At 61.3% G+C, this 57,227-nt stretch carries 54 protein-coding genes and 2 pseudogenes (2 of these 56 cut by a window edge); 9 read left to right on the plus strand and 47 right to left on the minus strand.

The annotated features are described in order from the left end of the window. The 9 genes from FO488_RS11475 to FO488_RS11515 all read right to left on the minus strand — a co-directional run. Positions 1-1,305 carry the 5' portion of an IS1182 family transposase gene (locus tag FO488_RS11475; RefSeq protein WP_240732271.1) on the minus strand. 195 nt of this gene lie to the left of the window's left edge, so only the first 1,305 of its 1,500 coding nucleotides appear in the window; its start codon is at positions 1,303-1,305; its stop codon lies off the left edge, out of view. 77 nt (positions 1,306-1,382) lie between these two features. Continuing rightward, positions 1,383-1,706, minus strand: a complete 324-nt coding sequence (locus FO488_RS11480; protein ID WP_149210682.1) for a YkgJ family cysteine cluster protein — start codon at positions 1,704-1,706, stop codon at positions 1,383-1,385. Between the two features lie 84 nt (positions 1,707-1,790). Then, positions 1,791-2,606 (minus strand): c(7)-type cytochrome triheme domain-containing protein, encoded by an 816-nt coding sequence (locus tag FO488_RS11485; RefSeq protein ID WP_240731882.1) that lies wholly within the window; start codon positions 2,604-2,606, stop codon positions 1,791-1,793. A gap of 40 nt (positions 2,607-2,646) precedes the next feature. Further along, positions 2,647-2,955 carry a hypothetical protein gene (locus tag FO488_RS11490; RefSeq protein ID WP_149210683.1) on the minus strand — a complete coding sequence of 103 codons (309 nt, stop codon included), beginning with the start codon at positions 2,953-2,955 and terminating at the stop codon, positions 2,647-2,649. Between the two features lie 32 nt (positions 2,956-2,987). Next, positions 2,988-3,782, minus strand: a complete 795-nt coding sequence (locus FO488_RS11495) for a c(7)-type cytochrome triheme domain-containing protein (protein WP_149210684.1) — start codon at positions 3,780-3,782, stop codon at positions 2,988-2,990. 182 nt (positions 3,783-3,964) lie between these two features. Beyond that, positions 3,965-6,427: a response regulator gene (locus FO488_RS11500; protein ID WP_205743263.1), complete on the minus strand. Its 2,463-nt coding sequence runs from the start codon at positions 6,425-6,427 to the stop codon at positions 3,965-3,967. A gap of 65 nt (positions 6,428-6,492) precedes the next feature. Continuing rightward, positions 6,493-8,046: an ATP-binding protein gene (locus FO488_RS11505; protein ID WP_149210685.1), complete on the minus strand. Its 1,554-nt coding sequence runs from the start codon at positions 8,044-8,046 to the stop codon at positions 6,493-6,495. After that, the gene (locus FO488_RS11510; protein WP_168205997.1) at positions 8,043-8,675 is read right to left on the minus strand and encodes a YfiR family protein; all 633 of its coding nucleotides are present in this window, start codon (positions 8,673-8,675) and stop codon (positions 8,043-8,045) included. The genes FO488_RS11505 and FO488_RS11510 overlap by 4 nt, the downstream gene beginning before the upstream one ends. Beyond that, positions 8,675-10,678 (minus strand): TonB-dependent siderophore receptor, encoded by a 2,004-nt coding sequence (locus tag FO488_RS11515; protein ID WP_168205998.1) that lies wholly within the window; start codon positions 10,676-10,678, stop codon positions 8,675-8,677. Before FO488_RS11515 ends, FO488_RS11510 begins: the two co-directional genes overlap by 1 nt. A gap of 138 nt (positions 10,679-10,816) precedes the next feature. Here FO488_RS11515 and FO488_RS11520 point away from each other — a divergent pair. Further along, positions 10,817-11,781 (plus strand): annotated as a pseudogene (locus FO488_RS11520) (NRDE family protein). Positions 11,782-11,878: 97 nt separating this feature from the next. Here FO488_RS11520 and FO488_RS11525 read toward each other — a convergent pair. Next, positions 11,879-13,447 carry an SUMF1/EgtB/PvdO family nonheme iron enzyme gene (locus FO488_RS11525; protein WP_240732272.1) on the minus strand — a complete coding sequence of 523 codons (1,569 nt, stop codon included), beginning with the start codon at positions 13,445-13,447 and terminating at the stop codon, positions 11,879-11,881. A gap of 186 nt (positions 13,448-13,633) precedes the next feature. Between FO488_RS11525 and FO488_RS19440 the strand changes: the two genes are divergently transcribed. The 5 genes from FO488_RS19440 to FO488_RS11545 all read left to right on the plus strand — a co-directional run bounded on the left by FO488_RS19440 (position 13,634) and on the right by FO488_RS11545 (position 16,821). Continuing rightward, positions 13,634-13,795, plus strand: coding sequence for a hypothetical protein (locus tag FO488_RS19440; RefSeq protein WP_168205999.1), 162 nt, complete (start codon positions 13,634-13,636; stop codon positions 13,793-13,795). A 57-nt stretch (positions 13,796-13,852) separates the two neighbouring features. Then, positions 13,853-14,269: an MGMT family protein gene (locus tag FO488_RS11530; RefSeq protein ID WP_149210689.1), complete on the plus strand. Its 417-nt coding sequence runs from the start codon at positions 13,853-13,855 to the stop codon at positions 14,267-14,269. A 5-nt stretch (positions 14,270-14,274) separates the two neighbouring features. Then, on the plus strand, positions 14,275-15,060 hold the full coding sequence (locus tag FO488_RS11535; RefSeq protein WP_149210690.1) for an ATP-binding cassette domain-containing protein: 786 nt from the start codon (positions 14,275-14,277) through the stop codon (positions 15,058-15,060). Further along, positions 15,053-15,835 carry an iron export ABC transporter permease subunit FetB gene (gene fetB / locus FO488_RS11540; protein ID WP_149210691.1) on the plus strand — a complete coding sequence of 261 codons (783 nt, stop codon included), beginning with the start codon at positions 15,053-15,055 and terminating at the stop codon, positions 15,833-15,835. The genes FO488_RS11535 and fetB overlap by 8 nt, the downstream gene beginning before the upstream one ends. A 110-nt stretch (positions 15,836-15,945) precedes the next feature. Next, positions 15,946-16,821, plus strand: coding sequence for a methylenetetrahydrofolate reductase (locus FO488_RS11545; RefSeq protein ID WP_149210692.1), 876 nt, complete (start codon positions 15,946-15,948; stop codon positions 16,819-16,821). Between the two features lie 24 nt (positions 16,822-16,845). Here FO488_RS11545 and FO488_RS11550 read toward each other — a convergent pair whose 3' ends face one another. Continuing rightward, the gene (locus FO488_RS11550; RefSeq protein ID WP_149210693.1) at positions 16,846-17,913 is read right to left on the minus strand and encodes a sensor histidine kinase; all 1,068 of its coding nucleotides are present in this window, start codon (positions 17,911-17,913) and stop codon (positions 16,846-16,848) included. Between the two features lie 185 nt (positions 17,914-18,098). On the opposite strand from FO488_RS11550, the gene FO488_RS11555 reads away from it, so the two are divergent. Next, the gene (locus FO488_RS11555) at positions 18,099-18,689 is read left to right on the plus strand and encodes a DUF4337 domain-containing protein (protein ID WP_205743264.1); all 591 of its coding nucleotides are present in this window, start codon (positions 18,099-18,101) and stop codon (positions 18,687-18,689) included. A 42-nt stretch (positions 18,690-18,731) separates the two neighbouring features. Here FO488_RS11555 and FO488_RS11560 read toward each other — a convergent pair whose 3' ends face one another. From FO488_RS11560 to FO488_RS11595, 8 genes are all read right to left on the minus strand, one after another. Next, positions 18,732-20,039, minus strand: coding sequence for a DUF4403 family protein (locus FO488_RS11560; protein WP_240731884.1), 1,308 nt, complete (start codon positions 20,037-20,039; stop codon positions 18,732-18,734). A 172-nt stretch (positions 20,040-20,211) separates the two neighbouring features. Beyond that, a complete protein-coding gene (locus FO488_RS11565; protein WP_149210695.1) occupies positions 20,212-21,831 on the minus strand; it encodes an NADP-dependent glyceraldehyde-3-phosphate dehydrogenase in 1,620 nt (539 codons plus the stop codon). Positions 21,832-22,012: 181 nt separating this feature from the next. Further along, a complete protein-coding gene (locus tag FO488_RS11570) occupies positions 22,013-22,933 on the minus strand; it encodes a 2-dehydropantoate 2-reductase (RefSeq protein ID WP_149210696.1) in 921 nt (306 codons plus the stop codon). A gap of 85 nt (positions 22,934-23,018) precedes the next feature. Further along, positions 23,019-24,200: an MFS transporter gene (locus FO488_RS11575; RefSeq protein WP_149210697.1), complete on the minus strand. Its 1,182-nt coding sequence runs from the start codon at positions 24,198-24,200 to the stop codon at positions 23,019-23,021. A 10-nt stretch (positions 24,201-24,210) separates the two neighbouring features. Then, on the minus strand, positions 24,211-24,639 hold the full coding sequence (locus FO488_RS11580) for a hypothetical protein (RefSeq protein WP_149210698.1): 429 nt from the start codon (positions 24,637-24,639) through the stop codon (positions 24,211-24,213). A 110-nt stretch (positions 24,640-24,749) separates the two neighbouring features. Next, positions 24,750-25,676 carry a transporter gene (locus FO488_RS11585; RefSeq protein ID WP_149210699.1) on the minus strand — a complete coding sequence of 309 codons (927 nt, stop codon included), beginning with the start codon at positions 25,674-25,676 and terminating at the stop codon, positions 24,750-24,752. A gap of 53 nt (positions 25,677-25,729) precedes the next feature. Beyond that, the gene (locus FO488_RS11590; RefSeq protein ID WP_149210700.1) at positions 25,730-27,277 is read right to left on the minus strand and encodes an FAD-dependent oxidoreductase; all 1,548 of its coding nucleotides are present in this window, start codon (positions 27,275-27,277) and stop codon (positions 25,730-25,732) included. Positions 27,278-27,341: 64 nt separating this feature from the next. Beyond that, positions 27,342-27,737 carry a cytochrome c3 family protein gene (locus tag FO488_RS11595; RefSeq protein ID WP_149210701.1) on the minus strand — a complete coding sequence of 132 codons (396 nt, stop codon included), beginning with the start codon at positions 27,735-27,737 and terminating at the stop codon, positions 27,342-27,344. A gap of 574 nt (positions 27,738-28,311) precedes the next feature. Here FO488_RS11595 and FO488_RS11600 point away from each other — a divergent pair. Both FO488_RS11600 and FO488_RS11605 read left to right on the plus strand, forming a co-directional pair. Next, entirely contained in the window at positions 28,312-29,727 is a 1,416-nt protein-coding gene (locus FO488_RS11600; RefSeq protein WP_149210702.1) for a PAS domain-containing sensor histidine kinase, read from the plus strand. After that, positions 29,724-30,419 (plus strand): response regulator transcription factor, encoded by a 696-nt coding sequence (locus tag FO488_RS11605; RefSeq protein ID WP_205743265.1) that lies wholly within the window; start codon positions 29,724-29,726, stop codon positions 30,417-30,419. Before FO488_RS11600 ends, FO488_RS11605 begins: the two co-directional genes overlap by 4 nt. Positions 30,420-30,543: 124 nt before the next feature. On the opposite strand, the gene FO488_RS11610 is transcribed toward FO488_RS11605, so the two are convergent. From FO488_RS11610 to FO488_RS11745, 28 genes and pseudogenes are all read right to left on the minus strand, one after another. After that, positions 30,544-30,972, minus strand: coding sequence for a hypothetical protein (locus FO488_RS11610; RefSeq protein WP_149210703.1), 429 nt, complete (start codon positions 30,970-30,972; stop codon positions 30,544-30,546). Between the two features lie 298 nt (positions 30,973-31,270). Then, on the minus strand, positions 31,271-32,332 hold the full coding sequence (locus FO488_RS11615; RefSeq protein ID WP_149210704.1) for a vitamin K epoxide reductase family protein: 1,062 nt from the start codon (positions 32,330-32,332) through the stop codon (positions 31,271-31,273). A 77-nt stretch (positions 32,333-32,409) separates the two neighbouring features. Then, positions 32,410-34,125, minus strand: a complete 1,716-nt coding sequence (locus FO488_RS11620; protein WP_168206000.1) for a tannase/feruloyl esterase family alpha/beta hydrolase — start codon at positions 34,123-34,125, stop codon at positions 32,410-32,412. Positions 34,126-34,359: 234 nt separating this feature from the next. Continuing rightward, positions 34,360-34,653, minus strand: coding sequence for a hypothetical protein (locus tag FO488_RS19685; RefSeq protein WP_149210706.1), 294 nt, complete (start codon positions 34,651-34,653; stop codon positions 34,360-34,362). 398 nt (positions 34,654-35,051) lie between these two features. After that, on the minus strand, positions 35,052-36,395 hold the full coding sequence (locus tag FO488_RS11630) for a nitrogenase component 1 (protein WP_149210707.1): 1,344 nt from the start codon (positions 36,393-36,395) through the stop codon (positions 35,052-35,054). Further along, complete coding sequence (locus tag FO488_RS11635) at positions 36,392-37,912, minus strand: nitrogenase component 1 (RefSeq protein ID WP_149210708.1); 1,521 nt, start codon at positions 37,910-37,912, stop codon at positions 36,392-36,394. The genes FO488_RS11630 and FO488_RS11635 overlap by 4 nt, the downstream gene beginning before the upstream one ends. Before the next feature lie 58 nt (positions 37,913-37,970). Further along, complete coding sequence (locus FO488_RS11640; RefSeq protein ID WP_149210709.1) at positions 37,971-39,329, minus strand: epoxyqueuosine reductase; 1,359 nt, start codon at positions 39,327-39,329, stop codon at positions 37,971-37,973. 10 nt (positions 39,330-39,339) lie between these two features. After that, on the minus strand, positions 39,340-40,104 hold the full coding sequence (locus FO488_RS11645) for an ABC transporter permease (protein ID WP_240731885.1): 765 nt from the start codon (positions 40,102-40,104) through the stop codon (positions 39,340-39,342). Between the two features lie 11 nt (positions 40,105-40,115). Continuing rightward, positions 40,116-41,165 (minus strand): ABC transporter substrate-binding protein, encoded by a 1,050-nt coding sequence (locus tag FO488_RS11650; RefSeq protein ID WP_168206001.1) that lies wholly within the window; start codon positions 41,163-41,165, stop codon positions 40,116-40,118. Between the two features lie 47 nt (positions 41,166-41,212). After that, positions 41,213-42,115 carry an ABC transporter permease gene (locus FO488_RS11655; RefSeq protein ID WP_149210711.1) on the minus strand — a complete coding sequence of 301 codons (903 nt, stop codon included), beginning with the start codon at positions 42,113-42,115 and terminating at the stop codon, positions 41,213-41,215. Between the two features lie 58 nt (positions 42,116-42,173). Continuing rightward, a complete protein-coding gene (locus FO488_RS11660; protein ID WP_149210712.1) occupies positions 42,174-43,202 on the minus strand; it encodes an ABC transporter substrate-binding protein in 1,029 nt (342 codons plus the stop codon). Then, on the minus strand, positions 43,199-44,020 hold the full coding sequence (locus tag FO488_RS11665) for an ABC transporter substrate-binding protein (RefSeq protein ID WP_149210713.1): 822 nt from the start codon (positions 44,018-44,020) through the stop codon (positions 43,199-43,201). The genes FO488_RS11660 and FO488_RS11665 overlap by 4 nt, the downstream gene beginning before the upstream one ends. Beyond that, a pseudogene (locus FO488_RS20445) lies at positions 44,017-44,831 on the minus strand (ABC transporter ATP-binding protein). Before FO488_RS20445 ends, FO488_RS11665 begins: the two are co-directional and overlap by 4 nt. A 10-nt stretch (positions 44,832-44,841) precedes the next feature. Continuing rightward, positions 44,842-45,498 carry a DUF1847 domain-containing protein gene (locus FO488_RS11675; protein WP_149210714.1) on the minus strand — a complete coding sequence of 219 codons (657 nt, stop codon included), beginning with the start codon at positions 45,496-45,498 and terminating at the stop codon, positions 44,842-44,844. Between the two features lie 21 nt (positions 45,499-45,519). Further along, positions 45,520-46,395 carry a nitrogenase iron protein gene (gene nifH, locus FO488_RS11680; RefSeq protein WP_149210715.1) on the minus strand — a complete coding sequence of 292 codons (876 nt, stop codon included), beginning with the start codon at positions 46,393-46,395 and terminating at the stop codon, positions 45,520-45,522. A 12-nt stretch (positions 46,396-46,407) separates the two neighbouring features. Next, positions 46,408-46,752, minus strand: a complete 345-nt coding sequence (locus FO488_RS11685; protein ID WP_168206003.1) for a NifB/NifX family molybdenum-iron cluster-binding protein — start codon at positions 46,750-46,752, stop codon at positions 46,408-46,410. Between the two features lie 372 nt (positions 46,753-47,124). After that, entirely contained in the window at positions 47,125-47,970 is an 846-nt protein-coding gene (locus tag FO488_RS11690; RefSeq protein WP_149210717.1) for an ABC transporter ATP-binding protein, read from the minus strand. A 4-nt stretch (positions 47,971-47,974) separates the two neighbouring features. Next, a complete protein-coding gene (locus FO488_RS11695) occupies positions 47,975-48,820 on the minus strand; it encodes an ABC transporter permease (RefSeq protein WP_149210718.1) in 846 nt (281 codons plus the stop codon). Next, positions 48,802-49,731, minus strand: coding sequence for an ABC transporter substrate-binding protein (locus FO488_RS11700; RefSeq protein WP_149210719.1), 930 nt, complete (start codon positions 49,729-49,731; stop codon positions 48,802-48,804). Before FO488_RS11700 ends, FO488_RS11695 begins: the two co-directional genes overlap by 19 nt. A 38-nt stretch (positions 49,732-49,769) precedes the next feature. Further along, complete coding sequence (locus FO488_RS11705; protein WP_149210720.1) at positions 49,770-50,732, minus strand: ABC transporter substrate-binding protein; 963 nt, start codon at positions 50,730-50,732, stop codon at positions 49,770-49,772. A gap of 21 nt (positions 50,733-50,753) precedes the next feature. Then, the gene (locus tag FO488_RS11710; RefSeq protein WP_149210721.1) at positions 50,754-52,043 is read right to left on the minus strand and encodes a homocysteine synthase; all 1,290 of its coding nucleotides are present in this window, start codon (positions 52,041-52,043) and stop codon (positions 50,754-50,756) included. A 90-nt stretch (positions 52,044-52,133) separates the two neighbouring features. Next, complete coding sequence (locus FO488_RS11715; protein ID WP_149210722.1) at positions 52,134-53,108, minus strand: sulfurtransferase; 975 nt, start codon at positions 53,106-53,108, stop codon at positions 52,134-52,136. A gap of 748 nt (positions 53,109-53,856) precedes the next feature. After that, the gene (locus FO488_RS11720) at positions 53,857-54,219 is read right to left on the minus strand and encodes a hypothetical protein (RefSeq protein WP_149210723.1); all 363 of its coding nucleotides are present in this window, start codon (positions 54,217-54,219) and stop codon (positions 53,857-53,859) included. 304 nt (positions 54,220-54,523) lie between these two features. Beyond that, entirely contained in the window at positions 54,524-54,694 is a 171-nt protein-coding gene (locus FO488_RS11725) for a twin-arginine translocase TatA/TatE family subunit (protein ID WP_149210724.1), read from the minus strand. Between the two features lie 71 nt (positions 54,695-54,765). Next, positions 54,766-55,140: a NifB/NifX family molybdenum-iron cluster-binding protein gene (locus FO488_RS11730; protein WP_149210725.1), complete on the minus strand. Its 375-nt coding sequence runs from the start codon at positions 55,138-55,140 to the stop codon at positions 54,766-54,768. A 53-nt stretch (positions 55,141-55,193) separates the two neighbouring features. Continuing rightward, complete coding sequence (locus FO488_RS11735; RefSeq protein WP_149210726.1) at positions 55,194-55,814, minus strand: hypothetical protein; 621 nt, start codon at positions 55,812-55,814, stop codon at positions 55,194-55,196. Next, positions 55,802-56,236: a cytochrome C gene (locus tag FO488_RS11740; RefSeq protein ID WP_149210727.1), complete on the minus strand. Its 435-nt coding sequence runs from the start codon at positions 56,234-56,236 to the stop codon at positions 55,802-55,804. The genes FO488_RS11735 and FO488_RS11740 overlap by 13 nt, the downstream gene beginning before the upstream one ends. Then, on the minus strand, positions 56,233-57,227 hold the 3' portion of the coding sequence (locus FO488_RS11745; protein ID WP_149210728.1) for a hypothetical protein. Its footprint extends 268 nt past the window's final position; the window shows 995 of its 1,263 coding nt (coding positions 269-1,263); its start codon lies beyond the right edge, outside the window; the stop codon is at positions 56,233-56,235. The genes FO488_RS11740 and FO488_RS11745 overlap by 4 nt, the downstream gene beginning before the upstream one ends.

Genomic DNA, 57,227 nt, shown 5'->3' on the forward strand with positions numbered 1-57,227 from the left:
CGCTGCGCATAACAGACACTGCTCAAAGACCTTGCCGATCCCACGTAGTCGCGCATAACGATGACCGTGCAGTTGTTTGGAATCGGCAAAGCTCCGCTCGACCGTTTCCTTTCGTCTGCGATAGATCTCTTTACCCTGTTCCGTGTAGCGATGCTCATTGATCCGGTCTTTATGGTCCTGCCAGATGTGCCGGGTAACTATCTTGGTGAAGTTGGCAGATTTGGTACATTGGGGCTGAAGAGGGCAGGACTTGCATTGGGATGAATCTGAAGCGTAATGACGATAGCCTATGCGATCGGTGGTTCGGTAACGAAGAAGGTGGCCTTGAGGGCAGCTATAGACGTCGGTTGCCGCATCGTAGCGGTAGTCGCTCTTACGCAGATAGCCTTTGATATGGGTGGGGCGGCGATAGGCAATGGCGCCGTAGATATCCCTCTCTTCAAGCCCTTTGCAGATGCCGGCGGTGAAGTAGCCGGCATCGAGACCTACCGCCTCCACATCGAAGCCGAAGCGTTCCCGCTGACGGTCGAGGCGAGCAAGATAGGGAATGCTGTCATGGACGTTGCCAGGGGTGACAAAGGTATCGGTGATGATGCTGTGACGACTGTCAACCGTGCGGTGGTCTAGATAGAAGAACCCTTCCGGTTTGCCTTCACGCACCATATAGCCGCTATCGGGATCGGTGGTGCTTACCTTGGTTGCCTTGACTTCCGGGGCAATCTCTTTGGCTTTTAGCGGTTTCTTACCGTGGGCTTCTCGGTCCTGGTCAATGTCCTCTTCCAGTCGTGCCATATAGTCGCGAGTCGATTTCTGAACATCGAGGACTTCGAACTTGTGCTTGTTGGCATTGGCCTTGAGGTGAGTTGAATCGCTGTAAAGAACACTGCCATCCACCATCTTGCGATTGGCAGCCTGGACCACGATCTCGTCAAAGATGTCCTGATAGATCGTGCTCTCGGAAAAACGCCGGCGGCGGTTCTGGCTGATAGTTGAAGCATCGGGCACCTTGTTGGTCAGGCCAAAGCCCAGAAACCAGCGATAGGCCACGTTGACCTGAATGTCCCGGACTAACTGCCGCTCACTGCGAATGCCGAACAGGTAGCCGATAAAGAGCATCTTGAACAGGACTACTGGATCAATTGCCGGACGACCGTTGTCGGCGCAGTAGAGGCTCTTTACTCGCTCACGGATAAACCCGAAGTCGATAGCCTTGTCAATTTTGCGCAGCAGATGATCAGAAGGAACCAGTTCCTCAATACTCACAAACTCCATGGAAATCTGACGGGTGTCGTTCTCGATAAGCATGCAAGCATTATAAAAAAAGTCCCCGCCAGAGGCGAGGACTTTGTCAGCAGTCTGAGCCCGCTCCACGCGGGCTTTTTTTATTTGCGCCGACCCATTTTCCACCGTCTCCTGATCCGCCGCGGCTCTATCGGCAGTTCGACGGTCGATCGGCGGTAGCCGCAATCGTTGGGAAGCCAGTGGAGGCTTGGGACCAGTTCCGGCGTCAGCTTCACACAGCTCGGATTGATTTCGAAGCGTCGTTCAAAAATCTTGCAGCGCCGGCTTGTCACATCCAGATAACGGCAAGGGGTCTGGGTATAGAGGATGGTGCCGCGCTCGTCCTCCAGCTTTTCGAAACAGCAGAGGCCGCACTGTTTGCAGAGCTTGTCCCACTGGTCATCATTGTTGATGGCATCAATCATGGCGCGAAGGGTAAATCAGGCACCGGGAAGGTGTCAACCCCTAATCATCCGGGCCGGGCCGACCCGCCGCGAAGGATGGTTCGCTCAGAAGCCTGTGAAGCTGCTCATGTGCGGATGGCAGCGCTTGCAGTCATTCATGGGAAAGGCAACCCGCATATGGCAGACACCGCAGTAGTTGCCGAAAATATTGCTGTCCATGGAGAAATCAACCGTGCCCCGTTTCTTGATATTGAAGATGTCGGGGTGGCAACTGGAGCAGTCGAGCTCGCTGAAATGGTCTTCATGGGAGAAGGTCACGTCGCTTCGGGGAGCCGTGGTGCCAAGCTTCATGGGCAGACGCAGTTTTTCCGGAAGCGGCATGGAGGGGGCGGTTGAAGCAAGGGAGTTCTTCGGACTGACCCTGCCGTTCTTGAGCGCCCCTGCCCAATCTATGCCGTTCCCGAAGCCTGCCATGGGCAGCGCGGCGGCAAAGGACTCGAAGGATGCCTCCAAGGCCTGGGTATCCTTCATGTGGCAGCGGGCGCATTGGGAAGACTCGCCGTCCTGCACCCCGAACGCCGTTATGCCGTCATGGCAGACGCCACAGTATTTCCCCGCGGTATACTGGGCGCGGGTGATGCCCGTATCCCCCGCGTGCATGCTGAACCCCAGATCCAGGTGGCACACGCGGCACGTGTAACGGGCCCGGTGGCTCCAGTGGGCGAACACGACCGGCGCCATCCCGGCCTTTTTGGTCCTGCGGTGCATGACGAGGGTGCCGTACTTCCAGAAGGGGCCGTTGGGCGGGATGGTTTTGATCACAGCGCCCAACTCGCTCCGGTCCATCGCCAGGCCGCTCTCCAGATGCGTCAGCAGCAGCACGGCGGCAAAAAACAGCGTTGCGCTCATCCAAGTCTTCACTCGCACCTCGTCTCGTCGGGGGCGCCGGTTCCCTGCCGGCTCATTTCTGCTGCTTCTCGTTGCTTTTGGCCTCAAGGATGTAGACATAGAGATTTTTGCACATCTGGAGCCGTTTCAAATATACCCTGCGGACGGTTTCCTCCTGTTGCCCGATGACCTTCTGCAACCGCTCGCATCGTTCGATCAGGGCCTGCAGTTCGTTTGCGGAGAGGGTCATAACGTCAGTGGTCCGTGCGCAGGCATCTTCGAACTCCGCTCGCCACACCTCGTCGCAATACGCCTTCGACAGACCGGCGGACAGGACAAGACATACCGCCAGAACCGTGCATGTCAGTGTTGTTGTTCGCATCGCCGTATCTCCGTTATCCCTTAAGCGCCCGCCTATACCGGTTTGGTATGGCAGCGCAGGCAGTCGGTCTGGGGGAATGCTACCTTGTCGTGGCAGACGCCGCAATATTTGCCGTCGAAAAGTTCAACCATGGAGTATTTCGAGGTCCCCTTTTTGATGCCGACGAAGATCTCGGGATGGCACAGTTCGCAGCCATTCCAGACCGTATGCTTTTTGTGGGAAAAGATGATGTCGGGCATCCCTTCGACCTTTGCCTTGAGCGAAAAGTCCTGCTGAACCTTGAGCTTCTGCTTCATGATGGAAACGCCTTCGAGTTGGTCGAGCGGCTTGATCAGCCCTTCTTCCTCGGCCTTTTCCCAGTTTATCCCGTTGCCGAAGCGCTCCTTCGGCATGGCATCCGCAAACCGGTAGAACTGCTCTTCCTTGGCCGTATCCCGCTCCAGGGCGTGGCACTTCACGCAACGCTTGAACTCCTCCCTGCCGTACTCCCTGGCGCAGGCTTCAAAGACCTTTTTCTTATTCACGCTCATCCTGCCATTGTGGCAGGTGCCGCAATAGTACCCCTTCATGTTGTCCATGGCGCGCACCTTGGTCGCGCCGGCGGTCATCCCGAAGCCGATATCCACATGGCAGAGCCTGCAGGTAAAATACTGGCGATGCACCCAATGGTCGAACACCACCGGAGGCAGGCCCGCCTGCTGGGAGTAGTTGTTGATGGTCACGCCGCCGAATTCGTAGGGGGGAAGCTTTCTTTTTTTCGTCCCGCTTGCCCAGGCTATGCCTGCGCCCACGAACAGAACCAGTACAACGAAGAGTGCCCTTCTCATGGTTACCTCCTCAGACGGTGAAATCAATCGGGGCGCCATACCCCGGCCCGGCGTACGGGAGCGCGTCCAGAAACGGGGAAAACCATTGCCGCGCAAAGACGTTCCGCAGGGGCAACGACATTACCCCAAAAAAGCGACACAACTACAGCCACTTATCTTCCAAGTTTTCGGTTCTGTCAATACTAATCCTGCTGTCGCTCCGGCGCGATGACCCCCATGAGCTTGCGGCCGAGTTCCGTGACCTTGTAAGGCTTCTGAATGAAGCCGGCCAACCCCTTGCCGAGAAACTTCTGGGTCACCTCCTGCTCGTTGTAGCCGCTGGACATCAACACCCGCACCTCCGGCTTGATACGGCGCAGTTCCCGGAACGTCTGCTCCCCGTCCAGGTGCGGCATGGTGAGGTCCAGGATCACGCACACGATATCGTCCCTGTTCCGGCGAAAGATCTCCAGCGATTCGCGCCCGTCCGCCGCGGTCAGGACGCGATAGCCGAGAAACTGGAGCATATCCTTGCCCAGGGCGCGGATCGTCTCCTCGTCGTCCACCAGAAGGACGGTTCCGCTTCCCTTCAGGGCTTCGCCCTCATGGAGCAGCACGGCGGCGCCGGATTCGGACGAGGATGAGGCGGGCAGCAGGATCTTGAACGTTGTCCCCTTCCCTTTCTCGCTATAGGTCTTGATGGCCCCGTGATGTCCCCTGATGATGCCGAGAACCGCCGCCATGCCGAGGCCGCGCCCCGTGAACTTGGTGGTGAAGAACGGGTCGAAGATCTTGGAGATGGTTTCCTTGTCCATGCCGCAGCCGGTATCGGCTATCTCCAGATAGATGTACAGCCCCTCCGGCAGGCGGTCGTCGATCCACATCTCGGAGAGATAGCCACGGTCGCAGTCCACGGCTCCCGTCGAGATGGCGATTACGCCGCTACGTTCGCCGATCGCCTCGGAGGCGTTGATGACCAGATTCATGATGACCTGGCGCAGTTGGGTGGCGTCAACGTCGATGTCCGGCAGGTTGTGGGCGAGGTTGTAGCGCAGCACCGCCTTTTTGGAGATGGAGACCTCCAGCATGTGGGTCATCTCTTCGATCACGGCGTTGACGTTCAGCGATTCGATGACGAAGTGCCCTTTTCCCGAGTATGCCAGCATCTGGCGGGCCAGATCGGCGGCCCGCCGGGCCGCTTTTTCTATCTGGTCGATGTTCTCGCAGGCGGGCGATGTGGGTGAGAGGCGCATCTTCGCCAGGTCGGCGTTGCCGAGCACGGCCATCAGGATGTTGTTGAAATCATGGGCGATCCCTCCGGCAAGAACCCCCAGGCTCTCCAGTTTCTGCACATGGAGCATCTGGGCTTCCATACGCCAGTGCTGCTCCTCCAGGCGTTTTTTCCCGGTGATATCGACGGACACGATCATGAGGTGGGGTTTCCCCTCCACATCGAAGCGTGACAGGGAGCTGTCGAGGGCCACCTGTTTTCCGAACATCGTGGTGATTTCAACCTCCAGGAGTCTGGCCGCACCGTCGCGCAGCACCGCTTCGGCGACAACGGTAAGCCCGGCCGCCTGCCATGACTCGATTTCCCTGAAATTCTGAGCCCGGGCATCCTCGACGCTGCCGCCGATCATATCGACGATGGTCTGGTTCGCCAAAACGCAGGTGCCGGTTTCGCCATCGTACACGGTGATGCCCACCGGCGCGTTCTCCAACATGGTCTCGATGAAAACAAGCGAACGCCGGCCCGACTCCTCGATCCTTTTCTGCACGGAGATATCGAAGAAGATGGTGGCAAAGCCGTCGTCTCCCCACGGGATGATCGAAATGGCGAAATGCTTGTCCATTGCCGCGAAGTAGGTTTCAAAACTGAGCGGCCGGCCGGATTGCCGCACCGACAGGTATTCATCCAGATAGGGAGGCTCACTGGTTCCGTAGACCTCCGAAGCGGGCTTGCCGACCACCCCGTCCCCGGAGATGCCGAGCACCCTCTGATAGGCGGGGTTGACCTGCACAATCCGGTAATCTGCCGTCTCTGACGCCCCATTCCTGATAAAGCGGTGGAGCGCCACCCCCTCGGTCATGTTGTCGAAAAGGCTCCTGAAGCGCTGCTCGCTTTCCTGGAGCGTGCTCTCCACGAGCTTCAGGTGGGTGATATTGGCATAGTACAGCCGGACGGTGTCGAATTCAGGGGCATAGCAGGCGGTCACGCCCCAGATGAGGTCGTTGTGCCGGACTTCCCGGTAGAGAGAAGCCTTTGCGTTCCCCTCCGAGACGGAGAACAGACTGCCGCTATCCAACGGAAGAGCGGTTTGCGGGTCGGATTGGCCGGAAAGGGCAAGCATCTCCTGCGCGGCAGGATTGGCATAGATGAGCTGCCCGGCACGGCTGATTTCCATAACCGGATTCGGATTCAACCCGGGGAAGGAGGAGAGGTGCAGGACTTCCGCTTCGGTCGTCTGGAGTTGCCGGTTCATCTCCACAATCTTCAGGACATAGCGGTAAAAGAGCTTATAGAGCAGCAATGCGGTGATGGTGACGAACAGGAACCCCTTGTACATGGAGATGCGCGTCATCAGGGCGGTGCTGGAAAACAGCGCCTCCACCACGCTGTCGGAAAAGAGAATCCACAGGCAGCCGAAGATGAAATAGATCCCCACGATCCGAATCGTGGCTCCTCGCGGGTTGGTATCTGGCACTGGTTTCCCTCTCTGTGCGGCGTCGGTCATGTCACGGCTGAAATCAGTTCTATCCTAAATTCCGCTCCACCGTCAACAGTGCATGCCGTAAGCTTTCCACCCATGTTCTGTTCGATAATGACCTTGGACATGCACAGGCCGATGCCGGTCCCTTTCCCCGGTTCCTTGGTGGTAAAGTAGGGATCGAAGATCTTCGGCAGGATGCTGTCCGGGATGCCGCCGCCATTGTCGCGGACCGTCACCACGGAATGGCCGTTGTCGCCGAACACCCGGATACGGATGCGCGGGTCGTCCCCCCCGTGGGCGAGCAGCGCATCCTTGGCGTTATTGATGATATTGAGCAGCACCTGGGAATATTCGTTGTCATACCCCTCCGCGCTGACCTCTCCCTCCTGCTCCAGGTCGATGGCGATGCCGCTGTTTCTCAGGCTCGCCCCCACCAGTTCAAGGGACGTGGCAACGACCTGGTTGAGGCTGAAGACCGCCTTGTCCTTGCCGGGGCGGAAAAAATTGCGAAAATCGTCGATGGTGCGCGACATATAGAGGATGGCGTCCATCGCCTCCCGGACCTCGAACTCCAGGCTTTCCCGGTCGAGATGCCCGCTCTCGTAGGAAAGCTGGATATTTTGAACGATGCCGCCGACGACATTGAGCGGTTGCCGCCACTGGTGGGCGATATTGCTGATCATTTCCCCCATGGCTGCCTGACGGTTTTGCTGGACGAGCATCTGGTCCTTGCGGCGCAGTTCGGCAACGGCCTCGGCAACACGCCGTTCCAGAGAACGGTTCACCTCTTCCAGTTGATCGTCCCGCAGTTCGATATGCTCCAGCATGGCATTGAAACCGGACATGAGTTCGCCCAACTCGTCGTCCGTTTGCCGGACCACCCGGATGCTGTAATCCTTTTCGCGCGATACCCGCTTCATCGTATCCGAGAGAAACAGCACCGGATCGGAGATCAACCGCTGCAGGCGCGACGAAAGCCAATAGATGAGCAGGAACGAGCCGGCCAGGATTACCAGGGTGGAGACAAGCGTCCAGCGGAGGTGGCTGATGAAAACGCTCATATCCGAGAGCAAGACCACGGTGCCGACCTGCTGCCCGTCCCAAACGACCGGTTTCGTGATGCCGAAATAGCCGGGCAGCCCGGGCAGGCTGTCGGCTTCCGAGCGGATTTTCTGCAAGACGGCAGGGGAGAGGTGCGGGGGCGCGGGGGCGGCCGGCATTTCAAGGGGAAACTTTCCGGCCCCCTTGGCCACCGACAGGTAGCGGGCGAACAGGCGATCGGCGCCATCCAGCACATAGGCGGCGCGGATGGTACTTTTGGCAGAAAGGGCGACGAGCGTCTCCCGGGCCGCCTTCGAGTCGCTGAACATCAGGGCCGCGGCGCAGTTCTTGCCGATGATCTCGGCAAGCGAAGCCAGATCCTCCTTCTCGGCGGCACGGATGCCGTGCGCCTCCCGGATGACGAATGCCAGGGACGAGGCCACCAGACCAATACCGCAGATCAGCATGATGAGGAGCGTCATCTTGTGCCTGATGGAGAGGTTTTGTATGGCGGAGAGCAGGCGCTGTTTCATTGTTCCTCTTCCCTGACGATGGTTGCCAGCTTCAGAACCTGCGAACTGATCATAAGCCCGGACCTCTGGACCGCTTCCGGATTGATCTCGAACCGTACCCTGCCTTCCTGGACGATAAACCCGACCATGCCGCCGGCCTTCGCAAACCGGCGCATATCGCCCATCGTGAGCACGCCGTGCTGTTGGGCCCGTTCGACAGCCGTCCGCATCTGGCGGCGCTGGGAGTCATTGATCACCAGGGCCTGGCACCCGCCGATCTCCCCGGCCCGGAAGATCTGCCTGACGGTTATGGGATGCCCCTTGATGCTTTTCCCCTTGAGGCTTTCAACGGCCTGACCGAACGGCCCTATGCCCAGGACACAGATGGCGAGCGGCGCCCCCTCGCCCCCGAGGGCCCCGGAGGGCCACTCCACGAACTTGGTCATGGTGAACACCATGGCCGCCTTGATCCGGTACTCGTCCGAAGGCTCCGGCAATGCGTGGGCGGTGGCGGCGAACAGGAGGTACGAACCGGCCAGGGCAAGCGCGCCGACGACAGCGCCCCAACCACCGCCCCGGCGATCACACCGAAACGGCGTACACCGGCCTCCCTTGCGGGGCGGAGATGCCTGCTGCGGACAAGAGGGCATCAAAACATCCATGTGACCTTGCCATACATGCTGCGGCCGACGACCGCAGGCTTGGTGTTCAAAATCTGCTGCTGGAACTCCACCTGTCGGTCGTGGAGCAGATTCTGGCCGACAAGCGACAACTCGACGCCTTTCACCGGCTTCCACGCCAAACGGACGTCCAGGGTCACATAGCTGCCAACCGCCAGATTCGGAAGCTGATCGGCATAACGCAGCCAGAGGTCAAGCTCCACGTCGCGGGGCAGGTCCAGGGAGGAACGGACCGAGAGCTGGTGGCGGGGGCTCTCCCCCTTGGGGTCCCAGGGGATGGCATCGGGGGCCGCGTGCTCTTCCACAAACTGAAGGAACGTGTAGGCGGTACGCAGGCGCCACCAGGGGAGCGGTTGGGCGTCCGCCGCCAATTCGAAACCGCAGGTTTGGGCACTCCCGGAGTTGTTGAGATAACCGGGGATAGCCACGTGGGGCGGGTCCGGGGAGGTCTCGAAAAACGGCTGCCCCTGGCTGAGGACATCGAGCCGGTGATAAACGTTGTAAAATGCTGCCGCATCAAAGGAGTACCCCTCTGCGAACTCGGCCCGGTATCCCAGCTCATAGGCCATGAGTTCGTCCGCCGCGAGGCGGTTGGAACCGTTGAACTTGAAAAATACCGGAGGCGCCTGCTGCGAGGCCGGCGTGGAGGCGTACAGGGTAAACCCGGCCTCCCCGCGGGACGGGGTTCTGACCGCCCGGGAAACGGCCACCCAGACGGAGTTCCGCCTGGTGGGGGTCCACAGCAGGCGGGCAGTGGGCTGGACCTCAAAACCGGTGTAGTCGTTATGCTCGAACTTGGAACCGAGGACGAGGTGGAGCCTGTCGGCTACCAGCGTGATGTCGTCCTGCACAAAGGCGCTGTAGAGGCGGTTGTCCTGGCTGTCGGGGGTGATGGACACATAGGAGGAGTTGGCTATGGTATCATGGGTGAAGCGATAGCCGAGCCCCCAGGTGATTTCATGATCGCTCCCCAGGGGAAAACGGTTCTGATAATCCAGGTCCAGGGTGTCGCGCTTTTCGCCGATGACGTTGAGATCCTGCTCCGACCTGTCGTAGTAGAGCTGCAGGGACATGTCGGAACGCTCCGAAAAGGAGCGCTTCCACCGTGCGAGGATACTGCCGCCGGAGACCGGGGTCACGGTATTGCGCGTGCCGGAGTCCGGCAGCATGTTGATGTAGGTTTCACCCAACCTGCCGTCATAGACGTCCCCCTGCACCGTCAGGGTGTCCTGGCCGGAAGGGCTCGAGTCGAGCCGGAAGCCCCCCCGGACCATGTGCCAGCTATCGGCGCCGTCGGTGCCGTTACTGTCCTTGAAATGGTCCCGTTCCAGGTATTTGGCGTACAGCCGCAGATCGCTGTGGCTGCCGAGCGCAACCCCGTAGCGGACGCTGCCGAAAGCGCGCTCCCCGGTCCCTCCACCTGCGGCTATCAGCCCTCCCGGGGTCTCATCCGCTGGTTTGGTGATGATGTTGATGACCCCGTTCACCGCGTTGGCGCCCCACAGGGCTGCTCCGGGCCCCCGTATGACCTCGATGCGGTCGATATCCTCCAGCACCGTATCCTGGCGATCCCAGAACACCCCGGAAAACAAGGGGGTATAGACGACCCGGCCATCGAACAGGACCAGCATCTCACCGGCAAACCGGCTGTTGAATCCCCGGGACGAGATGGCCCATTTGTTCGAATCGATCCGGGCGACGTCCAACCCCGGGACCATGCGGAGCGCATCCGCGATGCTGGTCACCCCCGAACGCCTGATGTCCTCCTGGGTGATGACGAAAACGGCCGCAGCCGAGTCGGCCACCCGCTGTTCCTTCCTGGCGGCCGAGGAGACCTTGAGTTCCATCAGCGCTTCCAGGCTCATGTCGGTCAGTTCGCCCGGAGCGTTCTGGCCTTGGCCGCCCGGTCCGCCCCCCCAGCACGTTGCAACGGCAATGAGGAGGACCACAGGGACAAGGACCACGCGTCCCATGGCCCTACCGGCATGCGAAACAGCGGCAGTCACAGGGGGCCACACCATAGTCTCATATCTCCCGGTAGAAATATTCAGTCGGTATTGCAGCACCATACAGCATTGTTAATCACTTTTAAATACCTCGTTGCAATTAAAATGCATAGTGTAAACGAATCGTCCCATACGGCAGCTTCCGGCGCCGACTCCGAACCGGCCAGGCCCCCGTTATACCCCTGTCCTCATGTGCGCTACTGGACCTGCGGGAACCGTTCTGATACACTTCAACAAAGAGCCGGAGTCCACGTTCCGGCCGATCTGACAATCCAATCGGGGAGAATCTCCGTGTGTCTGGCTGTCTTTGCCCTGGATCACCACCCACGCTACCGTCTCATCCTGGCGGCAAACCGGGACGAGTTTCATGACCGCCCCACCCTGGCCGCGGCATTCTGGGAAGACGCGCCCCACATCCTGGCTGGGCGCGACCTGCTCTGCGGGGGCACGTGGCTCGGCATCACCGCCGACGGCCGCCTGGCCGCGGTCACCAATTTCCGGGACCCGGCCCGCGACCCGGAGACGCCCCGGCTCTCACGGGGCACCTTGACCGCCGGCTTTCTGACGGAGCCGATCCCCCCCGGACCTACCTGGAAGGGGTGTTGGCAAAACGGGGCGACTACAACGGCTTCAACCTGATCGTAGCCGACCGGGAAGAACTCTGGTACGGTTCCAACCGGAGCGATACCGCCCCCCTGCGCGTTGCGCCCGGTATTCACGGTTTGAGCAATCACCTCCTCGATACCCCCTGGCCCAAGGTAACGACCGCGAAAGAAGGTCTGGGACGTCTCATCCGGGATGGCCGGATCACTCCGGAAGCGCTGCTGGAACTCCTCTCCGATGCGACCCCCTTCCCCGATCCCCTTCTCCCCGACACCGGGGTCGGCAGGGAACGGGAACGCATGCTGTCGCCGCGTTTCATCGCCGGCGACGGCTACGGCACCCGCAGCTCCACCGTCATCCTCGTGGAGCGGGAAGGCGGCATCCATTTTCTTGAGCGCAGCTATGCCGCCGACCGCAGGGTTCTGCAAACCGTGGAGGTCAGCCTTCCCGGCCGGACCGCGACGTAGCGTCTCCAACGCACTGCCCAGGGGGCCGGAAAACAAAAGAGGCGCATCGAACGAACGATGCGCCTCTTTTGTACGTCACATCCCGGCCCTTTGCCGGTCACGGCTCCCGGCAGACCCGGAAACCGATGTTGTCGTAGGCGTTGCCGGTGGCCGCGGAGCCTCTGCTCGTGACGGACAGGGCATCCTTCTGGCTGCGCCATGACCCGCCGCGCACCGTGTGGCCTGTTCCGGCGCCCGGCCCCTTGGGGTTCATTCTGGGGCTGGCGGCATAGTAGTCCTCGGCAAAGTAATCCTGCACCCATTCCGCCACGTTGCCGGACATGTCCTTGAGGCCGAAGCCGTTGGGAGCATATTTTCCCACCGGTGCGGTGCTCCAGTAACCGTCGTTCTGGGACGGGTCGTTCCATTCATAGATGCATTTCTTATCGCAGAAATTCGCGAAGCGGTAGAGGTCGGCATCCGTGCCGGTGCCGGCATATTTTTCCTGCTTGCCTCCGCTCCGCGCTGCGAGCTCCCATTCCGCCTCGGTGGGAAGCCGGTACTTTTTGCCGCTGCTCTGGGAAAGCCACGTTGTGAAGGCCTGGGCATCATTCCAGGAAACGCAGACCACCGGGTCCTTCTTGCTCTGATAGAAGTCGGGATTTTTCCAGGTGGCTGCCGGATTCAGGGTTTCCTTGCCGGCGGTGATGGTGTAGCACCCGCCGTTCTTCTCCGCATCGGTCACATAATTGCTGCTCTCCACAAACTGCTGGAACAGCTCACGGGTGATCTCAAGCTTGGAAATGCTGAAGGCGCTGAGGCATACCTCATGGGGGACAAGGGCTTTGCCGGAGGGATCACCCATCGTGTAGCAGGCGTCGGGGATGGAGACAAGTTGCATGTTGAAGGCAGTATCCGTAACCTCCGTAGGGACGACAACGGCGGGAGCAGGCATGGCCTTGACCGCCGGCTCGCCCGCCGCCTTGGCCGTTTGCTGGGAAGGCGCGGGAGTTTCTGCCGGGGCGACCGGAGGGACGGCCTTTTTCTGCGCGGCTTTCTCTTCGGCCGGCTTTTTCAGGGGGACCTCCTGGGCCACCTTGGCCTTGCCCTGGGACTTCCCGGCAGCGGATTTGGGCGCTGCCGGCGCCGACACCGGCTTGAGTTGTCCCTTGGCGCCGCCGAAGGGGATGGTGACGCCCAGGGTGTACTCGAAGGCACTGGCATTGGCCACGACGTGCCGCACATCCGCACGCAGCGCCAACCGATCGTACAGGAAGTATTTCACCCCGCCGCCATAGTCCATGAAGCCCATCAGCTTTCTGGAGACAAGGGTCGAGGGGCCGGACAGATTGTACCCCCCGAGTCCGGCGGCCACGAACGGCACGAGCTTCTTGTCCGGCATGAAATGGTACAAACCTTCGACGCCATATTTGAAAATGGCGACATTCTTGTCCGTCTTCAGCCTGGATGAGGTGATGGAGTAATCCAGCCCGGCTTCCACGCCGATGCGGTCCGTGAGATTGTAGCCGCCCCTGAGGGAATACATGGGGGCGGTGTCGAGATGCTGGCCCCCATCGTAGGTATAGCCGCCGATCATGGGTGAAACCGAGAACTGCCCCTCTGATACGGCCCCGAACGCCGCGCCGGAGAATGCCAGCACCAGGGATACGGCCGCACATGCACACACGCTTTTCAAAAGACACCTCCCCTTCCGTCACACTATCATTTCAATGCGAGTTCTCTATTCGTGATTTTGTCCGCAATGATGCAAATATAGCCACAAACGCACAAAAAAACAAAACAAAAAGAGACTCTATTCCGGCATGTTCGGATAGAGCCATGCGCCCAAAGACAGGAGACACAAGGGACGCAGATGAAATGTGGATTAAAATGTCACGGCTGCCGGGGCTCTTCTCGTATGGTTTTGCCTGCGGAAACGGCCTGGATGGCGGCAGGCGTTTGTGTTTTGCGTGAAGATATGAGAAAAGAAGTTTCGTTTTGTGTTGATTGCCATACCGGTTTTGTAGTTGAATGATCATTTCCGCCTGCCCGTCTGCGGCGGGAGGAAAGGAGAGGCGCCGAGGGCCCCGCCATGCAGCCAGACATAACCGCACACCAGAAGATCTACTCCGTTGTATCGCTCATCCCCGCGGGGTGCGTGGCAACCTATGGGCAGGTTGCCTGCCTGGCGGGCATGCCCGGCCATGCGCGGCTCGTGGGCTATGCCCTGAGCGCCCTCCACGACCGGGTTCCCGTCCCGTGGCACCGGGTCGTGAACGCCAGGGGGCTGATCAGCCCGCGTTCCGGCGGCAACCCGGCGGATATGGTGCAACGGCTTCGCCTTGAAAGCGAAGGGGTGAGCTTTGACGGGCGCGGCCGCATCCCGCTGGCCAAGTTTCAATGGCACCCTCGCCCCGGGGACCGAGAAGACGAGGGGCTGCCCGGAGACTCCCCCAGCCCGGTGCAGGGGCGCACATCCCCCGACAGAGGACGAGGAACGGCACGGTGACGGTGATGACGAAAACAATGCCCCCCGCCGGCCAGCCACTGGTGCAGGCGGAGGGGGTCGGCCTGGTACGGTCCGACGAGCGGGGACGGCAAGCCGTCATTCTGAGCGATGTGTCGTTCTCGGCCGTCACCGGGCGGATCACCGCCATCGTGGGGCCTTCCGGAGGGGGGAAAAGCTCCCTGATCCGGCTGATCAACCGTCTCGACGACCCGACAACGGGACGCATCCAGTTGGGTGGCGAGGATATAGCCGGCCTGGACCCGCTGCTGCTGCGACGAAAAGTCGCCATGGTACTGCAGCGGCCGTTCATGTTTCCCGGCACCCTGCTCCACAACCTGCAACGCCCCCTGGTCTATCGGAAAGAGCCCCTGCCGGGCGCCGACAGCCCGGAGGTCAGGCGCACCCTGGAACTGGCCCGCCTGGCTCCCGACCTGCTGGAGCGGGATGCCCGGAGCCTCTCCATCGGCCAGCAACAGCGGGCCAGTCTGGCCCGGGCCGTGATCACCTCTCCCCCGGTCCTGCTGCTGGACGAACCGACCAGCGCCCTGGACCGGCCCACCGGCGACCAGTTGGCCGCGGCCCTCCAGGATATCTGCCGGCGCCAGGGAATGGCGGTCATCCTGGTGACCCACGACCTGCGCTTGGCCGACAAAGTTGCCGACGATCTGATCTATCTGGAAGCGGGACGGATCAGGGAGGCCGGCCCGGCGGCGCGGCTTCTGGCGGCGCCTGCAAGCGCCGAATTCATACGGTTCCTGGCAGAGCCGGCGAAGGAGGGGGCACATGGATAACCGCGGACTCGTAAACCTGGAGCTTTCCAACCTCCTGCTGGCATTCGCCCTGATCCTGCTGGCCATGGCCCTGTCCCGCCTCCAACGGCTGGGGCAGGAGCGGAAGATCGGCTGGGCCGCCCTGCGGATGGTCGTACAGCTTCTGGCCGTCGGCTACCTCCTGCATCTGGTGTTCTCCGTCAAGACCCCGCTGCTGGTGGCGGCCATCCTGGTCGTCATGGCCGGTTTCTCACTGCAGGTTGCCGGCGCCCAGGCCAAGCGCAAGATGCCCGGGTTCCACCGGGTGATGGGGAGTTCGATCCTGGCCGGGTGCGGGGGGGTAACCTTTTTCTTCTGCGCCCTGGTGGTGGGGTACACGCCCTGGTACGAACCCCGTTACCTGATCCCCCTGTTCGGCATGATCCTCGGCAACTCCATGCAGGGGGCCAGCCTGGCGGCCGAACGTCTGGATGCCGAGATCGGGGAGCGACGCGAGGAGATCGAGACGGCGCTCTGCCTGGGGGCCACTCCCCGCCAGGCGGTTGAAACGGCCCTGAGGAACGCCTTCTCGGCCGCCCTGATCCCGACCCTCAACACCATGGCGGCCATGGGGATCGTCTCCCTGCCCGGCATGATGACCGGCCAAATCCTGTCCGGCACGGAACCGGCGGTTGCGGTCCGCTACCAGATCGCCATCATGTGCGCCGTATCCGGCGGGGTTGCGGCCACCGCCTTCCTGCTCCTGATGCAGGGGTACCGACGCTATTTCACCCCGGCGCAGCAGTTGCGCCGCTAGCCTCCGGTGCGATGAGGCCGGGGGGAGTATGAGCCGGACGAGCAAGACGCGAGGATTGGTCGCAGCAAAAGATTCGGTAACCACATTACGACAGGAGTACCTACGTCCCCATGAAGATCATCGACACCATGACACCGGGCAAGCCGTTCCTCTCCCTGGAATTTTTCCCCCCGAAAGAGCGTTCGGAATGGCCCGCCTTCTTCCGCACCGTTGACCGTCTGAATGAGGTAAACCCACTCTTCTGCTCGGTAACCTACGGCGCAGGGGGGAGCACCCACGGGGACAGTCTGGAGATCGTCAGCCGGATCAAGCAGGAACATGGCATGGAAACCATGGCCCATCTGACCTGCATTGGGGCCCATGAGGGCGATGTGCGCTCGTTTCTGGACCAGTTGGCCCGGGCGGGTGCGGACAATGTCCTGGCCCTGCGCGGCGACCTTCCCCAGGACAGCACGCCCGAATCATCGCCCCACCGCCCCCTGCTACACGCCTCGGACCTGGTGGCCCTCATCCGCGATTCCCACCCCCATGTGGGCCTGGGGGTGGCCGCCTATCCGGAAGTTCACCCCGAGGCTGCGAGCACCGCTGCGGACCTGGCCTACCTCAGGCTCAAGCTGGACCGTGGCGCCGACTTTGCCGTCACCCAGCTCTTTTTCGACAACCGCATCTACTTCGATTTTATCCGCAACGCCCGCGAGCACGGCATCACCAAGCCGATCATTCCCGGCATCCTGCCGGTAGTCAGCCTGAAAGTGATCAAGCGCATCGTGTCGTTGTGCGGCACCGTTATGCCGCCGGAATTCCTGGCGCAGTTGGAAGAGGCGGACCGCCGTGGAGGCGCGGCGGAGGTGCAGAAGCTGGGGGTCGCCCATGCCCGCAGACAGGCGGAGGATTTGCTGGCCAACGGCGCGCCGGGCGTACACCTGTACACCCTCAACAGGGCGGACGCCGTGCTGGAAGTAACCGACGGACTGCGGCTCCGTTGAAGCCGGGGGGGCGCACGGCGGGGACTAGGCAACTATCCTGAACTCGGCGCCGCCGGCCACGTTGCAGGCCGAGATGCTTCCCCCCATGCTGTTCTCGATGATCACCTTGGACAGGTACAAGCCGATGCCGGTGCCCTTATGGGGTTCCTTGGTGGTGAAATACGGGTCGAAGATCCTGGGGATGATCGCTTCGTCGATGCCGCCGCCGTTGTCGCGTACGGTAACCACGCACCGGTCGTTTTCCCGGAAGATCCGTATGGCAATGCACGGCGCCTCCACCTTCCGCTCCAGCAAGACGTCCCGGGCGTTACTGACGATGTTCAGCACGGCGCGGGCATACTCGTTCCTATACCCCACAAGCGTCACACCCGTCTCAGCCTGCATATCCACGCGGATACGGGCATGCTGGAGTGCGGCGTCCAAAAGCCCCAGGGTCTGGGCAACCGCCTTATCCACATGGAATCCCCGTTTAACCGTATCCTTGAGGAAAAAGGTGCGCAACTCGTCGATCTTGAGCGACATGCGCTCGATCGTGGTCATCGCGCTGGCCACATCTTCCTGAAACTGTGCCGGGGACAAGGTGCCGGACTGGTAGCCGAGATTGAGGTTCTGGACGATGAGCCCGATACTGTTGAGCGGCTGACGCCATTGATGGGCGATGTTGGTGATCATTTCGCCCATGGCGGCAAAGCGGTTCTGCCGGATGAGCACCTCGTCCTTCCTGCGCAGTTCGGCAACCGCGGCGGCAATGCGCTCCTCCTGGTTCCTGTTCGCCAGTTCCAGCTGCGCTCGCTGCTGCCGCAACTCCTCCTGCACCTGATTGTAGCGCAGGAAGAGCGGCTTGATGAGCAGGATCCCGCAGGTCATCATGATGGAGATGACGAGCCCCAGCATCTCCACGGTCACGTCCCACCGCGAATACCCGGCAAGGATATGGACAAACATGACCAGACGGCGAATCCCCATGACGATCAGCCCGCCCGCGACGAGCATCCAGGCGGCCTTTTCTCCGCTGACCCGTATCAGCCGGAGCGCCAGAAACGCCGCCAGAAACTGGAATCCCACCGAGAGAGTCATGATAATAACCATCATGGCACGGTCCCTCCGCGTAAAGACGAACGATGGTCTGCCATAATGAACTGTAGATTGTATATACCCAATGTCAATTGCCCTACGGAATATCGTGACCGCTGCCCTGCACTTCCCCCATTGACAGCCAACGGCAGGAATGGCTACTGTTACGGTATGATCCACAATTTCGTCAGGAGGAAGGTCCCGTGACCGAATTGAACGATATGCAGCAAAGCCTCGACGCAGCGGAGTCGAAAAACCGGCTCAACAATTGGGTGGCGGTGAGCGTGGCCCTGGTCTCAGTCTTCATGGGCATCACCAAGGTCAAAGACGACAACATCGTCCAGGCCATGCTCCAGGCCAAATCAAATGCCGTGGACACCTGGAACGAGTACCAGTCGAAGAAGATCAAGCATCATGTGGCCGAGTTGGGTCTGGGCCAGACCATCGCGCTTCAGGCCGTGGCTGCGGGGAAGGGAAACGTGGTCTTGCTGGCGCAGCAGCGGCACTACCAGGAGTCGATTGCACGCTACCAGGCCGAGGAAGATGCTCTGATGAAAAAGTCGAAGGCGTTCGAGAAGGAGTACGACGACCTGAACTTCAAGGACGACCAGTTCGACCTGTCCGACGCGGCCCTCTCCATCTCCCTGGCCATGCTGGCCATTACCGCCCTGACCGGGAAACGCAGGCTGCTCTTTCTGTCGCTGCTCTTTGCCGGCTTCGGATTCGCCATGGGATTGGCCGGGCTCCTGGGACTTTCCCTCCATCCTGACGCGCTGACGCGGCTGCTCTCCTGAGGGGGAACGGAAACCGGCACACCGTTGCTTCCGGATACGGGGCTACTGAAAAATAATGGCTGATTCCCCTTCGGTGTACACCTGGAGGGATATTTTATCCCGTTGTACGATCACATCACCGAACTTCAGCCCCTTTATGTCGCCCCTCAGAAACACGCGATCCATCAGCGGCACCCGGGCAAGCGCCTTTCCGGCCACCTGGCGGGACTGTTCAACCTGCCGGTTCAGATTCATGTTGAGCTTGTCCTGAATCACGCTTCTGATGGCGCCGTGCAGGAACCAATCGGCCGACTGGAGCAGCAGGCTTCTGGTCTGCATGTCAAAGTCCACATCCTCCACGGAAAAGATGCCGGTCTTTGGGTCGTAGACCGGTTTGGCGGTCAGATAGAAGACCCCCTCCAGCGCCCCCTGGGTCTCCAGCCTGATGACGAGCCTGTCGCCATTGCCGTACAGGTCGAACCCCCTGACGACGATGCGTTCGCCGTCGGAATCGAACGGCTTGTTCAACAGCAGGGGTGCGGCGATGACACGCAACTCCTTGTAGAAGATATCGGCATTGAGGGCGATGCGGAATGTCCTGTCGAACGTAGTGACCAGTTTGAGGCTGGGCAGGGGGGGCAGCGCTTGTGCCGCCGGTTCGGGGCCCACCACCAGTTCGGCACACGTGCTGATGCCGACGCTCAGCTTGACCCTGTTGTCCCGGGCGGACAGCGGGCACATGACAACCTCGTGGGGGGTCAGCTTCAGCCAGACGCTCCGGTTTTTATCAAGCGGCACCGGCTGTCTGGCGCTGTTCCAGACCTTGGCGACCTGCGCCTTCAAGGGGATCAGCTCGTTGATCTTCCGGGTGACCAGATCGGAAAGGACCCTCTGCAGGGGTTGGGTAATCCCCTCCACGATGCTGCGCGGTTTGAGCGACAGGGGGCCGATGCCGACCTCCTCGGCCAGGAGATCGCTCAATCCCTGGTAAGATATCTCCGCATGGAGGCGCCAGTCGGGGGTGATGCCGGCAGTGGCCTTGAACCTCAGGGTCAGGGGCACGGCCGGGGTTTCGAACATGCCGTAGCTGAGAGACATGGCGACCGGCAGGGTGACGTACAGGTAGTTGTCGGCGGCCGTGACGGCGATCGGGCCGTTGCGCACCACATCCGCGGTCAGCCCGCTGGTCCTGGTGGCCCCCCGGTACAACTCCTTGGGGACCGTCCGGTTCAGAACCGCGGCGAGTTCGGTCGTGGTTGCCTCTATCGGCAGGTTGAGCGTGGAAACCTCCTTGCTCAGTACGCTGCGAAAGGCCTCAGCCCGCGGTGGTCCGGCCGTCAGCGTCGTGACGCCGGCGCAGGAGCTCAGCATTAGCGCAAACAGTAACGATACGATCGATGATGCAGCCCATTTTCTTGAAGCCATTCTGTAAATCGTGCCTCTCCTAAGCTGTGACATGAAGCAGCGCCTGGCCGGGAATTCCCGCGGTCCGGCCAGAAGAAGCCCCGAACGTCCGCCCCCCCAGGCCATGCTTTTCCCCTCCCTACAGCATGAAATCCGTGGAAAGGAAGTGGGATTTCCGTCCCTTGACGATGTCGGAGATGATCTCCCGATTGGCCTCGGACTCCCGCGCCGCAACCACGATCCTGATGGAAAATATGCGCAGGGCGTCGGCCACGGACTGGGTCCCCTCGGCGGAGTTCTTTCGGCCGTTGAAGGGGAAACAGTCGGGGCTCCGCTGGCATTGGCTGTTGATGTTGATGCGGCAGACCTGATTGACCAGGGCGTCCACCAGGTGGGCCAGCAGGTCGCTGTCCCGCCCGAAGATACTGGCCTGCTGGCCGTAATTCGAGGCCACCACGTAGTCGATCGGCTCCCGGATATCGTCGTAGGGCACGACCGGGATGACCGGGCCGAACTGTTCCTCGTCGTAGACCCGCATGGCAGGGCCCACCGGGTAGAGCAGCGCGGGGTAGAAGAACGAAGCGCCGGTGGTGCCGCCATCCCGGTTCACCACCCGTGCGCCGCGGCTCTCGGCGTCCTGCACCAGATTCGCCAGGTAGCCCGGCTTTTCCGGCTCCGGAAGCGGTGTGATCGTCACCCCTTCATCCCATGGCATGCCGCATTTCAGGGCGCCAATCCCCGCGGACATACGTTCCACAAAGGCATCGGCAAGGGAGCGGTGCACAAACATGATCTTCAGCGCGGTACAGCGCTGACCGTTGTAGGTGAGGCTTCCCCGCAGACATTCGGCCACCGCCAGGTCCAGATCGGCATCCGGCAGGACGATGGCCGGGTTCTTGGCGTCCAGGCCGAGCACGCAGCGCAGCCGATGGGGCCGGGGGTGGATCGCGCGGAGCGCGTCGGCGACCCGGTGGGTGCCGATGAAGCCGAGCACATCCACCTTGCCCGATGCCAGCAGGGGGGGCACGACCACCTCGCCGTCGCCGTAGACCGTGTTGACGACCCCCGGCGGAAACGAATCGCGAAAGGCCTCCAGCAGCGGTTGGAAGAGCAGGATGCCGAAGCGGGGCGGCTTGAGCAGGATGGTGTTTCCCATGATCAAGGCGGGGATAAGGGTGGTAAAGGTCTCGTAGAGCGGGAAATTGTACGGCCCCATGCAGAGCACGACCCCCAGGGGAGCGCGGCGGATCTGGCCGATGATCCCCTGCTGGATGATGAAGCGGGACGATACCCGGTCCAATTCCTTCAGCGCCTCGATGGTGTCGCGGATATAGGCGGCGGCCCGCTCGAACTCCCGCTGCGCCTCCTGCAGGGACTTGCCGATCTCCCACATGAGGAGTCTGACGATCTCCTCCTGTTTTCCCAGCATGGCATTGCTGAAACGCTGCACGCACTGGATGCGCTCCCCCACCGACATGGTCGGCCAGGTTCCCCGCCCGGTGGCATAGGCCCCCACCGCCACCTGAAGCGTCTCCAGGGCCGCCGCCTCGCTGAGCAGGGGCGACTCCCCCACCCGTTTCGGAACGGGAACCCCATTCACGGCGACGTGGACCGGCGAAAGGACCTCCTGCAGGGGGCCGTCCCAACGGCGCAGCTCGCCGTCGATCAGGTAGTAGTCCTGCCGGATCGGCGTCTCGATGCGGTATGGTTCGGGGATGTGCTCTTCCGTGGGAAATAACGATTCAATGGTCTGTTTCATCGTACTGGTTTCCTGATCATGTCGGCTGCCTCTGTATCGTGTCATCGGATAAAAAAAGCCGGGGGTCGCCACCCCCGGCCTCTGTCTTTCCACCGGCTTCCGTGCAGCCCCCGAATTTAACTACTATCTATATAGACTTTTATCCTCAACAACCATTGCTGTCAAGGAAAAGATCCAGGCGTCAAGGCTGAATCGGCTCCCCCAGGTCCAGCAAGGCATGGAGCATCCCGACCCGGACCATCGGCACCCCCTGCTGCGCCGCATAACGCAGGGGAATCCGGTAGATCGCCTCCAGTTCCAGGGGCCGCCCCTCAAGCCGGTCAACCATCATGCTGGGCCGGTAGTCGCTGGTATGTTGGACCGTACTTGCCAGCATCTCATCCCGGTACTCCGGGGAAATCGGTTCGGAGAGCCCCTGGGCGTTGCCCCCGGCGATGACCTCGTCCATGATTTCCGCGACCAGGGACCGGGTGGCGGGATTGGCCAGCAGTTTGCCCGGGGTCTGGCCGGTCAGGGCGCACAGGCCGTTGAAGGGGATATTCCACACCAGTTTCTCCCAGCGGATCTTCCGGAGGTCGGCTACCGCCTCGCAGGTAACGCCGGCGGCGCTGAAGGTGGCGGCCAACTGTTCGCTGCGCGGCGAACGGCCGCCGCGAAACTCCCCAAGCCGGATGGAGCCGAGTGCCATGTGGTTCACCACCCCCGGTTCGCCGCGGGTAACGCCGATCATGGCGACCCCGCCCAGTACCCGCTCACCGCCAAAGGCATCCGCCAGCAACTCCTCGTTGCCGAGGCCGTTCTGGACGGTGAACAGCGCGGTGGCGCTGCCCACGAGCGGGCGCACCATCTCCACCAGATGCCGGTTGGCAAAGGCCTTGAGCGCAATCAGGACCAGATCGACGGTCCCCATGTCGCGGGGATCGCGGAATCCCCGGATCTCTTCAAGATGAAAATCGCCGCGGGGGGACGTGACGGTCAGGCCGGATCTGGTGATGGCGTCGTAATCCCGCCGCAGTAAAAAGCGCACCTCGTGACCGGCGCGCTGCAAGAGGCTCCCGTAATAGAGGCCGACCGCACCGGCCCCGACAACCGCAATGTTCATGGTCCTTTTTTTCCCTTTGGCTGTTCTGGTTGTGTTGTGACGGTTCTTCTGCACTGTTAGTGCTTGGCACAAGGCGGAACAAATGTCAAGGCCGTTGTCCGCCTGGCGCACGGCCGGAGCGGGATGACAGCAGGAAGAGCAGGGCCGCCCCGAGCCCCAGAACCCCGGCGGCGTAGAACACCGCCGTCAGCCCCAGGGCGCTCTGCAATCCCGCACCCAACAGCGGGCCAGAGACGAAACCCAGGTTCAGCACCGCGTTGCAGGTGCCCACCGTCGCACCCATGCCGTGGCGGCTCCCCTCCTCCACCAGCAGCGCCGTGCTCGCAGGCTGGGACAACACGCTGAACAGGCCGATACCCACCCCCAGCGCCAGGATCTGGCTAAAACCCGCCGCCACCGGGATCAGGAAGTAGAGCAGCGAGACCGCCGTGCCCCCGGCAACCACCAGGGACTTGCGCGGCGCCCGGTCCGAGAGCATGCCCATGGGGCGGAGCAAGAGGGTCATCACCAGGGTGGAGGAGGCCATGACCAGCCCGGCCCGGGTGCCGCTCAGCCCCAGCCGGGCCGTGAGCATGATGGGGAGAAAGGCCCCCAACAGCGAGATGCCGCAGGCCCGGCCGAAGACGAAGGCCAAAAGCCCCCGCAGGGAGCTGTGGCGGGTGGCGCCCAGGAGGTCACCGAGGCGTTCGCTGTGGCTGGCTTGGCGTGGCGGGGGCTTATGGCCGGGGATGCAGATGAGGGCCACGGCCAGGGCGACGACGCACAGGAGGGCCAGGGTGGCAAAGATCCCCTGAAAGCCCCACAGGTCCTTGAGCATCCCCCCCACCACCGGCCCCAGACTCAGGGCGCCGTAGAAGGAGATGTCGAAGGTGCCCATGACCGTAGCCCGTTTGTGGTCCGGGGTGGCTTCGCCCACCAGGGAGAGCACCACGGGGCGGAACATGGCGCAGCCGATGCCCTGGAGCAGGCGCAGGAGGGTGATGAGGGGGAGACTGACGGTGAAGAGGTAGCAGAGGGAGACGAAGAGGTAGAGGCCGAGGCTGGCGGCGGCGACCTTCTTGCGGCCGATGCGGTCGGCCCAGGCGCCCATGAAGGGGCTGAGGACGATCTTGGAGAGGGAGTAGAGAACCAGCGGCAGTCCCAGGAGCGCTCCCCTTGCGCCCAGGCTGAAGACGTAGAGCGAGAAGAAGGCGTCGGCGATGCCGAAGCCCAAGGTGATGGCGAAGTTGATCAGGAACAGCCCCCGGAACAGGGTGCGGGTCTCCATGGTTTCTCCCCTACCCAGCCAGGAATTCCTCGAAGGCCCGGTCCTGGCAATGGATGTGTTCCAGCCAGAGGAGGCGGATGTCCGCCAACTCGTCGGGCAGCACCTCCAGCCCCCTGCCGAAGCGGGGGGCCAGTTCGGCGGTGTTCACCCAGAGGAGCTGGTGATGGAGGCGGTGCCGGGTGGCCTGGGGGAAGCCCACCAGTTCCATGTAGCGGTTCTCGGAACCGATGTGCTCCATCATGACCTCCAGGAGCCGCTCCAGTTCCCGGGTGAGGTCCGCGCCCGGTTTGCGGCGCAGCGCTTCGATCATGGCGTCCAGGTGGCCGATGATGCTCCGGTAGCGGCTGTCGCAGGCGAGCTTTCTCCCGGCGAGCCGGTGTGCGCCGGGCGGCATGCCCGCTCCCGGTTCGGTGCAGTGTCCGTAGGTGTGCAGGTCCATAATCCGTGTCCTTTGAGGAAAGAAAGCCCGTGGAGGAAGGAGGGAGAACTCCACGGGCTCCCGTGTGCCGGCCGGGGGCGGCGGCCCCGGCCGGCACACGGTTGACCGCCTTAAAACGAGTAATTGAACTTGAACCAGAATTTGTCGCCTTCGCTGCGATTCCTCGCCTCGAACTCCTTCTGGAATTTCAGGTCGAAGCTCATGTTTTTATAGAGGTATTCGATCTGCGGGCCAATGGCGAACACACGGCCTTTGCCGTAGACCTGCCCCTGGTACCCGGCATCGGCCTCGTCTTTGGTCGTCTGCTGGTAGACATAGCCGCCCATCCCAAGCTGGAAGTCCTGGGTAAAGAGATTCACCTTCTGGGAGAAGCCGTAATCCATGTGCAGTTCCTGGCCCGACTGGTAGCCGGCATCGCTGTTCTTGGTGTTGAAGTCGTACATGAACTTGCCGAAGGCCTGGAAACCGCCGTCGCCGGTGTAGGAGGCGATGAAGTTCGGTTGGATGTCCCAGTAGTTGCGGCCGGGATTGGCGACTCTGGTCTTGTCGTAGGTACCGGTGGGCATGGTGATGTCAACGCCGGTGATCAGGTGGTAATTCCTGGAGTGCCACCCCAGCATCACCGGTGCGATGGTGATATCGCCGAGCCCGCTCCTGCTGTCGCTTCCCGCCGGGGTCGCCGTATTGACGTACACGTCAACCACGGGCACCAGGATATGTGAGGAAAACGTTGCACCGAACGGATGCAGGTCGTTTGTGTACATGATCCTGGTAATATTTGCGGTGGCCCGCGCCTTGAACCCCGGCGCGGTTTCCTTGCCGCTGTTATCCAGCGATTTGCCGGCCTCGTAGAACTGGGTGTAGTTTACCAGGTGCAGGCCCGGTGGGAAGGCGTCGAGAAAGCCTTCAGAGCCGTGTCCATAGGAACTGCTGCCCCCCTCCGTTGCACATGCCGGCTGGGAGAGCACCGCACCGAACAGCATGACCAAAGCCGATGCAAGACAGCGCGCCGAATATTTTTCAGGGATGAACTTCATACGATCTCCTTTATCAACGGTTTATTGAAACGTCCGGTTCTCGCCACGCTTCGTCACTTCAAGGTTTCCAGGATGTGACGGGCCGCCATGCGGCCGCTGCCAACCGCGAAGCCGTAGGTGGTTCCCGGAGAAGCAAGCCCGTAGGAGTCGCCAAAGAGCCCTCCCACGTCGCTGCCGGTGACGTAGAGCCCCTTGATCGGCTGTTCATTCCGGTCCAGCGGCTGCATCCTGGTGTTAACGCTCACGCCGCCCACCGTCACCAGGTAGGAGAGGACTTCGCGCATGGCATACAGTTTGCCGCTCAGCTTTTTCATGAAGTAGGGGTCCTTGGCGTACTCCGCGTCATGGTTGTGTTCAGCGTAGCTGTTGTAATTTTCGATGGTCTTCTTCAGGGCGTCGGCAGGAACCTGGATCTTTGCCGCCAGCTCTTCCACGCTGTCTGCCGCATAGATGTTGCGCTTGCCTTCCGCAACATACTTGTCGAGCGCACCGTCGGCCTTGGCAAGCTTGGTACCGGCGGGGACCAGTACGCCCATGCCCCCGTCGATGCCGTCGTTCACGTAATGTTTGCGGAGGTTTTCATCGAAGATGACCCAGGCGAAACTGCCGGGCTGGCGTTCAATGGCGTTGGACTGGAGGACGAAGTTGTTGGCGATGACTTCATCGCAGAAACGTTCGCCATGGACATTGACCATGATATTCATGGGCTGCTGCCCAAGGGCGTCGAACTGCTGGTCAACCGGATTGGCGGGACCGGGCTTGCCGGAACGGACCTTGTCGTACACGGCGGTGTTCATGACGGTGCCGAGACCTTCCGTCTTGGCCCCGAGTTTCATGGCTTCGGTGAGGGCGAAGCCAACTTTGCGAAAGTTGGCGACCGAGCCGGCAAAGGTGTTTCCGACGTATTTTTTCACCAGTTCCGGGTTATCGGCAAAACCGCCGGTGGCCAGGATGACCGCTTTTGCCTTGATGCGGAGTTCGCCCTTCTTGCCCTTGGCCGTGACGCCGACAACACGCTTGTTGTCGTCGGTTATCAGGCCGATGGCCGGGGTTTCCATCAGAATTTTGACGTTGGGGCTCTGTTTCAGCTTGCCGAACAGCACCTTGACCAGGGAGGCGCCGTGGCCATCGATGACATGCCAGGTGCGAACGCCGTCGAAGGTTGTCATGGCGACTTCCTCGAAGGGCACGCCTTCATCCTGCAGCCAGTTGATCGTTTCGCCGGACTGGTTGATAAAGGCGCGCATCAGCTTCGCATTGCCTTTCCAGTGGGTGTAATCCATCTCATGCTTAAAGACCATGTCCTTGGTCAACATGGGGGGGCCATAGTAATGATCCCGCTGCATGCGGGATTCGACCCCCAGGACGCCTTCCGCCACATTGGAGGTTCCGCCGGGGAAGGGGTTCTGTTCCAGCAGGATGACCTTGGCGCCCCCCTGGGCCAGGGTCAACGACGCGCTCAACCCGGCCCCGCCGGCACCGACCACCACGACTTCGGTTTCATCGGTAAACTGCGGCGTTGCCGCGTACAGCGGAGTAGCCACCAGGCACGCCGTCATAACGACCATATTCATGAACCATGTCTTGCCGATAATTCGCATTCGGATATCTCCTCATAAGTGGTGAGTTGAAATCATGCCGCTTTCCGACCGGAGCGAAACGCCGCTATTTTTTCTCCGGGCGTTTCTCGAAGACCAGATCGGAGTGGCAACTGTTACAGTAGTTTTCCTGGGCCTTGTGCCCTTGGTGGCATTTGGTGCACTCCAGGTCTACCAGGTGATTGTCGTGGGGGTTCGGTTTCAGCCGGGCGGTCCGCTGGGCAACCTTTTGATAGGACTCGTGGCAACTGAGGCACTTTTCCCCGCCGACCGCCTGCCTGGGGCCGGCACCATGGCAATCTTCGCACGTCAGGCCTGCCGTCGTATGACGGTCTGCCAGATACGGCGTACCTTCTGCGCCGACGCAGATTCCGCAAAATACCGTGCCGAGCAGTACCAGCAGGGCTCCTGCGGGGAACAGCGCCGCTTTACTTGTTTTGCTTCCTGACTTTTTACATTTCACAAGGGCCTCCCGACCATGAAAGACCGTCAGGCGTATCCATCGGTCTTTGCATGCTTCCTCTTTTGCCGTTGATTTTTGCCGCTGCCCGTTACCTGCTGTTAAAGTGCATCATCGTTCTCCCCCTTTCCCGCGCCCCATGCAAAGCGATCAGGGCCGCCCCGCCCGCAGGCGAAACGCGACCGGCCCCTCGTCCGGCCGTCACGCCCAACCGGCTATTTTTACGATTAAAATCGTATAAGAATGTCCACAGGGAAACAATCAGGTGGGTTGCGTAATTTCGCGTACGAGAAATATGCATGAACGGTGTACGAGATTTTCGTATGCCGCCGGCCGAGGCCTGTCGTTACGAGCTCCATGAAAGCAAGCCATGGAAAAACCGGCAGTTGCCCCCGAGGCCGGGATCGGTTTAACGTATTGCAATTAAAAAATGCGAATGTTAGGTTGTAAATCATGGGCTTGCGGTCTCAACCGGCGCCTCGGGCATCTCAACGACGGCGGTGCCCTCCCCTGGAAAGCCCCATGTCTTCTCCCGATGACAGGTTGATGCATCACCCGGTACGAGGAAGTGATTGCCATGTCCGAGAACATAAAAGAGGATATTGCCCTGCTGCAGGAACTGCTGCGGGATAGTGACGAAAAATTCAGGCTGTTGTACGAAAGCGAGCCGTTCGTATACGACTCGTTGGACGAGAACGGCATCATTCTGGAGGTCAGCCAGGGGTGGCTGAATCTTTTGGGATATACGCGGGAGGAGGTTATCGGGCACTGGCTGGGGGAGTTCTATACCCCGGAATACCGGGAAGACTTCAGCAGGCATTGGCAACTTACGAAAGACAGCGGCATCGTGGACAACGTGTACGTGAAGCTGGCCCGCAAGGACGGGACCGTTATCGATGCCGTCATCTACGCCAGGCTGCGCTACGACAATAATGGCAACCTCGTGCGCACCCACTGCATCACCCACGACATCAGCGAGCAGAAAAAGGCCAATGAGGCGCTGAAGAGGTCGGAATACGAGAAAGCCCTGATCCTGGAAGTGATGTCCGACGCCATTATTTTCCGCGATACCCGCATGAAGGTCCTGTGGGCCAACAGGAATGCGGCGGCCCCCTTCAACATGACCCCGGAGCAAATGATCGGCACCTACTGTTTCCGGGAGGCGCACGGACGGGAAACCCCGTGCGACGGCTGCATCATCGCCAAGACCCTGCGAACCGGCCAACCGGAGACAGGTGAGCGCTCCAACGGCACGAATACCTATATCGTGCGCGGCTATCCGGTCAGGGATGCCGTGGGGGACCTGATCGGCGTTGTCCATGTGGCCCACGACATCACCGAACGCCGGCGCCTCGAACGTGAACTGCTGGAACGAAGCGCCCTGGAGCAGCAGAAGTTCGGGCGGGACCTGCATGACGGTTTGGGGCAGATGCTGACGGGGATCGCCTTTATCGCGCGGGCGCTCCAGGAGCAGCTCGAGACCCGGGCCCTGCCCGAGGCTGTCGATGCCGCAAAGTTGGAGGAGATTGCCGAAAGGGCGCTGCTGGTGACCCACCGGCTGGCCAAGGGGCTCGACCCGGTCGGGTTGGATACGGAAAGCTTCCTGACGGCCGTTTCCGAGTTGGCGCTGACGACCGAAACCCTGTTCGGGGCCGTCTGCACGTTTCGCCATGACGACGTTCCCGGCAGCCTTGAAAAGGATGTGCCGATCCACCTGTATTACATCATCCAGGAAGCGATCAACAACGCCATCAAGCATGGCCGAGCAAAAAGCATCGGCGTAACGATCCGCTGCCTCGACGGACAGCTCCTGCTGACGATCTGCGACGATGGGAGCGGCCTGCCGGCCACGGTGCAGAGCAAGGGGATGGGACTGCAAACCATGAAATACCGCGCCAGCACGCTCGGAGGGTGCCTCATGCTACACAACAACGACCGGGGCGGGGTGACGTTGACCTGCTCCTTGCCGCTGCAACGGGTGAGCGTACCATGAAGATGCTCCTGCCGCCGAGCGGAGAGGTCAGAATACTGATCGTGGATGATCACCCCATCGTCAGGGAGGGGCTCGCCCGCATGCTCGACCGGGAAAAGGACCTGGTCGTCTGCGGCGACGCGGAAGACATCAACACCGCCCTCACCGCCATGGGCAGGCTCCATCCCGATATGCTCATCGTGGATGTGACGCTGGCGGCCGGCAGCGGCATCGATCTGGTCAAGTGCGTCCGCAGAAGCCATCCCCGCATGCCGGTCCTCGTCCTGTCCATGCACGACGGCATGTACTATGCCGAACAGGCGTTGCGGGCCGGGGCAAACGGTTACATCACCAAGATGGAAGCGCCCAAAACCCTGGTCACGGCCATTCGCAAGGTGCTTTCCGGCGACATCTATCTCAGCGAGAAAACTGCGGCGGCGATCATAAAACGCTCGGTAAGCGGTACGACCAGCAAGGACGAACAGGATTTCCTCTGCCTCAGCGACCGCGAACGGGAGGTATTCCGCCTGCTCGGCAGCGGCATGGGAACGCGGCACATAGCCGAACGGCTCGGGGTGAGCATCAGAACCATCGACACCTACCGCGAGAAGATCAAACACAAACTGAACCTCAGGAATGCCTCAGAGCTTCTGCAGCACGCGATTCAATGGGCGAAGAACATTGACCAGGAGCGGGAAGCCGGCAAGCTCTAGCGTGCCGTGCGGTTCGTGGCGGAAAACGATTTCAGGGTGGTATCGGGGCCGACAACGGCGATGACAACGCCCGGGGTCACGGCGAAGCCGATCAGGAACAGGGTGCGGCTTTCCCTGGTTCCCCCTAGGCAGCCAGGAACTCCTCAAAGGCACGGTCCTGGACGTGGATGTGCTCCAGCCAGAGGAGGCGGATATCCGCCAGTTCATCGGGCAGGACGTCCTGTCCTTTGCTGAAACGGTGGCGCAGTTCGGCGGTGTTGATGCAGATAAACTGGTGATGCAGGCGGTGTTGGGTGGCCTGGGGAAAGCCAACCAGTTCCATGTAGCCGTTCTCCGAGCCCACATGCTCCATCATGGCCTCCAGGAGGCGATCCAGTTCGGCGGTCAGGTTGCGGCCCGGCTCCCTCCGGACCAGTTCGATCATGGCGTCCAGTTGGCCTATGATGCTCCGGTAGCGGCTGTCGCAGGTGAGCTTTCTTTCAGCGATCCGGCTTGAGTCAAGCGGCATATCCGGCGCAAGGGATAGGCGTGGTCCGTACGTGTGCTGGTTCATTAAATTCATAATCCTTATCCTTTGGGTCAGATGCCCGCCAGCAGGTGGCCCAGCCACTCCTGCCTGGCCTTATGGGTACCGCATGTCGGTGCCGGTGGCAGGCCCCTCCCGGGAGCCCGTTCCACGACCTTGCGCATGAAACGCCGGCCGTTAGTCCGGCAAGAGCCCGTGGAGGAAGGAGGAACAACTCCACGGGCTCCCGTTGTGCAGCCCGGGGATCGGCACCCCCGGTTCTGCGGCCAGCAACCGTTTCGGGACGAATCCCCCGAAACGGTTGTTACTGATGCTGCCCCGTTCCTCAGTTCCGCCCTCGGGCCACCGCATCCACAGCCTTGCCGACCGCATCCAGGGTTATGGCCTTGTCCCCCTGCAGGACCGTGTTTGCCCCGCTCTTGCGGTTCACGACGAGAACCGTCGGCGTGGAGTTGATCCCGGCGCTCGAGACGATGCCGGCTGCGAATTGCAGCCCCTTGATAACCACCGACAGGGGAAGCGGCTTGTAGGTCACACCGCACTGCCGTGCCAGATTCCGCAACTCTTCCTCGGACGGCGTGGGCGTCTTGGCCGCCAGGGTGTGCAGCGCCCGGCGCAGCTTCAGATAGTCCCGCTTCTCGTTGATCAGGAACGAGAGATTGGCCGGCACGTAATTGTAGCTGTTCTCATGGATGTTCAACTCGATGAAGGTGAACTTGGCCTTGCCGGACAGCTTGGTGACGATATCCGTCATGGCCGGTTCGGCCTTGAGGCAGGACGGGCAGTACCAGTCGGTGATGAAGATGACCTCCACCGGGCTCATCTGGTTGCCGATATAGGGGTTCACCACCTCGCCGGCGGTCGTGCCGGGGCGCAGCCCGGCAAACGAAATCAGTGCCCCTGCCCCGAGCGCCGTCAGTACGAGCGCCCCTCTTGCCATCAGCCTGCCCACCATGTTCATCCTGCTTCCTCCCCGTATGGTTTCCATCAGCGGCCGCCACTGCAGGGCGCCCCACAAAAGCGCGACAATGGCCACGATGCCCGCCACAACCGCGCAGAATATGCATATCCGTTTGATCTGGAACACCTGGATGCCGACAAACCATATTTCGGCGCCCATGCCCATGGTGACCATGGCGGTGAAGATGCGCCGCCACCAGGCCGGTTTCCGTGCTTTCCCCAAGATGATCGCCACCGCCAGCAGGCCGACGAAATAGGCGACGCCCAAAAGCTGCATGGGCAGGTTGAAAAAGCTGAAGGTATGCGCCGCCGTACAGGCGTCGCTGCACAACTCCTTGATGCCCGAAAGGGCGGAGACCACGCCGCCGGCAAGGCAGAGCAGGGCAAGGATCGTGCGATGAAAAAGAGACAGTTCCGCGTTGTTCATGACATCCCTTCCTGGTGGATTACTGCGGGAAGAGCCCGCCTGAGCGGGCTCTTCCGGTTACACGGGGTACATCTCTGCTATGGCAGCGAACAGGTGAAGTTGGCAGCACTGTTGATGTCGCCGGTGCCTTTGTATTTGGCAATTTTCGGCCAAACGCACAGCGGACGGGTCCGGCTGGACGTGCCGAAGGCGGTAGCCGCCACGGTGTTGGTGGAAGTCATGGACGCCGTGATGCTGTCGGGGGCGATGCCGTTCTCGACCCAGTTCACCAGGGCGCTCAGGGCGTCGAAGTTATCCAGGGCCGGGCCACCCGAGCAGTGGTTCATGCCGGGGATGGTGAACAGCCGGGCGAAACCGGTGGCGTCGCCGTTATTCTTCGCATTCAGGTTTTCAAACCAGCTGATGATGTCGTCCACCGCAAAAACCGGGTCGGACTGTCCCGAAAAGACGATGATTTTCTTTCCCTTGGCCTTGGCACTGTTGAGCAGCGGGTCCGGCATGGTCATGAAATCCATGCCCGACGTGGTAAAGGTGGAATTGGTCTTGTAGATCGCCGGGGCGTCGGTGTCGAAGCTGAAGCTCTGCAGCGCGGCCAGCAGGTCGGTGGGAGTTGCGGTATTGTTCGTAAACTGCTTCGGCGGGGTCATGAAGGTCAAGAAGAGTGAAGGCGACCCCAGGCTGACGATAATCGGATAATTGCTGGTGCTTCCCAGGAACAATTTCCAGTTTATCCAGCCGGCAGAACTCATGCCGGCGTCGTAGGACCATGTCGTGTAGAGCTGGTTGCCGTTTGAATCCGTCGGGCCGGCCATGGATTTGGCGAGGGCCGTCACCTGGCTGGACTTGAGGCAGCTACCCGCAGTGTAGGCGCTGTCGGAGGAGCATTGCAGGTCCGACAGCTTGAACGCGGCCTGGCACCCCTTCAGGTCGCCGATCATGCCGTCCGCCACACCATCCAGCGCATCGCATTTCGCAAGCATCGAGGTAGTAACCAGGTTCAAGTCAGCCGCCGTGAAGGCGGTGCGCATGTCGCCGGTGACGGCGCTGAAGGCCTGCACGTCCCACGCGTGCTGTACGGCGGACTTGGGCAGGTTGAAACCGGGGTCGCCGGCCAGGTAGCCGTCATACATGTCTGGATAGCGGGAAGCCGCCACCATGGTATGGCGGCCGCCGTTGGAGCACCCCAGCATATAGGAGTACTTGGGGCCGCTGCCGTAATAGCGCTGAATGATGTTCTTGGCAATGGGAGCCATCGTGTAGTCGGCGTTGTAGCCATAATCGAGGCGCGCCTGGGGATCAAGACTGAACATGCTGCCCTGCAGCGCGCCGGAACTGGCGGGGGCATCGGAGGTTTCGTGCCCCCCGTCGGTGGTCATCACGGCAAATCCGCGTGTCAGGCCGACGACGCCGCCCGTGCCGGCTCCCGGGGCGGTGAAGCCGCCAAGGGCCGACGTGGTCCCGCTGATGGAACCTTCGCTGCCACCGTTGGCCTGCGACAGGAAACGGCCGTTCCAGGTGACGGGCAAGCGCATCTCAAAGCGTATGGCGTACTTGTTGCCGTCGATGCCGGTCCGCTCGTTGACCTTGCCCCTTACCTTACAGTATGCGGGATAGCTGGCGTCGTCGGTAACGAGTTTGGCGCTCGACACATTGACGAAAGCCAAGCCGAGATTTGCCGTGGTGATGTTTTCACAACTGAGGCGGGGTTGGGAGGTGGCGCTGTCTGTTCCGCATCCCTGCACTAATGCGACAACGGCCAACACGACGAGACCATACAGACTTCGGTTCAACATTGAATACTCTCCTTTGCTGGGTGGTATGGGGCATGATTTCGAAAATCCATGCCTCAAAAAACATTGCATTCGTACTTGTGACGATTGGGCACATCCCGGATTTCCCGGTCGTGACGACCGGAGAATTCCGGAGCCTGCCGAACCGGCACGCCACACATGGCGCCTGCGGGCAATGCAAGGCCCATGGCCTTTATTTCAGTTCCTTCGTCACCCCCTTTCTTCCTGCACAAAAATTCATATTCCATTCACAATAATCACAACCCTGCACTCTACAGCAACCACCATGCCTACAAGCGTAACATATTGATACAAAAGCATTTTTAAACAAAATGCCCATAATTTTTTACCAAATATTGTAAATACGACAATATTGTGCAAGTATTTTTCAAAAAACAGCCGACGGCAGCGTACACGTGGCAAACCATCTCCATCGGCAGTGACACATGAAGAGAAGTGCGCAAGCACGGACAAAGCAGGGATCACATCACGGGAGGAAAGAAGAGAGGGCACACGGGTAAAAAACGTCATGAATCAGAAAATAGCCAACGGCCGTACCCATGGCGCCACGGCGCGTCTCCGGACGGCGCTGCCAGGGGATACCTAGGGGGGGCGAAAATTCTCGGCTGCCAAGTTGTGCATCAATTTCGGGATTATCGGAGGGGAAGGTCCTCTTTGGCGGAAGGCGACATGCCGGTGGGGCCGCACGAAGCTGTTGACCGGCGACGCGGCAAGCCCGGACGAAACAAAATGAGGCCCGCTAACGGCGCGGGCCTCATTTTGTGCTGGGTGCGTTATGACGACAACGACCGGCGTTCCCGGATTCCGGGAGGAACAGGTCGGCGAGCGCTGGCATGAGTTTCTGCACCCCCTCCGGGGCCATCCTGCTTTCCCCTGTCAGCTCAATCGCACATCCGGGCAGACGCCCCCTATCTCCCCGCCACAACGGCGCTGAGGATATCCTCGGTCAAGCGGAGCCCACCGCGGAAGCCGGTGTAGCCCCGGTCGAGCACGGCGCGGTTGGCTACCGGGAAACTGACCGACAGGTGGGGAGCGCCGATGGTCTGAGCCAGTTCCCGCTCCAGGGAGCTGCCGATGACAAAGGCCGGACCAAAAGCGTTATGGTATTTCTGGCCGTTGGCAGCGGGCCACTTCCGCTGGAGATGCTCCAGGGCGCGGCTGCCGTCGGTTTCGAAAACCAGCGTGGTTTTGTAGCGAGACTCCAGCACATTCAGTTGACTGGTCAGGCGGTCCTTTTCCTCGTCATCCAGGGGGTCGGTACAGACGGCCAATTCGGGCAGCCACCCCAGGTCGTCGGCCAGGAACTTGGTCAGGGCCGTGGCGTAGTTGGCGTCGCCGACGACGACGGCATAGCGTTGCAGGTCCAGGTCGTTGAGACAGTCGGTCAACGGTTCGATGAAGCGGAAGTAGGCCTGTTTCTCCCGGTTGATGACCGTATTGACCTTCTGGCGGGATACCTTCAGGGCCTTGCCCACGCTCCGCAGAAAGGCCTCCGAGGCGCTGGCCCCCACCGGCAACGACAGGCTCAGGAAGGGGGTGCCGTGGATCTCTTCGAACAGCCTTGCCGCCTCGACGCCATAGACGTGCGACACGACGATGTTCAAGGAGGCCGACCCGGCCGTGCGGATGTTCTCTATGGTATCTTCCGGGGTGAAGAAGGAGTTGACGGTCAGCCCCAGCGCCTCCAGCAGGCGGCGCGCCCCCTCCAGGTTGCCGCGCCAGAAGGGATCGGCCGACGGCGCGACGCCCCACAGGTTGACGCTGTTTTTGACCTTTGCCGCCCCCCGCTCCACGAAGTCCCGAAACAGCGCCTGCAGGGCCAGATCGTACCCCCGGTAGGAGTTCCCCTTGAATCCGCCGGTCTCGGCGCCGATGATCGGGACGTCCTGGCTGCGAAAATCGGCAACCACCGTTTTGATGTCGTCGCCGATCACCTCGGTGACGCAGCCGGACAAAACGGCGAATATCTGGCCGTCCATGACCTTGATGGTGCTTTCCACCTGCTCCCGCAGGCGCGCATCGCCGCCGAAGACCACCTCCCGCTCCTGGACGTTGGAACTGGGAATGGAGAGGGTTCCGCAATAAGCGCCCACCTGGAGCCCCGAGCCGCCGTTCTGGGCCCAGGCGAAGTTGCCGGCGCAGCCCGAGGCGGAATGGAGGATGGGGATGCCGCCGGGAAGGGCCGAGATGGTTGCCGCGGCACCGCCGAGTGCGCAGACGTAACGGGGCCGTTCGATAAAATTGTCACTCATGCCGCTCTACCTCCACGTTGATCGATATGGGAAAAGGGGTCCGCCGTGTACCAGGCGTCGCTGTAGGGGAGCCGGAGATTTTCGCCCAGCTTGCGGTTGTAGATCGGATTTTTGAGCTGGCGGTACAGGCGGCGGGCAACCTCGTAGACCCCGCGATAGCCGATATAGGCCAGGCCGGTGTTGTAGATGACATGGGTGGGAATGCCGAGCTTGGCGGCGGTGCCGTTGCCGTTGGCATGCCCCAGGAACAGGTCCGGTTTGAGCCTTTTCAGCAGGTTGGCCTCCTCGAAAGGCTGCACGTTGGCGATATCCACCACGTAATCCTCCTTGCTGGAATTGGCCAGTTTCCGGTACTCCACCTCGGCGAATTCGTCGTGGTGGAAGGAGCGGATGCCCGTGACCGTGAACCCCAGCTCTTCCAGCAACCGGGCCGTCGCCAGGGCGCGGAACTCGCCGGCGCTGATGAAGACCCGCTTCCCCTCGAACAGGGGGCGGAACACCGCCAGCGCCTCCCGCAGTTCCCGTTCCTCATGCTCGATGATCCGCTCCGCCTTTTCCTCGTCGCCGAAACGGGCCGCCACGTCCCGCAGCCAGAGGCCGGTGTTCTCGATGCCGATCGGCATGTGGCGGATGAGGGAGGGAACGCCAAAACGCTCCTCCAGATACCCGAGGAAGTAGTCGTCATGGGTCGGGCAGGTGCTGACGGAGAGTGCCGCCTGGGTGGCCTTGACCATGTTCTCGGGATGGGCGAAGACCGGGAAGACGTTGACGTCCAGGCCGAGGGTGGTCAGGAGGCGCTCCAACTCCACCTCATCGACCCGCCCCATGGACGACACGTTCATGAGGTTGACGGTACGTGGCAGCCGCTCCAGCCCCTTGAAGGGTGCCAGACCGTCCTCGGTCGGGGCCTGCTCCCCCTCCCGCAGCAGGGTGCGGCCGATGCCGTGATAGACCGCATCGTAGGCCGTGGCCCAGATCTTGGTCTTGAAGCCTTCGCAATGCACCGGCAGCAGCTTGGCGGTGACCTGGGGCTGGACCCGCTGCACCACGCCGTCGATGTCGTCGCCGATGATGCCGGGCACGCAGCCCGCCACCACGGTAATGCTGAAGGGGCGGTAGCGCCGGTCGGCCTCGATAATGGCCTTTTCCAGTTTCTCTTCGCCGCCGGTGATGACATCGGTTTCGTCCATGGCAGTGGAAAGCCAGATGCCGTCCTTGGGGCGCCCCCAGCGCACAGTGCCGCCGAAGCGCACATTGGAGTTCTGGGAGTGGGTGCAGCCGCCGCAGCCGATGGCGCTGTGCAGCAGCACCACGTTGTCCGGCAGGGTGTTGAGCATGGCCAGGGCCGGCAGGATCAGACAGATGGACCCCTGGGTGAAGGAGCGCTCGCCGTCGTCGTGCAGGCAGGACTTCTTGCCCTTGGCGCCGGCCATCTCGCAGATCGTGCCGCCGTGGGCGATACAGGCCTTGAGCCGGTCTTCACGCTTGGGGGGGGATTTCAGATCGATATAGCTCATGGTTGTTCCTTTCTCCGTTTTTCCGGATGTTCCCGTTCTTTCCCGCTCCGACAGCCCATTACAGCGTCTTTCTGATCTTTGCCGGGATCTGCCGTGAACAGGGAATATTGGTGGAGCAATGGCCGCAGGAGCCGTAATTCCACTCCTTGAAATGTTCCTTGTTGCCGTGGGTCTCGCACCTGCCGGGCAGCTTGCCGGCAGCGGTAACGGCCCCGGTGGGGCAGCGCCGGATGCAGGCATCGCAGCTTCCGTCGTAGGCGTACAGGCAGTAGCCGTAGACCTCCGTGTATCGTCTCTCCGTCGGGATCAGCTGCAACGTGGTGACGACACTGCAGAGGCGCCCCAAGGCCCCCTTTTCGGAGATGAAATTCTGATGCAGGCCGAAGGTGCCGAGTCCGGCGGCAAAGGCGGCATGCCGCTCCGACCAGAACGGCCGCCAGCCGTCGGAATCATAGCGGGGGTCGATATTGGGCGCGACAGCCTCCCCGCCGTGCTGCCGGGCAAAGCGGATCAAGGCCCGGCGGACCACGTTGAGGAACTTGGAGCCATTCCATTTGCCGGACGAGAATTCAATGGCGGAATAGCGCTGTTCCCGTGTGTAGTTTGCCGATATGTGCTCCGTGAACGGCAGAAAGACGCTGATGACCGATCGGGCGCCCGGCAGCCATTCATAGGGGAGACGGTGCCCCGGACCGACCACCTCCGGGTCCTGGAAACGCTCGAACAGCGGATCATGGGCGGAGGCGATGCCCATCAGCGGTTCCGCCCAGATCGGCAGGTTCGCCCCTTCCGGGAGGGCGTTGCGGAAATCGGTCTTCACCAGGTTCGTCACGAAACCGAGCAGCTCGTCATACGGCACATCGGGCTGAATCTCTCCGTCAACCGCATTCTTCGGTACCGGATCGGGCAGAAAAAACTGGGGGTTGATCCCCTTCGCGATCTCCCGCCTCCTGGTCTTCTGCTCCGGGTTGGGATGGGGCGACCCCTTGACGATGAGGGGGGTGTCAAAGGGCTTGCGGAAACCGGGGGGCGACCCCTTGGTAAAGTCATAGGCGTTCCAGATGGAGAGCTGTTCGTAGATAGCCTCCAGCAACGCCTCGGCCAGTTCCGCCGCGCTCTGCCCGTCGTTCAGGCGGGTGGTCCCCTCTTCCGGGAACAGCTCCCCCTCGATGAAGTAGTAGACCTCCTGGCGGATGGGGGTGCTCGCGTTGCGCAGGCTGGCTGTCCGGTCCGAGGTGCGCACGGCAAGCACCTTGCGCCGGTCGGGCCGGTAGCCATAGTAGTTTGCCTCAAGGAGGTAGTCCTTCAGACATTCCAATACCGACCGGCGGTTGAGGATATTCGGGTAGGGTTCGCCCCACTTGGGGATCTCGTTGACAAACAGCGACGTGCTTTCGGCTGAACTCTGGCCGGACATGGCGGTCTCCTTACCGTTTCCCGGTCCAGTGCAGTGCCCTGCGCTGGACCGCATCGAAGAGTTCCATCATCAGGATGATGAAGAGGGACATGAAGATCATGCCGGCGAGGACCCGGGGATAGTCGGAGAAGTCCGCATAGTACTGGATGAAGTACCCCATGCCGGATTTGGCCCCGAACATCTCCGCAACCGTCAGCAGGATGAAACTGAAGACCAGCGCCATCCCGGCGCCGGCAAAGATATGGGGGAGCGCGCCCGGAAAGACCACCAGGCGGAGCAGGCGGCGGCCATGCAGCCCCAGCGCCCTGGCGTTATCAAGGTAGCGCTCCTCCAGCAGCACCACCCCATGGATGGTTCCCATCAGTATGGGCCAGAAAGCGCCCATGAAGATGATGAACGCCGATGAGAGCCAGAAGGTGGGCAGCACGGAGATGGCATACGGTATCAGCATCGTGGGGGGGATCGGGCTGATGCCCCGGAAAAGGGGCATCAGCGTGGTCCGCACGGCCTGGTGGTAGCCGACGAACAGCCCCAGGACGATTCCCAGGACCAGGGCCAGGACATAGCTGGGCAACAGCAGGCCGAAGGAGCTCAGCAGACCCTCCATGAGCTTGGGAAACGCCTCGGCAAATGCGGGGAGAATCCGGGACAGCCCGGGGAACAGGACCGGTTCCAGCCATCCCGTGATGTCGGTGGCCACCTCGAAAAGGGCCACGCAGATCAGGATGATGATGGCCGTCCCGGTGTATTTTTTAGCGATTCTGGTCAGTAGCACGGCGGTTCCCTCTAATTGTTCTGCTTTTCAAAATGTTTTTTAGCATTCAGGTAATAACGGTCCTTGGGGTTGCGGCGGATCAGTTCGCCGAGCGCATCGCGGTACAGTTGGGTGTTGATATAACGATTAATGTCCAACTCTGACGTGACATAGTTGATATCCTTCAGCTCATGCCACATCTGCTTGACCCGGTGCTTGTCGGGATCGACGCTGACGTGCTGGTGTGGTTCACTCACGAAGGTGGCTGCCAGGTTGTCGTCGATATTCATGTAGCGTTTGGTTATGCTCTGGGCCAATTTCGAGTTGGTGTCCTTGATCTTTTCGGCTTGCAGCAGGGACCGCAGGAAAGCCCGGTAGACGTCCGGGTCGCCGCTGACCGCCTTGCCCTTGGCCACGATGCGGCAGCAGGGGTGCTGGGGAAAGAAATCGTTGCTCCACCCGACGATCGCGAGGCCGGACTCCTTGGCCTGCAGGAAGATGGACGACGCGCCGATCCCCACATCGACCTTGCCCGATTTGACCGCTTCCAGAACAGCAGGCGGATTTTTCAGCTCGATGATCTTCAGATCCTTGTTCGGGTCGATCCCGGCGCGCCTGAGCGCCCCGCGCCAGACCACGTCCGCCGTATAGAGCCGGGGGACGGCAACCGTTTTCCCCTTGAAGTCCTTGATGGTTTTAAACTGCCCGGCCCGTGCGGGAAGGGCGATGACCGGGTGTCCCCCTGCCAGCGCCCCGCCGATGATGGTGAAGTCGGAGCCCTTGGAAATAAAGGTCAGGGGCGCCGCGGTGCCGAAGGAGATGCCGATGTCGATCTTGCCGCTGTTGAGGGCATTCAGGCCGTCGCCGGTGCTGCTGAATTGCACCAATTCGACCTCGACACCCTCCTTGGCGAAAAGCTTCTGATCCTGGGCGACAAAGGCCAGGATGCTGGCGCCGCCGGGGGTATAGCCGACCTTGAGTTTTCCCTGCTGCTTGGCCTCGGCCCCGGTCATGGTCACAAGCAGCGCGATCAGCGCCAGGGCAATGATGTTGCCTGTCAGTACAGCTCGTTTCAGTTTCATCCGATTCTCCTTTAATAGTGTGGAAGTGGAGCACATGTTTGTAATATTCAGTTCCGCCACCTCAGCAGATGGCGCTCAAGCCGTTCCGTGCCGAAGGTAATGGCCGTCACCACCAGGCTGATGAAGATGATGCCCACGACCACCCGCGGGTAGTCGGCAAAGTCGGCGAAGTTCTTCACATACCAGCCGATGCCTGAGTTGGCGCCGATCAGTTCGGCGGCGGTCAACAGCACGAAGGCAAAGACCAGTGCAAGCGTAGCCCCGGTGCAGATGGAGGGCATGGCGCCCGGCAGGATGACCCGCCGCAGCAGGGTGCGCTCCTTCAGCCCCAGTACCCGCGCCGAGTCCAAGAGCCCCTTGGGAATGTTGAAGACGCCGTTGACCGTGTTGATGAAAATGGGCCAGAAAGCGCCGATGAAGATCACGAAGATCGAGGCCGCACGGAAGCTCGGCAACAGGGCAATGGCATAGGGGATGTAGACAATGGGCGGAATGGGCCCCAGCACCTTGGTGAACGGATTGACGGCATGGAACAGGCGGACCCGCCAGCCGACCAGAAGCCCCAGCGGCAGGGCGGTCGCCAAGGCCAGCAGATACCCGCTCACCAGCAGGATCAGAGAGTTCACCAGCCCCTTCAGCATGTCCGGCAATTCGGCCACGAACAGCCGCAACACCGCTTCCGGCTGGGGGAAGAGCATTTTGTCCAGCACGATGAAGCGGGACGTGGCCACGTACCATGCCAGAAGGGCGACAAGGATGATGGCGCTCACATCGCCGGCTCCCCGGCGGGACACCTCATTTCTGACGGCAGCCCGAACGACCAGATCAATGGCCTTGACCGCCATGGCCACGGTAAAAAGATGCCAGGGGACCGGTCCCGCCGACGGCCAGAAAATGGCCGCCAGCAGGGTGATAAAGAGCAGGTTGGAAGTGGTTGTTATCTGGTTCATGGGTTTATCCTAATGGGCATGGATGTGCTGTTCCGGATGGACGCCCTGGAATGCCTTCTCAATCGTTCTTTTTGTAGAAACTCAGCATCTGCTGATAGACCTTGTCCTTCGGGTTTTTCTTGATCACTGAATCGAGCGCCTGCTTGTAGATGTCGGTGTTGATATGCTTGTCGATCGGGTAGTCCTGGGGGATATAGCCGGCTTCGCGGATATGCTTCCAGAAATCCAGGATCCCCTTGCGGAGCGGGTCGGGATTCGACTCGGCCACCTTTTTCACGTAGGTTTCGTTACGGACGATGTCTTCGTCGATCTTCAGGGACTTGGTATAGATCCGAACCGTCTCGTCGGGGTTGGTTTTATAGAACCGGTAGGCCCGGATCATAGCGGCCAGGAAACGGCGATAGGTCTCCTTGTCGGCATTCAGCTTGGCCGTTGGGGCAATGATGCGGCAGCAGGTGTACTTGGGGTAGAACTCTTCCAGGTAGTGGGCCACCTTCAAGCCGCTGTTCTTCTCGGCCAGCGAGAAGTGGGGCGGCCACAGGAGCCCCGCGTCCACAGCGCCTTTCTTGATCGCTTCCACCACCGCCGTGGCCGAGCCCAGCTCAACGAAGGTGATATCCTTTTTCCAGTCGATGCCGGCTTTTTTCAGGGCTCCCTTGAAGATCACGTCACCGGTGGAAAGTTTCACCAAGCCGATCTTCTTCCCTTTGAAGACCTTGAGATTCTTGCCCGAGAGTTCGGCCAGGCGATCGGGACGGGCAACAATGGCCTGCCCGCCGATCATCATGCCGCCGAAAAAGGTGAAGTCGGACCCCTTGGAGATGAACAACAGGGGCGCGGTGGTGCCGAAGGTGCCCACATCCAGCTTTTCGGCCTTGAGCGCCGCCATCCCCTCGGCGGCGCTGCCGAACTGGAACAGTTCCACATCCACCCCTTCTTCCTTGAAGTACCCCTTTTCCTTGGCCACGAAGTACAGCCCGTGGGCCGGCTCCGGGACATACCCCACCCGAAGCCGGGGCAGGTCCGCGGCAACGGCGGCGGACATCATGAGCGTTGACAGCAGAAATGCGGCGATGATCCTTTTCATTGGCTACTACCTCCTTGTAACGTAAATAGTCTGCCGGAATTTGCCGGGCAGCAATTGGGCGTGCAGACCGCCTTGGAAAACAGGTCCTGCAGGACCGGGTCCATGGGCCCCATCAGCAGGCGGTCCAGGGCATCGCAGTAAATCTCTTCATAGACATGATTTGCCAGAAAATCGCGCTGCATGGCGGCACTCTGGAGGCCGAGCCCCTGCCAGATGCGCAGCATGCGCCAATAGTCCGGGTTGGGGTCGAAATGGATATCCGGGGCGACCGTTCCCTGCGCCAGCTTTTGCAGCGTTGCCCGTCTGGTTGCGGCCGGTTGTTGCTGCAACGTGCGGTGGGCGCGGATCAGGGCGGCGGTCAGGCTGATGATGGTGCCTTTTTCGGCTGCCGGCCTGTTTGCCGGTACGAGCACGACGATCCCCCTGCGTTCCTGTTCGCTCCGGGCGTTTTCGTCCAGGCCTGCCAGCGGGCCCGTATCGATGGGGGTCCCGCCGCCGGCGATGATGCGCAGTTCCTTGCCCCGGGCGATCGCCCCCAGCGCCTCCCCGGCCATGAAAGCCCCGGCATCGATGGTCCCTGCTTCAAGGGCGGCCAGGCCGCCGGCGGTGTCCTGGAATGCGACCAGTCTGACCTGCAGTCCTTCTTCGCGAAAATGGCCGTTTGTTGCGGCAACGCGGCACAGGGCGCTGCCGGGGTGGTCCAGGTAGCCCAGGCGGAAGATTTTCCCCGCCGCACGGCAGGGCATGGCGTCGAAAACCAGCAGCAGTACCGCCATGGACAGCGATGCGGTCATCCGCTGGACGCGCCGGGAATTCATATCCCGTCCCCCTGGGATTCGACGATGTGACCGGCATCCAGCTCGGAGAGGATGTTTTCGTACAGCACCGTGACCAGGCGGTCCCGCAGCGCCTGGAAGGACTGGTTGTGGTACAGCTCCTGGCGGATGCGGGGACGGGGCAGATTCACCTCGAAGACCCCCTTGATGGTGCCGGGATTGACGCCCAGCACCACGATGCGGTTGGCCAACAGGATGGCCTCCTCCACGTCGTGGGTGACGAAGAAGACGGTTTTGCGTTCGTCCTGCCGCTGCTGCCAGAGCTGGAGCAGCAGGTCCTGGAGGCGGGCACGGGTGATGGCGTCCAGGGCGCCGAAGGGCTCGTCCATCAGGAGCACCGGCGCATTTATGGCAAAGGCCCGGGCGATGGCGGCCCGCTGGCGCATCCCCCCGGAAAGCAGGCCGGGCAGTTTGTCATAGGCGCCCGCCAAACCGACCATCTCCAGATAGTCGGCCGCCGTCTCCCGGTACTCCTCTTTCTTCTTTCCGGGGAAGGCCTGCTCCAGGGCCAGGACGATGTTCTGGCCCGCGGTCATCCAGGGAAACAGGGAGTAATCCTGAAAGACCACGCCCCGGTCCAGGCCGGGACCGCTGATCTGCTTCCCGTCCAGGGTTATGCCCCCGACGAGGGGAAGGAAAGCCCTGCCAGAAGCCGCAGGAGCGTACTCTTGCCGCAGCCGGACGGCCCCAGCAGGCAGACGAAATCTCCCGGCTCGGCGGTAAAGGTGATGTCCTGCAGGACCCGTTGGTCACCGTAGGAATAATTAACGTTGGACAATGTCACTTCGTACATGGAGCTATCCTCACAGATCCCGTTTGTCGGCCAGCCGCTTGTAATACGAGTGGCTGGTGTACAGTGCGCCCACCGGATTGTGGGCCAGCACGCGGTCCTTGACCACAAGGTAGGTGACCGGCGCCTTGGAGTATTTGATGAACATGGAATCGTGACCGACGCACAGGCCGACGATCACGTTCAGGTCGGTCTTTTCCCTGGCCAGGATGCGGGCCTGGAGCACCGGGTTGCAGGCCGATTCGTGCTGTCCCTTGTTGATTTTGTGCTCTTCCGGGATGCCCAGTTCGGTCTTGTCCACCGAACCGACCTTGCAGGCCACGGTATAGCTCTGGATCCCCTGGGCATCGAGAAACGTGATGAAGTTCTTGGTCTCGTTGATCAGGCCGACGCAGGTGGCGATGCCGACCTTTTTTGCCTTGATGCGGCGGGCAAAGGCGGCCACCTCCTCCACGCGGGTCAGCCTGCCGTAGTAGGTCCCCTCGATCTCGGCGGCGGCGTTGGAGATCTTCGACACCAGCGGGTCTTCACGGTAGATGCGGTTGACCTCCTCGATTTCCTGTTTATCCTCTGCCTCGGTCAGACAGAAGGCGGGAAAAACGGAGGTCCGCGCGTTACAGTTGATGGTGGCGCAGTCGCCACAGGTCAGTACGTTCTTTTTCTTGGCCATGGTTTTCTCCGAAGGATGGTATTAGATGCTCGCCCCGTTGCTGCGCACTTCCCCGGCTTCAACGGCCAGGATCTGATCGGACCAGTCGGCGGCCCACTTTCGCAGCGCCTCCGCGCTCAACGGCTCCGGCACCTTGGAGTCGGTGTGGTTGGCAATCCGGTCGGCAAGTTTCTTGTAGACCAGGGCCTGTTCGGAATCGGGGAAGGCCTCGATGGTGGTCTTGCCCTGCAACTCGGACTGGGTGACGGTGATGGAGCGGGGTACGTACTCCATAACCTGGGTATTGGTGCGGGCCACGAAATCGTCGATGATGTGCTTGGCGTAGGGCGCATTGACGGAGTTGGCGATCACGCCCCCCAGAAGCGCGCCGCCGTTGTTGGAGTACTTCTTGATGCCGGTGAACAGGTTGTTGGCGGCGTAAATGGCCATAAAGTCCGACGACGACACCGTGAAGACATGCTCGGCGATCCCTTCCCGGATCGGCACGGCAAAGCCGCCGCAGACCACATCGCCCAGAACATCGTAGATCACGTAATCCAGGTCCAGTTCCTCGAAGACCCGCTGCTGCTTGAGCAGTTCAATGGCGGTGATGATACCGCGGCCGGCGCAGCCGACCCCCGGCGCCGGTCCGCCGGCCTCCACGCAATGAACGCCGTTGAAACCGGAGAAGATCACTTCGCTGGCCTTGGCGCTCTTCTTTTCCCGCAGGGTGTCCAGGATCGTGGGGATATAGGTGCCGCCCCGCAGGGTGACGGTGGAGTCGTTCTTGGGATCGCAGCCGACCTGCATGACCTTGTAGCCCGCCACCGACAGGGCGGCGGTGATATTGGAGGTGGTGGTGGACTTACCGATCCCCCCCTTGCCGTAGATCGCTATCTGCTTCGGTTTTTTTGCCATCTGTTCCTCCGGTTAGGTGATGTAGGTGAAGCGTTTTGATGACCGCACTATTTCCAGGGCCTCGTCGATGGAGCCCCCCATGGTGAAGGCAAGAATCCTGTGGCCGATGAGGGCGTCGATGGCGCCGGGACCGACCTGGGCGGCAACCACCCCGCGACAGTCGGCAATGAGCTGCGCGGCCCGGTCCAGCACATCGTCGTCATGCTGTTGCCCCACGCAGGCCGGGGTATTCTCCCGCAGTTCCAGGAATTCATGCCCGCCGTCGTGCAGCCGGTAGATGCGGAAGGCCCGCGTCCTGCCGAAATGCTCGTTTACCGTCGCCCCGTCGCTGCTTGCCACGGCGATCTTCACGTCCATGTGTCCACTCCTCGTCGGGGTAAAAATAAAAAAAGAGGTCAAGGTATGGGCGAAATTATCGCCCTGCCTTGACCTCCAGTGTGTCTGGTCGGCCGTTGCCGGTGTGATTGCGTGTGAAACGGAAACAGCGAATGATATTTCTTGACTTAACAGATGTTGCTTAAGTGGCGTTAAAACTAACATTCCAAGGCGGTTTCGTCAACAAAAAAATAATATTATGTCTATCTATTTTGTATTTTATTGAAGTATTCGTAAAAACAGGGCAAAGACACGCCCGTTTTCAGCCTCGGTTTGTTGAGCTATCAGGGGGATAATTATGAAGTGTGGGAGAGGATGGGGATGACGTGGCATGGCCGCGGCCCGACGGCCGGATTACGGAACGGGAAAGTGTGACAGTATCCGCTCTTTCAGCGCCTGCATGGCAACAGCCTGGTGTCGGCGCGGTCGGGGCAAGGGAATAACGACCCGTTCGCTGATCGTTCCGGGGGCCTGGGAAAGGACAAAGACCTCGTCGGAGAGGCAGACCGCTTCGCCCACGTCGTGGGTCGCCAGAACAATGGTGGTGCCGCTCTTCTCCCAGAGGTGCAACAGGTCGTCCTGAAGTTTCTCCCTGGTCAGGGCGTCAACGGCGGCAAAGGGCTCGTCCATCAGAATGATCCGGGGTTCCGCGGAAAAGGCCCGCGCCAGGGCCAGGCGCTGGCGCATGCCGCCCGACATGCGGGACGGGTAGCTGTCGGCAGCCTCCTCCAGGCCGACCATGGCCAGATAGTGGCGGGCCAACTCTTCCCGCTCCCTGCGGGGGACGCCGCGCAGGCCGAGGACGAACTGCACGTTCTGGCGGGCGGTCATCCAGGGGAAGACGGCGTAATCCTGAAAGATCATGGCCATGTCGTGCCGCGGTTTGTTGCGGAAGAGGCTGTTGGCGATGGGGGAAAGGAAGCGGTGTTTTTTCCGGGAGCCCTTCATCCCGTCCCGGGTTACGGAAAGCGGTTCCAGTACCGGCGTGCCGCCAATACGCACCTCGCCGTGGGACGACGTCTGGAGACCGGCCAGGATCTCCAGGAAGGTGGACTTGCCGCAGCCGGTCGGCCCGACCAGAGACACAAAGGCGCCGTCCCCGATGGTGAGGGACACCGATTGCAGCACCGTTTTGTCCGTCGTGCCCCCCTGCCCGTCCGGCACGGGAAAGGTTTTGGTGATACCGACCGCCTCGATCATGGCGTCACCGCTCCATGCGCCATACGGCCAACTTCAGCTCGGCGTATTTCATGATCTCGGTCATGAGCCATCCCGCAGCCCCCAGGATCAGCATGCAGACCACCATATGGTCGATCTGGAAATACTCCTTGCCCCGCAGCAGCAGGTAGCCGACCCCGCTGCCGCCGCTCTGCATCTCGGCCACCACCAGCATGACCAGTCCCAGGGCAATGCCGATCCTGATTCCCATGATGACCGAACCGAGGGCGTGCCAGATGTGAACATGGATGATGATGGTGAATTCGCTGGCGCCGAAGACGCGGGCCGAGGCGATGTAGCGGGGATTGGTCTCGCTGATCCCCTGGTAGGTGCTGAAGAGCACCGGGTAGAACACCCCCAGGAAGATGAGGAAGACCTGCATCGGCAGGCCGATGCCCAGCACGACCATGGTGACCGGCACCCAGGCGGGCGGCGGGATCGGCGCCAGGATCTGGAACAGCGGCAGGCAGTGCTTGCGGATGAACCGGTTCCACCCTATCAACACACCGAGGGGAAAGGCGGTCGCCACCGCCAGGGTGAAGCCGAGGAAGAAGCGGAGCGCACTCGCCCCCAGGTGGGCCAGCAGATGGTGCTTTTGGAGCATCAGGCTGAAGGAGGAAAAGAGCGTTGACGGCGGCGGCACAAGGGAAGCGGGTACCAGAGCGAGCCGGGGCAGCAGTTCCCAGAGGATCAGCAACGGCATCAGCACGGTCAGGGACTCGCGGGACAGCAGGCTGCCGAAGGACGACCGCCAGAAGAGCCGCGCCTCGGCCGGCAGCGTTTGCCGCCAGGAGGCAGCCGTCACGCCCACGGTCAGCGGAGCACCAGGCATCGCCCCTCCCCCAGCTCCTTGCGCAGATCGTCGCCCACCGCCACAAAGCTCGCCGTCGGCAGCCGTTCCAGATCTTCCCGCGCATAGCCGAGCCGTTTGCCCACCGCCTGGCGCAACTCGGCGGGGGGGAGTGCGCTGGCCGCCAGCAGCGACTGAACCACCGGCTTGAACGCCTCCACGGCCCCTCCCCTGACCACCAGAAAATAGTCGCTCTGGGCCAGGGCCGCCGGGCAGCACTCGTCGCCGGCCTTGATGTCCCAATTCTGGTAGAGCACCTTGTGTCCCAGGTGCTCGGCCAGCACCGCGTAGGAGCCCTTCACCAGTACGGCATCCACCTTGCCCGCTTCCAGGGCCGGCACCATCTCGTCGAAGGACATGAAACGGGTGCGTATCCGGTCCACATCCACGCCCAGGCGCCGGGCATCCTTCCTGAACTGGTGGAGCAGCTTGCAATCCGGCTCCTGGGCGGCAATGGTCCTGCCGGCAAGGTCCCCCAGGCGGATAGAGAGATCCTTGCGGATCACCAGCGTGGCGCCGTAGGGAAACTGCACGGCCCCGGCCACCTTGAGGGTCTCGCCGCCGGGCGCCTTGAGCAGTTTGACCGCCTTGGCGGTCTCCACGAACCCGGCGTCGATCGTGCCCGAGATCAGGGAATAGCCGATGTCGCCGCCGCTGCCGATGGGGACCGCTTGCCAGGCGTGCGTCCGGCCAGCCTGGCGTTCATCGGCGGCGTACAGCGGCCCGAGCAGGGGGCTGTCGCCATAACCGATACGGAGCGCCGGTGACGACTGCGGTGAGCCCGCCTGGGCGGAGCCCTGGGAAGGATTCTTCTTTTGGCATGCGGCACACAGCAGGATTGCCGTGAAGAGCAGCGCAAACCATGGGGCGAGTGCTTGTAGTTTCCGGTCCATCCGTTGTGAATCCTCCGTGGCTCCGCTGCTGATACGATTTAGCGGGCGACACCCCAGGTAATCCCCTTGAGTGCAGCGGCATACAGGTTATCCTTCGGGTTCTCCCGGATCTCCCTCAGGGCTGCCAACTCCTCCCCCAGGGTGTTCAACCCCTTTTCATCGATCCTGTCGCTGAACGTGAAACGGCGGGCGGCATGCGTGACGGTCTGCTGCGGCACCCCGGTGTATTTCTGGGCGGTCTCCGCGATCTTCCGGGACGCCGGGGCCTTGTTGATGAGGGCATTGGCCTCCCGGACGGCCGCCACCAGCCGCTTCAGTGCCTCGGGGTTCTCCTGGAGATAGGCGGTGCGCGTCGTGATGGTCCGGCAGGGAAACCTCTGGGGAGCGTCGCGCAGGATCGCACGATAGCCCTTGATCTCGGCGATGGCCAGGTGCGGGTCTTCCAGAATGGCGCCATCCACCTTGCCCGAATCCAGGGCCACGATAGCCGGACCTCCGGCCAGTTTTTCCAGGACAAAGTGCGCGCCGGCCTCCCGGGCCTTTTTCTCGTAGGCAATGACCGCCTCGCAGGCCGGGGAACTGCCGGCAATGCGTTTTCCGTTCAAATCCTTGTAGGACCTGATGGAAGAGCCCTTGGGAACCACGAGCAGCGAGGAACAGGGGGTCTTGACCTGGGCGATGATCTTGAGCGGCGCACCGTTGGCGATGGCCGTAACCGCCACCGACGGGCAGGACCAGAAGACGTCGGCCTGGCCGGAGACCACCAGGTCGCGGGCCAGGGCCGGGTCCCTGGCCTCCACGATGGCGACGTCGAGCCCGTGTTTCCTGAACAGCCCCCGTTCCTGGGCCACATACAGGTTCAGGTGGTTGGTCGTCTTGGCGTCGGCAATAATGACCCTGGCGGGGGCTGCGTCCTTGCGGGCCGCGGCAGCCCCACCCATGCCGGCCGCCATGGCGGCAAGAACGCCGACGACAATTATCCCGGTTTTCCACATGCCCATGTCAGTTAATCCTCTTTCCCGTTACACTTGGGCCAAGGCCTGCTCCAGGTCGGCGATGATGTCGTTCACGTTCTCGATGCCCACCGACAGGCGGATGAAATCGGGGGTTACGCCGGTGGTGAGTTGTTCCTCGGGGCTAAGTTGCTGATGGGTGGTGGATGCCGGGTGGATCACCAGGGACTTCGCATCGCCGATGTTGGCCAGCAGCGAATGGAGCTTCAAGGCATTGATGAATTTCTTCCCCTCTTCTACGCCGCCCCCCTTGATGCCGAAACCGACCAGGGCGCCGAACAGGCCGCGGGTATGGTACTTTTTGGCAATCTCGTAGGACGGATTGTCGGGCAGGCCGGGGTAGTTGACCCAGCCGACTTTCGGATGAGCCTTGAGGAATTGGGCCACGGCCAGGGCGTTGGTGCTGTGGCGCTCCATGCGCAGGTGCAGGGTCTCCAGCCCTTGCAGGAAGAGGAACGAGTTAAAGGGGGACACGGCCGGCCCGATGTCCCGCAGCAACTGGACGCGTACCTTGATGATGTAGGCGATGCTGCCCAGGGCCTCCCAGAAATTGATGCCGTGATAGGATGGGTCCGGTTCGGCGATCTGCGGGAATTTGCCGTTGCCCCAGTTGAAGGTGCCGCCGTCCACGATCACGCCGCCGATGGAGGTGCCGTGGCCGCCGATGAACTTGGTGGCCGAGTGCACCACGATATCGGCGCCATACTTGAGCGGCTGGATCAGATAGGGCGACGGCGTCGTATTGTCGATGACCAGCGGGATATTGTTCTCATGGGCGATGGCGGCCACCGTCTCGATATCCAGGGTGTCCAGCTTGGGGTTGCCCACGGTCTCGCCGTAGAGCAGTTTGGTCTTGGAGGTGATGGCCGTGCGGAAGTTCTCCGGGTCGGACGGATCGACGAACTTGACCGTGATCCCCAGTTGGGGAAGCGTGTAGTGGAACAGATTGTAGGTGCCGCCGTACAGGCTGGTGGCGGAAACGATCTCGTCCCCGGCATGGGCCAGGGTCAGGATGGCCAGGGTGATGGCCGACGCGCCGGAGGCGGTGGCCAGCGCGGCCACGCCCCCTTCCAGGGCCGCCACCCGCTGCTCGAAAACATCCGAGGTGGGGTTCATCAACCGGGTGTAGATGTTGCCGAACTCCTGCAGTCCGAACAGCCGGGCGGCATGGTCGGCGTCGTTGAAGACGTAGGACGAGGTCTGGTAGATGGGGACTGCACGGCTATTGGTGGTGGGGTCCGGCTTCTGTCCTGCGTGCAGGGCCAGGGTTTCTGCGTGATACACGGGAGAATCGCTCATTGTGTGCCTCCATTGAGTAGGTTGAACGCCGAAGCATTGGGGTCGATAGGCAAACCGCACGGATCTTTGCGCCGCTCGATCGCTCGACAGTTAACGGACTTCCGTCACGTGCACGCCATGTGGCGCCCCCTGCGCCAACGGGAGTGCGGTGTCCTTCGACCAGCCGATCCACGAACTGTCGTAGTTGTGCAGTTTTTCCAGCGGCCAGCCGGCAAGGTACAGGGCAAAGAGCGCCTGGGTGGAGCGCACCCCGGACTGGCAGTAGAAGTACTGTTCCTTGTTCCTGTCGTAGCCGAGCGCGTGGAGTTGCTGCTCAAGATCGGCGGCATTCAGCCACTCGGCCTGGTTATCCTTCTTCTTGAACATGGCCCAGTTGCTGTGGCTGCTCCCCGGAATCCGTCCGGCACGGTAGGCGCCCTTCTTCAACTCCTCACCGGTAAATTCCTTCAGGTCCCGGTTGTCCCACAGTTGGGCGGTTGCACTGATCCGTACGGCGCTGATTTCCGGGGTATCGACCCGCAGACGAGGTTTGGCGATGCGGGCGACAAAGCCGCCTCTGCGGGCCGGGGCGGCCGGGGCCAGGACATCGACCGGATAGCCGGCGGCTCGCCACGCCTTGACGCCGCCGTCCAGCAGCCTGACATCACCCTTGCCATAGTAGGTGAAGGCCCACCAGAGACGGGTGGCGTCGTACTTCGTGTCGTAGACCACCACGATTGAGTTTTGGTCGATGCCGAGCCCCTGTGCCAGTCGGCTGAAACCGGCGGCATCGATGATGTTGCCGGTGACGCCGTTCTGGGTCTCCGGCGGCGCTTCGATGTCCGGGCGGTCCACCTGATACGAACCGGGAATGTGCCCCAGGCGATATTCCAGATTGCTTTCAGCCGCCACTATCACCAGTTTTGGGTTATGGGCATCCACCAGGCGTTTCAACTCCTGGACGCTGATCAATGCGTTTCCCCGCGGGTACCCCTTGTAGCCGGACTCTCCGGCAAAGGCGCTGGCCAATGTGAGATTCAGCAGGACCAGGATCGGGAACATCATACGGATAAGCTTTGTGTTCATGGCATGTCTCCTTTTGAATAAAAAAAGGCCGGGGTATGCCCCTAACTTGGGACATGCGCCCGGCCTCCGGTTTTTCCGGTCAGCACGGTTGTGCGATTCCTTTGTATATCTCCCCTTTAGTTTCAGGGAAAACCGATCATGTAATGCCGCAGCCCGTGGTCGTACCACTTCGGGAGAGACTAGCGCCCCAGGCGCTCTTTCCCAAAGCCGTCGTCAGCTTGCCGACGTACCCATCCCCGACATCGGGGCCGGCCGATCTGCTGTGCAGGCTGGCCGAGAGGCACGGAACCCTGTCGAAGCCCGGAACTGCCAAACCTTATCTCTATTTTTTCTATAGATATTATAATTACACACATCTGTCAAGAATAAAAAGATATGCGGGGTGACGTCATCCCCATGAATATTACCCCACACTCGTCAGAAAAGCGCCGGACCATCAAGCTGCATATCGGCCCTTGGCAGGAGGCCCCCTTGGCGACGCGCTCCCATCCCCTTCATTCTGCAGCCAAGGCTTCAGCCGGTTCGCCGGCGTCTCCACCATGCGCTTTGCCCCTGTGGCGATAGATGGGGCACCTCTCGTAATCGTCGCCACAGAAGGCTATTATGCCGGAGATGGTCCTGCTTGAGATGGCGTAGCAATAACACTCGGGAAACGGGGTTTCCAGGAACCGGCACATATCGGGCCGAGGCTGCTTGCCCTTTTCATCAGCCGTCCCGCAACGTGCATCTGCCGGCATCGCTGTGAATCCTAGCACGCCAGGAACGCCTCGAAGGCCCGGTCATACCACTGGATATGCACCAGCCAGAGCAGGCGCAGGTAGCCCAGATCTTCCGGCACTACCTCCAAATGCCTGCTGAAGCGCTGGCGCAGTTCCGCCGTTTTGCCATAGATGAACTGGTGGTGGAGGTGGTGCTGTACGGTCTGCGGAAAGCCCACCATTCCCATGTAGCTGTTCTCACAGCCGATGTGCTCCGCCATGCGCTTCAGCAGCAGGTCGAAATCTGCGACGAAATCATTGTCATGCTGTTGAATCAGCTTTTCGAACATGTCGTTCAATTGCCAGACAATGCTCCGGTAGCGGCTGTCGCAGGCGATTTTATCGCCTCTCAAGGCGGCTGGGTCATCGTACGCAGTCGTCGGCCCCCAAACAAGGTGCCGGTAATCGTGAGGGTCCATGCAACTTCCTCGTCTTAGGTGGCCCAGCTCTCCTACGCTGGTTTAGGGGTAGTATCAGGCGGTAACGGGCATGGTGTGCCAATCGGCTTACCGGTGGCTGAAAAAAGCGAGGGGGGGAACTTCCCCCCTCATAACAGCGAAGGAGACGTGAGAATAAGCTGGTTGAGCTCCGGGGCCACAGTTTATGCCCCTTGGCGTGGTGTTACAAATCCCACGGTACAGCGTTGCGGTGAATTATTCAGGTGTCTTTGGGATTAAGCTCCACCTGGTCCTTCCCTTCCGCGGCCTTTCTGAAGTTACTGATGGCCTTGCCAAAGGAACCGCCAACCTCCGGCAGTTTTCCTACGCCGAAGATCAACACCACCATAAATGCGATTATGAGCAGTTCCGGGACACCAAAACCGAACATGTGACTACCTCCTTCCGTGGTGCAAGTTTAAATGTTCACAGCGTAATGGGAGATGCGAAGCCGCAGCATGGTTAATGATCACAGCCATGGCGGTGCCCGGGTCGGTCCTGGTCCGGCAGATGTTCCGGCAAACCGTTCTCTTCCAGAAGCACAAGGTTCTCGCCAATGGTCCCTTCCCGGGCTTGAAATACCCGGATACCGACACGGCTTAGTTTCTGCTGCATGGCACCGCCGATTTCTCCGGCGGCTATCGCATCTACCCGGTGGCCGTCAAGCCCGTCCACCGGGTCGCAGGTGCCATACCGGAGAATCTGACCACCGTTGCTGATCGTCGCGACCTCGCAGGTAATCATATCAACCACCACATACTCCGGCGCACACGAGAAGTGGCCATACACCCGGCTCGCCAACCCCAGGTTCTGCAGTACCGGAAAACAGACGTTCACGCTGTCCCCCCTGCTTCCTTGCGTATTGAGGCGCTTCGCTTTTTCATTTACCGTTACTGCCAATTCAGGGTATGGCAGGACTGACAACTCATACCGCTTCCCGATACCCCTTCCAGGTTCGCTCCATGGCAGACCACATTGGCGCAGGTGGTGGTGCCGTTGGTGAGCGCATAGACCCCATGGGAGCTTTGGTTGCTGCTGGTGACATTCTTCCATACGGCGATGCTGGCGGGGTGGATCTGCATCGGCCCGCCCAGATGGCAACTGGAGCAGGAGGGGCCGCTGCCGGTGACGCCGGCCAGGGCCTTGCCGTGGCAGGAGCTGTTGGTGCAGGCGGCGATCCCGCTTGCCGTGACGTAGGCCGCATGATGGGAATAGGTGTAATCGCCCCAGGAGAGCGGATGCACGTGCTGCTGGTCTCCCATGTGGCACTGGGTGCAGGCAACCTTGGAGGTGCCCCCGGCGTAGTCGCTGCCGTGGCATTCGGCACAGGCACTGATGTTGGCCGTGGCCGCCGAGCTGTGGCCGCCAGGCAGCCAGGTGGCGGCTACGTGCGCCCCCCCGCTATCGGCGGAGAAGCTGCTCTGGGAGTTTTTGTCACCACAGCCGGCAAGCCCGAGGACGACGAGTGCCGCCAGCCATATCTTCGGGATAATCGTTCTTATCGATGGCATGTGGCGCACCTCTCGTTGTTTTGTCTGCCGTGGCACTTGGCGCAGGAGGCCGGGTTGATCCGGCCGTCGATCTTGTGCTGGCTCAGGTAGTCGCCACGGTGCGGCAGGTTCCGCTCGGGGGAGTCGGCGAACTTGTCGCTTGGCTTGATCTCCTCCTTGTGGGCATGGCAGTCGGCGCAGAACGATTCCTCATGGCAGGAGGCGCAGGCCAGGCGCTGCTCCTGGGCGTAAAAGCGGTGCTTGGGGAAGAAGTCCGCCGCCTTGTGGTTGAACGCCTGCCAGGTGTCGGTATGGCATTCACGGCAATCGGGCATTCCCGTGACCTTCTCCGGGTGTGTTTTGACAATGCTGGTGGTGTTGGCGCACGCGTAGAGGGTGCACACGACCAGCGAAACGAACAGTATGATCATGATTCTTTTCACTTCGCCCTCCCTTCGGTGCCGCGCCGCATATCGAATGTATAGGTCAGTTTGACCAGACCCGTCACCTCGTTGTCGTAATCCGGGTTCCTGGAGTAGTCCACATCGGCCCCGATCTTCAGGCTGGGAGTGATGTCGCAGGATGCGGCCCCGATAACGGTGTAGGAATTCTTGATCCCGTTGATGCGGCTGTCGTAGTTCACATCGAAGAAGTCGGCGCTTACGTCGAAACGGTGGAATTTCTTCGCGGCAAAGACGCGGTATTCGTTGTAGCGCAGTTTGTCCGTGGTGCCGTCCATGCGGTGGATGGCAAACCCGGTCACAACGGCACCGGGTAGCAAGAGGGTCGCCTTGCCGCCGTAGTAGTTGCCGTCACCGACGATTTTATAGTCGTAGTTCTTGTAGTCGGCCCCGATGGTCAACGCCTTGATGGGGATATAGGTGATGCCGCCCCCCAGGCTCTGCACCTTCTCCCGGGGGTCCATCACCCCGCCGGGGTTGGCGGGGCTGATAAGACTGAACACGTTGGTGGTCATGTGGAAGAAGTAGTCCCGGTAGTTGATGTCCGAGTAGCTTGCATTGATGCTCAGGTTGTCCAGGGGGTTGTAGGTGACGCGGTAGTCGTGCTCCATCCAGCCGTCGGTGATGGAGTTGTAGGAGGAGCGGCCCACCGCGTCGATCTGTTTCAGCGGGTGGAGCCAGACGTCGAATCCCTCCTCCTCCCGGTAGCGTTCGCCGCTTTGGCTCGCCTTGAGGGCGCTCACCCCCAGGGTGTAGTATTTGGCCAGGGTGTGGGTGATGCGGCCGCCGTAGATCAGGTCGCCACCTTTGTTGTTGGTCTCGGTGACCACGGGGGCGCCGATAAAGGCGGCGGCCGCGAACCCTGCCTTGAAGTCGGAGCGCAGGTACGCCCCGTCCAACCGCTCTGCGGCGACCCCTTCGGCCACGAACTGGCGCCCCAGGCTGACCACCAGGTTGTTCCTGGGGGCACGGT

The sequence above is a fragment of the Geobacter sp. FeAm09 genome (assembly GCF_008330225.1).
In the GTDB taxonomy this organism is placed as follows: domain Bacteria; phylum Desulfobacterota; class Desulfuromonadia; order Geobacterales; family Pseudopelobacteraceae; genus Oryzomonas.

What these genes read in the sequence shown, in the direction of transcription:
- FO488_RS11480 (WP_149210682.1), bottom strand. Translation starts at nt 1,706, where the DNA reads ATGATTGATGCCATCAACAATGATGACCAGTGGGACAAGCTCTGCAAA.
- FO488_RS11490 (WP_149210683.1), bottom strand. Translation starts at nt 2,955, where the DNA reads ATGCGAACAACAACACTGACATGCACGGTTCTGGCGGTATGTCTTGTC.
- FO488_RS11495 (WP_149210684.1), bottom strand. Translation starts at nt 3,782, where the DNA reads ATGAGAAGGGCACTCTTCGTTGTACTGGTTCTGTTCGTGGGCGCAGGC.
- FO488_RS11505 (WP_149210685.1), bottom strand. Translation starts at nt 8,046, where the DNA reads ATGAAACAGCGCCTGCTCTCCGCCATACAAAACCTCTCCATCAGGCAC.
- FO488_RS11510 (WP_168205997.1), bottom strand. Translation starts at nt 8,675, where the DNA reads ATGCCCTCTTGTCCGCAGCAGGCATCTCCGCCCCGCAAGGGAGGCCGG.
- FO488_RS11515 (WP_168205998.1), bottom strand. Translation starts at nt 10,678, where the DNA reads ATGGGACGCGTGGTCCTTGTCCCTGTGGTCCTCCTCATTGCCGTTGCA.
- FO488_RS19440 (WP_168205999.1), top strand. Translation starts at nt 13,634, where the DNA reads ATGAAATGTGGATTAAAATGTCACGGCTGCCGGGGCTCTTCTCGTATG.
- FO488_RS11530 (WP_149210689.1), top strand. Translation starts at nt 13,853, where the DNA reads ATGCAGCCAGACATAACCGCACACCAGAAGATCTACTCCGTTGTATCG.
- FO488_RS11535 (WP_149210690.1), top strand. Translation starts at nt 14,275, where the DNA reads ATGACGAAAACAATGCCCCCCGCCGGCCAGCCACTGGTGCAGGCGGAG.
- fetB (WP_149210691.1), top strand. Translation starts at nt 15,053, where the DNA reads ATGGATAACCGCGGACTCGTAAACCTGGAGCTTTCCAACCTCCTGCTG.
- FO488_RS11545 (WP_149210692.1), top strand. Translation starts at nt 15,946, where the DNA reads ATGAAGATCATCGACACCATGACACCGGGCAAGCCGTTCCTCTCCCTG.
- FO488_RS11550 (WP_149210693.1), bottom strand. Translation starts at nt 17,913, where the DNA reads ATGATGGTTATTATCATGACTCTCTCGGTGGGATTCCAGTTTCTGGCG.
- FO488_RS11560 (WP_240731884.1), bottom strand. Translation starts at nt 20,039, where the DNA reads ATGCTGAGCTCCTGCGCCGGCGTCACGACGCTGACGGCCGGACCACCG.
- FO488_RS11565 (WP_149210695.1), bottom strand. Translation starts at nt 21,831, where the DNA reads ATGAAACAGACCATTGAATCGTTATTTCCCACGGAAGAGCACATCCCC.
- FO488_RS11570 (WP_149210696.1), bottom strand. Translation starts at nt 22,933, where the DNA reads ATGAACATTGCGGTTGTCGGGGCCGGTGCGGTCGGCCTCTATTACGGG.
- FO488_RS11575 (WP_149210697.1), bottom strand. Translation starts at nt 24,200, where the DNA reads ATGGAGACCCGCACCCTGTTCCGGGGGCTGTTCCTGATCAACTTCGCC.
- FO488_RS11580 (WP_149210698.1), bottom strand. Translation starts at nt 24,639, where the DNA reads ATGGACCTGCACACCTACGGACACTGCACCGAACCGGGAGCGGGCATG.
- FO488_RS11585 (WP_149210699.1), bottom strand. Translation starts at nt 25,676, where the DNA reads ATGAAGTTCATCCCTGAAAAATATTCGGCGCGCTGTCTTGCATCGGCT.
- FO488_RS11590 (WP_149210700.1), bottom strand. Translation starts at nt 27,277, where the DNA reads ATGCGAATTATCGGCAAGACATGGTTCATGAATATGGTCGTTATGACG.
- FO488_RS11600 (WP_149210702.1), top strand. Translation starts at nt 28,312, where the DNA reads ATGTCCGAGAACATAAAAGAGGATATTGCCCTGCTGCAGGAACTGCTG.
- FO488_RS11605 (WP_205743265.1), top strand. Translation starts at nt 29,724, where the DNA reads ATGAAGATGCTCCTGCCGCCGAGCGGAGAGGTCAGAATACTGATCGTG.
- FO488_RS11610 (WP_149210703.1), bottom strand. Translation starts at nt 30,972, where the DNA reads ATGAACCAGCACACGTACGGACCACGCCTATCCCTTGCGCCGGATATG.
- FO488_RS11615 (WP_149210704.1), bottom strand. Translation starts at nt 32,332, where the DNA reads ATGAACAACGCGGAACTGTCTCTTTTTCATCGCACGATCCTTGCCCTG.
- FO488_RS11620 (WP_168206000.1), bottom strand. Translation starts at nt 34,125, where the DNA reads ATGTTGAACCGAAGTCTGTATGGTCTCGTCGTGTTGGCCGTTGTCGCA.
- FO488_RS19685 (WP_149210706.1), bottom strand. Translation starts at nt 34,653, where the DNA reads ATGACGTTTTTTACCCGTGTGCCCTCTCTTCTTTCCTCCCGTGATGTG.
- FO488_RS11630 (WP_149210707.1), bottom strand. Translation starts at nt 36,395, where the DNA reads ATGAGTGACAATTTTATCGAACGGCCCCGTTACGTCTGCGCACTCGGC.
- FO488_RS11635 (WP_149210708.1), bottom strand. Translation starts at nt 37,912, where the DNA reads ATGAGCTATATCGATCTGAAATCCCCCCCCAAGCGTGAAGACCGGCTC.
- FO488_RS11640 (WP_149210709.1), bottom strand. Translation starts at nt 39,329, where the DNA reads ATGTCCGGCCAGAGTTCAGCCGAAAGCACGTCGCTGTTTGTCAACGAG.
- FO488_RS11650 (WP_168206001.1), bottom strand. Translation starts at nt 41,165, where the DNA reads ATGAAACTGAAACGAGCTGTACTGACAGGCAACATCATTGCCCTGGCG.
- FO488_RS11655 (WP_149210711.1), bottom strand. Translation starts at nt 42,115, where the DNA reads ATGAACCAGATAACAACCACTTCCAACCTGCTCTTTATCACCCTGCTG.
- FO488_RS11660 (WP_149210712.1), bottom strand. Translation starts at nt 43,202, where the DNA reads ATGAAAAGGATCATCGCCGCATTTCTGCTGTCAACGCTCATGATGTCC.
- FO488_RS11665 (WP_149210713.1), bottom strand. Translation starts at nt 44,020, where the DNA reads ATGAATTCCCGGCGCGTCCAGCGGATGACCGCATCGCTGTCCATGGCG.
- FO488_RS11675 (WP_149210714.1), bottom strand. Translation starts at nt 45,498, where the DNA reads ATGGCCAAGAAAAAGAACGTACTGACCTGTGGCGACTGCGCCACCATC.
- nifH (WP_149210715.1), bottom strand. Translation starts at nt 46,395, where the DNA reads ATGGCAAAAAAACCGAAGCAGATAGCGATCTACGGCAAGGGGGGGATC.
- FO488_RS11685 (WP_168206003.1), bottom strand. Translation starts at nt 46,752, where the DNA reads ATGGACGTGAAGATCGCCGTGGCAAGCAGCGACGGGGCGACGGTAAAC.
- FO488_RS11690 (WP_149210717.1), bottom strand. Translation starts at nt 47,970, where the DNA reads ATGATCGAGGCGGTCGGTATCACCAAAACCTTTCCCGTGCCGGACGGG.
- FO488_RS11695 (WP_149210718.1), bottom strand. Translation starts at nt 48,820, where the DNA reads ATGCCTGGTGCTCCGCTGACCGTGGGCGTGACGGCTGCCTCCTGGCGG.
- FO488_RS11700 (WP_149210719.1), bottom strand. Translation starts at nt 49,731, where the DNA reads ATGGACCGGAAACTACAAGCACTCGCCCCATGGTTTGCGCTGCTCTTC.
- FO488_RS11705 (WP_149210720.1), bottom strand. Translation starts at nt 50,732, where the DNA reads ATGGGCATGTGGAAAACCGGGATAATTGTCGTCGGCGTTCTTGCCGCC.
- FO488_RS11710 (WP_149210721.1), bottom strand. Translation starts at nt 52,043, where the DNA reads ATGAGCGATTCTCCCGTGTATCACGCAGAAACCCTGGCCCTGCACGCA.
- FO488_RS11715 (WP_149210722.1), bottom strand. Translation starts at nt 53,108, where the DNA reads ATGAACACAAAGCTTATCCGTATGATGTTCCCGATCCTGGTCCTGCTG.
- FO488_RS11725 (WP_149210724.1), bottom strand. Translation starts at nt 54,694, where the DNA reads ATGTTCGGTTTTGGTGTCCCGGAACTGCTCATAATCGCATTTATGGTG.
- FO488_RS11735 (WP_149210726.1), bottom strand. Translation starts at nt 55,814, where the DNA reads ATGCCATCGATAAGAACGATTATCCCGAAGATATGGCTGGCGGCACTC.